This is a genomic window from Gordonia oryzae (genome assembly GCF_003797185.1).
In the GTDB taxonomy this organism is placed as follows: Bacteria; Actinomycetota; Actinomycetes; order Mycobacteriales; family Mycobacteriaceae; genus Gordonia; species Gordonia oryzae.
This window is the reverse complement of record NZ_RKMH01000003.1, coordinates 115,344-172,295: the sequence shown is the minus strand read 5'-3', so window position 1 is coordinate 172,295 and position 56,952 is coordinate 115,344. Positions and strand designations below refer to the sequence as shown.

The window sequence follows — 56,952 nt, the reverse complement described above, 5'->3', positions numbered from 1 at the left end:
TGCGGGAACGGATGCGGCCGATGGCGGCGCGTCACGGGTTGGCCGGGTCGTCGGGCTCACGTCTGGGGCACCCGGAACAGCATTCCGGGGTCGACGATCTGGTGGCCGAACCCGAACTGGCACAAGCGCTCACGTTATTCTGAGTCGCGCGTTCTGCCGGGGTGCCCGGTCGTTCTCGGGAGGATTTCCCTGGGGAAGGTCTTGATTTCTTCGGCAAGAAGCTCGGCCGACCTGCGCGGTTGCGGACTGTCGGAGCCGCGTCGTACGATCGGGACATCGAAAAAACATTCGATCCACGGGGTGCTTCCCCGAGTCGGATGGGACGCGATGGTGTGGCACTTCCCGGCCCGCCGAGCATTGTGTGCGCTGGCCGGAAGGGGTGTGTCATGAGTGTGGTGCCACTGGATCGGGGTGGGCGAGAAGGGTCGGGACGTGCGGATACCGACACCCTCGACTCCCTGCGCCGAAAGATGGCGGTGATGTCGGGGATGCCCGACAGGCGCTCGGTACAACCGGGGCCGGTCGAGGTATTCGCCCTACCGGAAGCCATCGCGGACCTGTTGCCCCGCAGCGGAATCGGGAATGACCCGAGCTCAGGACAGCACGGGATCGCCCGGGGCACGGTGGTTGGCTACCGGGGTGCGCGGTCGCTGCTGATGGCGATGATCGCCACTCTTACGCACGCGGGACACCAGGTGGGCATCGTCGGGATGCCGCGCCTGAATCTGCTCGCCGCGGTGGAGATGGGCGCCGATCTGCGTCGGATCGTGGTGGTCCCCGACCCGGGTATCGACCCGGTGGAAGTGGCCGCGGTGCTCCTCGATGGCATGGACGTGGTCGTGGTGGGGCTGGGCGGGATCACCGTCGCACCCTCGCGGAGCCGAGTGGTCGGGGGCCGTGCGCGGCAACAGGGTTCGTCGCTGGTGGTCGTCGACGGCGACTGGCCCGGCGTCCACACCAGAATGGATGCGCGGGTGGTCGGTTATCGACACGGCCCGGAGGCCGCCGATCTTGCCGGTGCCCATCGGGGCTACGGACGGGTCGGTGGCATGCGGCTCCAGGTCGTCGTCGGTGGTCGCGACCACCGCCGACGTTCTGCCGAGATCGACGTCACCGCAGGGGGATTCGGCGACAACGCGGTACATATCCGACGGGTGGCGCCGTCGGTGTCGGTGGCCACCGACGCGCCGGGCGCGGTGGCCAACTGATGGCCGCGCAGGCGCGAGTACTGGCGCTGTGGTGTCCGGACTGGCCCGCCACGGCAGCTGCCGCCGATGCCGATCTGCCGCCCCGACACCCGGTGGCGGTGCTGCACGCCAATCGTGTGATCGCCTGCTCGGCCCCGGCACGGGCGCTCGGGGTTCGACGGGGGATGCGTAAACGGCAGGCGCAATCGGTGTGTCCGGAGATGACCGTCGTCGCCGCCGACGGACATCGAGACGGCCGGTTGTTCGAGCCGGTGGCCGCCGCGGTCGCCGACCTGGTCCCGGCAATGGAGGTGGTGCGGCCTGGGTTGGTGGTCCTGCGGCTATCGGGCGCGGCGCGGGTGTTCGGGGGAGAGGCCGAACTCGCCGAGGAACTCATCGACCGGGTTTCCGCCTGCGGAGTGGAGTCACAGGTCGGCGTCGCCGACGAACTGTTCACCGCGGTTCTTGCCGCGCGCACCGGACACAGTGTGCCGCCCGGCGGAGATCGTGAGCACTTGGCGGATCGGCCGATCGCCGACCTCGCGGCCGAACCCTCCCTGTGCGGGCCCGGCCGCACCGAGTTGGTCGATCTTCTTCGCAGGCTCGGCCTACGGACCATCGGGGCGTTCGCCGCGATGGCGGCGTCCGACGTCGCCACGAGATTCGACGCCGACGCGGTCATCGCACATCGGCAGGCCACCGCTCAGCCGGGCCGTCCCCCCTCGACGCAGGCGCTACCGGAAGACCTGGTGATCGAGTACCCCTGCGACCCGCTGATCGATCGAATCGACGCGGCGGCCTTCGCCGGCCGCCGGATCGCCGAACTGCTGCACCGGCGTCTCGTCGGTGCGTCGGTGGCCTGCACCAAGTTGACAGTGGAAGCGATCACCGAACGCGGACAGCGTCATTCGCGAACCTGGCGATGTGCCCAACCGCTCACCGCGTCGGCGACCGCCGACCGTATCCGCTGGCAACTCGAGGGATGGATGACCAGCGGTCGTACCCGGGGTTCCGGCGACGCGCGGCCGGATTCACCGATCGCGGTCCTACGGTTGGTGCCCGTCGAGGTCGTCGACGCGGGAATGCTGCAGCACGCGTTGACCGGTGCCGGGCTGCCCGGCGAACCGGAACTGACCGAACGAGCGCGCCGCAGCATGGAGCGGGTGCAGGGCCTGCTCGGCGGCGATGCGGTGCGCATACCCGTGCTCAGCGGTGGACGCGGTCCCGCCGAACAGATCTCGATGATCACTCTCGGCGAAGACCCAGTGCCCGGGGGTGATCCGGAGGCGCCCTGGCCGGGCCGCCTGCCCCAACCGGCACCGGCGATGTCGTCCGACGCGCCGGTCGAGGTGATCGATCCCGCGGGAGAGCCGGTGCAGGTCACCCCGCGAGGCGCGTTCACCGCCGAACCGACGATGGTCCGGATGCCCGAGCACTCCCGACAGGGATGGGAGGTGCGGTGGTGGGCCGGGCCGTGGCCGGTCGGTCTGGAACCTGCCGGTCCGGAATCGGGGCATGAGGCGATCAGTGCCCGCGCACAGGTGCTGCTCGACGACTCCCGGGCGTTGCTGCTGTGCTACCGCTCCGGCGGCTGGGTGGTGGAGGGGGTCTACGACTGAGTGACCTGGCTGCAGCTGTTGCGGCCCGCGAATATCTCGGCCTCGCTGATCGATGCCACCGTCAGACCTGCGGCACCGCAGTCGATCTGGCGCTGAGCGATCTCGATGCACCTGTGGGCATGACATATGGTCGAAGTGCCACGCCGAGGTCGGCGCATGGTCGCGCCGTGCCGGTGAGTTTGGACTCGAGTCGAGTGAGATCGATTGCCGGATAAGGGGTGTCGGTCACGGCGCATTACCGGCTGTGGAGTTCTCCAGAGCAGCCGTCGACTCGCGGCTGAGGAGGTAGTCCTGATGCATGATTCGGGTGGTCAGCCGTGGGGCGAAGCGGTGGCCCAGGTCGGCGAGGTCGCCCAGTGGTGTCGACACCCGTTGTGGCCGGCGCAGTATCGCTTCCAGCACGCGCGAGGCACCCTTGTCGACCGACCAGACTCCGGCCGCGTCCCGGTATTGCTCGGTCGGCGCGATCATTCGTGTCCGAACCAATGGGAGCCGTACGTGGGAGACCGTCACGTGATCGGACAAGGTCTCGGCGGCGACCGAATCGCTGAACACCTCCAGTGCCGCTTTCGATGCCGCGTACGCGCCGAACCGGGCGCCGCGCGCCTGCACGGCGATCGAGGTGACGTTGACGATGTGGCCACTGCGGCGATCGACCATATGCGGCAGCAATGCCAGCACGAGATTGACAGCACCGAAATAGTTGACCGCCATCACCCGGTGATAGTCATGAGAGCGATCGACGGCGTTGAGGGTGGCCCGACGGATGGAGCGACCAGCATTGTTGACCAGGATATCGACGTGGCCGTGGTCGGCGATGATGGTCTTCACCATGGCGCGCACCGCCTCCTCGTCGGTGATATCACAGACGAACGGGAACGCCTGTCCGCGAGGCAGTCCGGGCTTGGGTGTTGCCGAATTCACCTCGAGTGCCGCAGATTCCAGCTCCTCGGCGTGACGTGCCACGATCAGCGCCGTGGCACCTCGCTCGACGCACATGCGGGCGGTGGCCTTGCCGATACCGGACGAGCCACCCGTGATCAGGACGACCTTGCCGACGAGCGGACCGCGCGGGTCGGATCGCCGATGACGCGCCGTGTCGAGAGCGCGCTCCCAGTAACGCCAGAGCAACGGCGCGTAGTCGTCGAATTCCGGTGGGCGAATCCCGAATCGGGCCAGCCGTGCGATGGTCAGGTCGGACCGGAACGTCACAGGCAGGTCCATGCCGTCGAGCAGGGCGGGTGGGATACCGATCTGGCGGGCGAGGAGGTTGCGGCCGAGGCGTAGCGGGGGAGTGCCGGCCAACGATGTGGCGCGTCCGACGATCTGGTGGGGGACCGCATTGAAGCCCTTGGGGGCTCGCAGGGAGGGGGCCAGCGCGTTGTACATCTCGGTGATCGACACCTCGCGGCGGTCCCCGAGGTGATACACCTGGCCGTCGGATTCCGGGTTGAGACCGATCAGGGCGACGAGGGCGTCGACCACATAATCCACCGGCACCATGTTGACGCGCCCGAGGTCGGGGAACGGGAGAGGCAGTCCCGCAGGCAGCTTCCCCAGCAGGCGAAGGTGGCCGAAGAAGTAGTACGGGCCGTCGATCTTGTCCATCTCCCCGGTACGGGAGTCGCCGACGACCACCGACGGGCGGTACACACGCCAGCGCAAACCCGTACGCTCGCGAATGACCTTCTCGGCCTCGAATTTGGTGCGGTGGTAGGGCGTCGGGAAGGACTGGCCCAGATCGAAGTCCTGCTCGGTGAATTCTCCCGCGTGATCACCGGCCACCGCGATCGACGAGATGTGATGACAGATCGCATCATGGGCGACGGCGAAGTCCGCGACCCGTGCGGTGCCCTCCACGTTCGCGGCATGCTGGCTGGCCGCGTCGGCTGCCATGTCATAGATCGCGGCGAGATGGACGACGTGGTCGACGTCGATGTCGTCGTCGACTCCGAGGCCGTCGATGGTGAGATCCCCGATGATCGGGTGGATGCGGTGCGACCCGGGGAAGCTACGCACGGTGTCGACGAACCGGGGCAGTGAGCCCTGGCGGACGAGCGCGTGGATCTGCGCGTCGGGATCGGTTGCGAGTAGTTGTCTGATGACGCGGCGTCCGATGAATCCGCTGCCACCGGTCACAAAGTACGAGGTCACGGTGAACTCCATGTTCGCAGGCTGAGGAAAACACCATTCTTACCGGACAGTAAGATCGGTGTGCTGGTTCACAGCCTGTCACTCCGGGCCGTCGCAGGCAAGGTCTGGAGGCTCGCGCGGCGGTCGGAGCGCCCCGACGACCGGCCGGCCTCGCCGAAGGATTGAGGGGGACGAGGCCACCGCCGATCGCGCGAATCGAATGCATGTTCTATAGTCGATGGGTGGGTTGGAACCATGGACCGCCGACCTGGTCGGAGATGGAGCGAGTGCTCTCCGGCCGCTCGCGAGCCGGCGAGCGGCCCGGCGAGTTCTTCGGCCCCGGTGACGGTGGTGACTCCCCTGCATGGTCGCGCGCACGTGGACCCTATGTCGCGCCCGAGATCGATCGTGAGCCCTCGGGTGTGCCCTATGCCGAACTGCACGCACACAGTGCCTACAGCTTTCTTGATGGGGCGTCGATGCCCGAGGAGATGGTCGCCGAGGCGCAGCGTCTCGATCTGAAGGCATTGTCGATCACCGACCACGACGGCTTCTATGGCGTCGTCCGATTTGCCGAGGCGGCAAGGGAATTCGGGATGCCGACGGTCTTCGGCGCCGAGTTGTCCCTGCAACCCGACATGGCGCGGACCGGTGTCAACGACCCGCCGGGCGAGCACCTGCTGGTCTTGGCCCGAGACGGCGAGGGTTATCGCAGGCTCTCGCGGCTGATCGCCGACGCGCATATGGCCGGTGGCCAGAAGGGGTTGCTGCGCTACGACCCCGACCGGCTGACCGACCACGGCGGTCACTGGCTTGTGCTCACTGGTTGCCGTAAGGGGTCGATTCGCCGAGCACTCGAGCGGGGCGGGGGTGCGGCCGCGCAGAAAGCTCTCGGCGAGCTCGTCGACCGTTACGGCGGCAATGGGGTGGCCGTCGAACTCACCGCCACCGGCCGGCCCGACGACGACGAACGCAACGCCGTACTGTCCTCGCTCGCCGAGGTATTCGAACTGCCGACGGTGGCCACCACCGGTGCGCATTTCGCCGGACCACCCCAGCGGCGACTGGCGATGGCGATGGCCGCGGTCCGCGCCCGCACCGATATCGACACCATCGCCGGGTGGATGCCCGGGGTTGGCGGTGCGCATCTGCGCAGCGGTGACGAGATGGCGCGACTGCTGTCCGCACACCCGGAGGCCATCGACAATGCGGTGCACATCGCCGGCGACTGTGCCTTCGAATTGGGTGTGATCGCACCGCAACTGCCACCCTTCGAGGTGCCCGACGGTCATACCGAGGCCACCTGGCTGCGTCACCTCACGATGACCCGGGCACTCCGGCGTTACGGTACGCCTGTACAACATCCACAGGCCTATCGGCAGATCGAACACGAACTCGCGATCATCGAAGCCCTCACGTTCCCCGGCTATTTCCTGGTTGTCGCCGATATCGTCGATTTTTGCAAGAGCGCCGACATCCTGTGTCAGGGGCGTGGTAGCGCCGCCAACTCAGCGGTCTGTTATGCGTTGGGTATCACCAACGTCGACCCGGTCGCCAACGAGTTGTTGTTTGAGCGGTTCCTCGCTCCCGAGCGTGACGGCCCGCCCGACATCGACGTCGACATCGAGTCCGACCGTCGGGAAGAGGCCATCCAATACGTCTATCGCCGGTACGGCCGTGACTACAGCGCACAGGTGGCCAACGTGATCACCTATCGCGGCAAGTCCTCGGTTCGCGATATGGCGCGCGCCCTGGGATACGCACCGGGACAACAGGATGCGTGGGCCAAGATGCCCGACCACGCGCCCGCCGATGTCAGGCGTCTGGCGGGGGAGATCGCCGGTATGCCCAGGCATCTGGGTATTCACTCGGGTGGGATGGTGATCTGTGATCGGCCGATCGCCGACGTGTGCCCCACCGAGTGGGCCAGGATGGCCGACCGCAGTGTGCTGCAGTGGGACAAAGATGACTGTGCAGCAGTCGGTCTGGTGAAATTCGACCTGCTGGGGCTGGGTATGCTCTCGGCGCTGCACTATGCGATCGACCTGGTCGCCGAGCACAAGGGCATCCACGTCGATCTTGCGCAGCTCGATCTCACCGAGGAAGCCGTTTACGACATGCTCTGCCGTGCCGACTCGGTGGGGGTGTTCCAGGTCGAGTCGCGCGCTCAGATGGCCACTCTGCCTCGCCTCAAACCGCGCTGCTTCTACGATCTCGTGGTCGAGGTGGCACTGATCCGACCCGGGCCCATTCAGGGTGGGTCGGTGCATCCCTACATCCGTCGCCGCAACGGAGACGAACCGGTCACCGTCGAACACCCGTCGATGCTCGGGGCTCTCGAACGCACACTGGGGGTTCCGCTCTTTCAAGAGCAACTCATGCAACTCGCGGTGGACGTAGCGGGGTTCGACGCCTCCGAGGCCGATCAGCTGCGCCGGGCGATGGGCTCCAAGCGTTCGCCGGAGAAGATGCAACGGTTGCGTCAACGGTTCTACGACGGCATGCGCAGCACCCACGGCATCACCGGGCAGGCCGCCGACCGCATCTACGAGAAGATGGCGGCCTTCGCCAATTTTGGTTTCCCCGAGAGCCATTCGCAGAGTTTTGCATCGCTGGTGTTCTATTCGTCATGGTTCAAGCTGCATCATCCGGCGGCATTCTGCGCAGCGTTGCTGCGTGCACAACCGATGGGGTTCTACTCACCACAGTCTCTGGTCGCCGACGCCCGGCGGCACGGGGTGCGCGTGCACCGGCCCGACATCAACCGCTCACTGGCCGAGGCGACGTTGGAGAACGTGGGGCTCGAGGTGCGGCTCGGTCTGGCTACGGTCCGCGGGGTCGGCGAGGAGGTGGCCGAGCGTATCGTGCTCGCCCGCACCATCGATGGTGATTTCACCGGGGTCACCGACCTGTCCAGACGCGCCGCGTTGACCGCCCGTCAGCTCGAGGGGCTCGCCGGTGCGGGCGCGTTCGACTGCTTCGGGCTGAGCCGGCGTCAGGCCCTATGGGAGGCCGGAGCCGCGTCGAGCGCCCGGGCTGAACACCTCGACCTGCATCAGGCGTCGGCGACCCCGACCCTGCCGGGCCTGTCCGACGTCGAGTTGGCCGCGACCGATGCGTGGGCGACCGGGGTGACCCCGACGGCGTACCCTACCCAGTATCTGCGGCCGCGGCTCGACGCACTTGGTGTGATAGCCGCCGACCGGCTGCTGTCGGTACCCGACGGGTCACGGGTCCTGGTGGGCGGGGCGGTGACCCATCGCCAGCGCCCGGCCACTGCCTCCGGGGTGACCTTCATCAATCTCGAGGACGAGACCGGGATGGTCAACGTCGTCTGCTCGGTGGGCTTATGGATTCGCCAGCGTGAGCTGGCGACCTCGGCCTCGGCGTTGCTGGTGCGCGGCACGGTGCAGAACGCCGAGGGGGCCGTCACCGTGGTCGCGGACCGATTGCAGCGCATGGATCTTCGAGTGGGGACGCGATCGCGGGATTGGCAGTGAGCGGTGCGTGTAAGTCGCTTCGGGCGGCCACGCCGGGCATACGGCACAATCGTCACCGGACCTGCGCCGCGGCGGGACGTGACGATTCGAGGGGTGGAGAATGCCACAGCAGGTGGTGGTGACGGTGAAGCCGAACAGTCGGAAGGGGCCGTTGGTTCAGACCGGTCCGGACGGCTCGATCACGATTTACGTGCGTGAGCCCGCCACCGAAGGCAAGGCCAACAAGGCGGTCGCCGAGCTGCTCGCCGCCCACCTCGGAATCCCGAAGTCGCGGGTGAGCCTCATCGGCGGTGCGACCTCACGCACCAAACGCTTCCGGGTCGCCTGAGGAGGTCTTTCGGGCCTCCGCACACGAGCAGTGGGAGTGGAATCTGCGGGTCATGCTACTTGACAGCTCCCGATTCGCTCGGAATCACGCCCTGCGACAACAGGTTACGCGTAGCGCGGGTCGCTTCGAGTCTGGTGAACACTCGGTGGTGAAGGCTGTCGTGGACGGCGTTCACCACGACCTTCGTCGCCGCGCGCCATCACGCACTGGATTCGAGGCCGGACACGGCCTCGAAGATGAAATGAGCCGGGCTACTCGGCGCCACCCGGCCCGAGGCCGGCGCCCAGCGGGGCCGCGCTGGCGTGGACGCCGCCGTCGCCATCATCGGTGCCGGTGGATTGGCCGTCACCGGAATGGCCTTCTGGCCGGAGGCGCGTAAAGCGCTGCGGAAAGAAGGGTGCGCACGATTTACACGGCCCCGTCGAATCCCTGTTGTCGCCAGGCCTCATAGACCGCGATACTCGCCGCGTTCGCGAGATTGTGTGAGCGTCGGCCGGCGAGCATCGGGATGCGGACGCGGTCGGTGATCTCCGGCTCTCCGAGAACCTCCTCGGGCAGTCCGGTCGGCTCGGGGCCGAACAACAGGACGTCGCCGCGACGATAATCGACGTCGGTGTAATAGAGCTTCGCATGCGCGGTGAAGGCGAACACGCGCTGCGGCTTGAGAGTCGTCCATGCCGTGACCAGGTTGGGATGCACTGTGACCGTGGCCATTTCGTGGTAGTCCAGGCCGGCTCGTTTGACCTGGGCGTCGGACATCGAGAACCCGAGGGGCTCGATCAGATGGAGTTCGCATCCGGTGTTCGCGGCCAGCCGGATCGCGTTGCCGGTGTTGGGCGGGATGCACGGTTGGTAGAACATGATCCGGAACATGGCTGTCATTGTGCCGGGTGCAGGTCGTCGAGCCCGGTGTTGGCCCCGCACAGGACGATGCACAGCGTGGAATCGGTCGCGGGTTCGACGGCGCCGGTGGTGACCGCAGCGACGGCGGTGGCCGTGCCGTGTTCGACGACGATCCGGAAGCGGTCCCACATCATCCGGCGGGCCGCGATGAGGTCGGCATCGTCGACGACGACGGAGTCCACGGCCAGGTCGGCGATGGTCGCCCAGCAGATGCCGCCGACCCGACTCGCGCCCAGCGAATCCGCCGCGATGCTGTCCAGCTCGACCGTGACAGGCTCTCCGGCCGCCTGGGCCTGATGCAGACACGAGGCGCCGATCGGTTCGGCCCCGATGAGCCGGTCACCGGGCCGCAGGGTGGCGGCGAGCCCGGCGAGCAGGCCGCCGCCGCCGACACAGGCGACGGTCTGCAACCTGCGTCCCGGGAGGTCCTCGGCCACCTCGAGGCCGATGGTGCCCGCGCCGGCCACGATCGTCGGCAGATCGTAGGCGTGCAACAGCAGTGCGCCGGAGTCGGCGGCCTGCGCCGCGGCGGCGTCGGCGGATTCCTGATACCGAGTGCCGATGAGCCGCACCGTCGCCCCGAGTGAACGCAGCGCCGAGACCTTGACCACCGGTGCGGTCTCGGGGACCACCACGGTTGCCGGAACATCGACGAGCCGGGCAGCCCACGCCGCACCCAGGGCGGCGTTGCCGCCGGAGGCCACGAGAACCCCGGCCTCGGGCAGGGCATCGCGGGCGTCGGCGTCGAGCACCGCGTTGAGGCTGCCGCGCACCTTGAAGCAGCCACCGAGCTGGGTGTATTCGAGTTTGAACACCACATCGACCGGCCCGCCGACCGTGTCGAGCGTGGTCTCGAGCAGGGGAGTCCGCCGCAGCCGGCCTGCGAGTCGTGCACGCGCCGCCATCACGTCGGCAGCGGTGACGGGGGTTCCGGAGCGATCGGCGTCCCGATCTGACGCTGCAGGCGACATGAGCGCAGGCTACCGGCCCGGTCGGGCGATCGGTCGCACACCGGAATGGAACAATGGTCGGCGTGAGCGCGATACGACTGGACGGCAAGGCCACCCGCGACGAGATCTTCACCGACCTCGCCGCACGAGTGGAGAAGTTGCGCAGCCAGGGAGTCACCCCTGGACTCGGGACCATCCTGGTTGGCGACGACCCTGGCTCGCAGTCCTACGTCAAGGGCAAGCACGCCGATTGTGCGCGGATCGGGGTGGCGTCGATCCGCAAGGATCTGCCCGCCGACACAACGACTGAGGACCTCAACGCAGCCATCGACGAACTCAACGCCGATCCCGCCTGTACCGGGTACATCGTGCAGCTCCCGTTGCCGACACATCTCGACGAGAACGCTGCGCTTGAGCGCATCGACCCGGCCAAGGATGCCGACGGCCTCCACCCGATCAACCTTGGCCGACTCGTGTTGGGCAAGGAATCGACCCTGCCGTGTACGCCGCGGGGGGTCATCCACCTGCTTCGGCGCTACGGCATCGACATCGCGGGTGCGCGGGTGACCGTCATTGGCCGAGGCGTCACCATCGGCAGGCCCATCGGCCTGCTGCTGACGCGGCGCAGCGAGAACGCCACCGTGACCCTGTGTCACACCGGTACACATGACCTCGCCGCCGAGGTGGCCCGCGCTGACATCGTCATCGCCGCGGCAGGGGTGCCGCACCTGGTGACCGCCGCGATGGTCAAGCCGGGTGCCGCCGTGATCGATGTCGGTGTGAGCCGGACCGAAGACGGTCTGCGCGGCGACGTCGCGCCCGACGTTTGGGATGTGGCCGGACACGTCTCGCCCAACCCGGGCGGAGTCGGGCCGCTCACGCGCGCCTTCTTGCTGGTGAACGTCGTCGAACGGGCCGAGGCTGCACTCGCGGCGCTCACCGCAGGCGACTCCGACCACACCCGTTCGCGATGACCGGTGGCGTACCCCAACGGGTGGAGCGGTTGCGCCACGTCCGACGGGTGCGCGCCTACGCAGTACAGATTTCCTACCTGCTGGTGCTGCTCGGCGTCGTGGCCGCCGCGGCACTCGTGTTGTTCGATCGCTGGCGTCGCGGAGCGTTCGTGTTCGGATCGGCGTTGTTGTTCGGCGCACTTCTGCGCGCGCTGATCCCCACCTCGCGAGCGGGATTGCTGCAGGTCAGAGGCAAATTCTTCGATGTTGCGGTAATGGCGTCGGCAGGCGCGCTGATCCTCTGGCTCGCAACCTCTATCGATCCTTTGGGTACAGATTGATTACACTGGTGACCTCGGCGTGACATTCGGGGTATGGACCCGACGCGCAGGCTCCGCCGGGCGGAGATATTGTTAGCAAAACTAATTGGGGATAGGTATCAGATCGACGTTCGAGATCACTGACCAGGAAAGACCGGGCGACACCACATCGCTGGGCGTCTCCGTCGGTGAGGGAATGATCCATTACGTCCTGCTCACGCACGACGAGGCGGGTCGCACCGCCCTCGAGACGCGCGTCTTCGACGTAGATACCACCGACGGACTCGATTTGGTAGGACGGGTGAACGCAGGCATCGACCTGATGCTCGACGCCGCCCGCTCAGCCAAACGACGCGTCGGCCCGATCGGGGTGGTGGCGCGGACGGCCACCCAGCGCCGTCGTTTGCGCTCGGGAGGGTCGGGTACCCGTCGACAGATCCACCTCGGCTCCGATGACGAAGCGGTCGCCGAATTCCTGACCCGAACCGGGCAGATCGGACGATTCCCGTCGGTGGTCGTCGCCGATTGCGGCGATACCGGCATGTCGCTGTACACCGTGGATCCGGTCGCGGGTCGAGTCGGGCCGATCGAGAGGTCGACGGTGCTCAGCGGACGCCGGATCGACGAGGCGCTCGCCGACCACATCGCTGCGGAGGCGGACGGCGCAGACGCCGGCACCCGCACCAGACGCGAGCGGGCCAAGCTGGTCAGCGCTTGCCGCACCGCAAAAGAAGAGATCGCCGCGTCGGATGCATCCACCGCGGGGCTGGGCGCATCGGCAGGATTGGCCGGGGTGTCGCTGACCTCGGCGACCGTCGAGCGGGTCGCCGGCCCGATGGTCGACGAGGCGCGCGAGGTATTCGCCCGTTACCTCGCCGATCTCCGGGTGGGCGGTGTCGCCCCCACCGCCGCGGTGCTGGTCGGTGGGTTGGCGAATCTGCCCGTCACCCGACGAATCGTGCCCGATGCCGGACTCGAACTCCTCACCCCGGCGTCGCCGGAAGTGGCCGCGGCCACCGGTGCGGCGATGCTCGCCGGTAACGCGGGCATTAGCCGACTGGCCTTCATCGGCGGTCGCCGCGCGGGTAGCTGGTCGGCGGTACCGGTGGCGATCGCGGCCGGGATCGTCGGTGCGGTCGTGATGGCGGCGGTCGTCGTCGGCGCCATCGTGACCGACGACGCCGACCCGATACCTTCGCCGGCGCGCACCGCCGATGCGCACACGATGGACACCACTAGGGATGCGGGATTCACCACGACGTCGCCTTACCAGACGACGTCGGTGGTGACCTCGGTCGCGGTGTCGTCGCCGATCTCGCCGGACGGGCGTGAGCAACTCCCGAGCTGGGCGACGACCGAACTGCCGCTCACGCCGTCGACGACCACCCTGACGCTGGTGCCCAACACCACCACGCCGTCGACCACCATCCCGACCGGCCCGACGCTGACTCCGTATCCGACGGTGCCGATCCCGTCCGGTCTGATCCCCGGCAGCGTGCCTCCGCAGACGGGTGCGCCAGAATTCGTTCCGGAGATCCGGCCACCACAGCCGTCGTCGAGTACCCCTCAGGCGCCGAGTGCGGGGAACCCGGCGGAGACGACTACCACCACGCCCGCCCGCTGAGACGCACCGACTCGCCCACGACGACTGCAGCGTCGTGCGCGTGTCGGTGCGTGTTGGCGTGAGCGCGTCAGCGGCGCGCGAGTTCCACCGTGCGCTTGAGGAGATCGGCGATCGCATCGAACTCGGTGAGGAATCCGTCGTGGCCTTTGTCGGACCGCACGACCTGAAGCCCGCCGACGCAATTGCCGAGGCCCTCGGCGATCTCGGCCTGTAACCGTAACGGATACAAGCGATCCGAATCGATGCCGGCGACGATGGTCGGGACGGTGCACGAGGAGAGAGCCGCGGCGATCCCGCCCCGGTTGCGGCCGACGTCATGGTGGTTCAGCACGTTGGAGAGCACCACGTAGCTGCCCGGATCGAAGCGCTCGATCAGCTTGTCGGCCTGGTGCTCGAGATAGCTCTGAATCGCATAGCGGCCGCCGAGTAACGGATTCTCTTGCTCCTGAGGCCTATTGGCAAACCGCTCGTCGAGCTCGCCCTCGAATCGGTAGGTGAGGTGTGCGATGCGCCGGGCGATCCCGAGGCCGGCGATCGGGGACCGCCCGGTGCCGTGGTAGTCGCCGCCCTGCCAGTCGGGATCGGAGGTGATGGCCGCGATCTGGGTGGTCTGCGTGCCGATCTGATCGGCGGTGGCACGCGCGCCGACTGCCAACACGAGTGCGCTGCGGACCCGATCGGGGTACTCGATTGCCCACTCGAGCGCACGAGCGCCGCCCATCGAGCCGCCGAGTACCGCGCCGATTCCTTGGATGCCGAGGCTGTCGAGCAGGGCCGCCTCGGCACGTACCTGATCGAGCACGGTGATGTTGGGGAAGCGTGAACCCCAGGGCCGCCCTTGCGAATCCGGCGACGATGGGCCCGTCGACCCACGGCAGCCGCCGAGGACGTTGGCGGAGATGACGCACCATTCGTCGGTGTCGATGGCCGCCCCCGGCCCGATCAGACCGTCCCACCACCCGGGGGAGGGATGTTCATCGCTGCGGGCGCCGGTGACGTGCGAGTCACCGGTCAGGGCGTGCAGGGTGAGGATCACGTTGTCCCGTGCGGGCGACAACGCCCCCCAGCGCTGGAACGCCAGGGTGACGTCGTCGAGTTGCTGCCCGTTGTCGAGGGACAACGACCCCAGGCGCATTCGGATCATCTGCCCATCGGGAACTCGTTCCCACGGGGGCTGATGCGTCGTGGTCGCCTGGGGATCGATGCTCACCGACACGGGTGTTGTGCTCCTGTCCTGGAAACTACTTGGCAGCCGCGAAACCCTGGTCGAGGTCGGCGATGATGTCGTCGATGCCCTCGATACCGACGGCCAGGCGCACCAGGCCTGGGGTTACGCCGGCAGCGAGCTGTTCCTCGGGGGTCAACTGGCTGTGGGTGGTCGACGCGGGGTGGATGACCAACGAGCGCACATCACCGATGTTGGCGACATGGCTATGCAGCGTCAATGCCTCGACGAAGCGCTTCCCGGCGTCGACGCCTCCGGCGATCTCGAAGCCGATGATCGCGCCCTGTCCCTTGGGGGCGAGCTTCTGACCACGGGAATACCAGGGCGAGGACTGCAGACCGGCGTAGGCCACCGACTCGACCTGAGCGTGATCGGCGAGATAGGCCGCGACCCGCTGCGCGTTGGCGACGTGGCGCTCGACGCGCAGGCTCAGGGTTTCCAGTCCCTGGGCGAGCAAGAAGGCGTTGAACGGCGAGATCGCCGCACCGGTGTCACGTAGCAACTGCACGCGCGCCTTGAGCGCGTACGCCGGCGCACCGAGGTCGGCGAACACCGCACCGTGATAGCTGGGATCGGGGACGGTGAAGCCGGGGAATAGATCCTGACCGTCACGCTGCACCCGCCAATCGAAGGTGCCGCCGTCGACGATGATGCCGCCGATCGCGGTGCCGTGCCCACCGATGTACTTGGTCGCCGAATGAACGACGATGTCGGCGCCATGGGCCAGCGGGTTCAGCAGGTACGGGGTGGCCACGGTGTTGTCGACGATCAGCGGCACGCCGTTGCGATGGGCGACCCCGGAAATGCCCTCGATGTCGAGGACCTCGTTGTTGGGGTTGGAGATCGACTCGCCGTAGAACGCACGGGTGTTGTCGCGGACCGCGGCCTGCCACGAATCGAGATCCTCGGGATCCTCGACGAAGCTCACCTCGATGCCCAGCTTCGGCAGCGTGTAGTGGAAGAGGTTGTAGGTCCCGCCGTAGAGGCGCGGGCTCGACACGACGTGTCCGCCGTTCTCCACGATGTTGAGGATGGCGTAGGTCTCGGCGGCCTGACCGGACGCTACCAACAATGCCGCCACGCCGCCTTCGAGCGCGGCGACCCGCTGCTCGACGGCGTCCTGAGTGGGGTTCATGATGCGGGTGTAGATGTTGCCCGGCTCGGCGAGGCCGAAGAGGTTGGCCGCGTGGGTGGTGTCGTTGAAGACGTACGATGTGGTCTGGTAGATCGGCAGTGCACGAGCGTTTGTCGCGGGGTCGGCCGACTGGCCCACATGGATCTGCTTGGTCTCGAAACTCCAGTTGTCGGCTGGGTTCTGGGCATCGGCGCCGTCGTTGGCTACGTCAGACATGAAAATAGATCACTTTCTGCGGTCGGCAGGGTGTGGTGACCCTGATGGGGTCCGACCTTCGGACCCGCGCTTGCCGGGGATGCTCGTCGCCATCCCACAACCCGGTCATCACCCGGAGCACCCCACCGCGGTTGGAGGGTTGCCGATCAGCGAGCCGGGGCTTGATGCTGATACTCATGACCTGGCGACAAGGATATAACACGGTCGTCGACGGTTGAGAACCCTCCTGCTCAGCCTGGTTTGCGTGCTGGACAGAAACGGTCAGTGGGGTTCGGGCGTGGCGCTAGGGTGTCGCTCGGACGGACCAATAGCCAAACTGATCTGGACCGATCCGCCGGAATCGGCCGCGCCGTCTGCTTACTCTCGCCACATCACAGTTCTCTCGCCCAAGGACGTCCGATGCGGCTCTCACCCTTCTTCGCCTCGCTGCGCGGCGGCATCTCGACCACAGTGGTCGGTGCCGCGAGTGTGGCGCTCATCGCGGCCGCACTCTGGGGTCACGGGGTCGCGTCGGCGGAATCGGCGACGGCGTGCAGTCAACCCGGTCGGGTGTTCATCGTCGGCGGCACGTGGAATTCCGACGGTTCGTATCTCGTCGGTATCGAGCAGCGCTACACCGGGCACGGCGCACACTGGGAAGAGCTGCCGAACAGTCCGTACTCCGGCGCGGACGCCTACGAGATCGAGCACATCCCGTACTCCGCGACCATCTGGCCACTCGGGTCTGTCGGGTACAACGCCAGCGAGGCCGAAGGGGTGGCCAAGCTGGAGCAGGCCGTCGCCGCCTACCAGCGGCAGTGCGGTGCCGACAAGAAGATCGTCATCGCCGGCTATTCGCAGGGAGCGCGGGTGGCCGGTGACGTCCTCACCGACATCGGTGCGAATCGGCCGGTGATCATGGACGACGGCTCGACCTACGTCATCTCCACCACCGATTCCGACGGTGCGCGCACGGTGTCGGGAGAGCTCTACTCCGATCCGCGGATGTCGGCGACGCTGTGGGGACAGGGAATCGAGGCGACCCTGGTCGGGATCATCCCCGGTCTGACCATGTCCGGAACCAGAGCTGTCACCGACTACGGGGGCCTGCCGGTGACCACCTACTGCATCGCGGGCGATCCGATTTGCGATCTCCCCGATCCGTTCCATGACCCGATCGGCGACCTCGACGCGCTGCTCGGCTACTGGGTGAAGCACGGTCAGTATCCGTTTCACATGTATCAATTCCCGGGTACCGGCACGACCTGGTACATGAACGGCGCGAACGAGTCGATGACGTGTACGCAGAGCGGGGCGCTGCAGACCTGCACGATCGCCTCACCCTCATCGATGGCCATCCTCGCCCAGAACCTCGTCGACGCGGTGGGCCTGCACTGTTCGGTCCCGGACCTGGTGGCCTACCGGTTCCGCCTACCCGACATCATCGGGATCACCCTCGCCGACTTCCAGCCGCCGATCCGCCGGGTCATGGACTGGTTTCCGCAGTTGCCACAACTGGGTTACGGCGCGTACCTGCCGGATCTCTACGCCTTCGAGAACATCATCACCGGCGTGCTCACCTGGAACGGCGAACTCTTCGAGCAGGGAGCCCAGGCGCTGCTCGCCAGCGGCAAGAGCATCGCCGCATTGCCGCTCAATTTCGTGAAGTTTTGGGCGGCGCGCGTCGTAGAGGGCATCACGACGGTGCCAAGCGGTTCGATGGGTGCGGGTGCGGGTGCGTCAGTGCTGTCGACCCCGGCACATGTCGCGGTGCCGCTGGTTGCGTCCCAACAGAGCGCTGTCGGCGGAGATGCGGGCGCTGTCGGCGGAGATGCGGGCGCTGTCGGCGCACGGCGGTCGCCGGCGTCCGCGCCGAGTGCGTCACCTACGCCGAGTGCGTCACCTACGCCGAGTGCGTCACCCGAGTCGAGTGGGTCACCTACGCCGGAGATTCCCGCGCCGTCGCCAGGTGAGCACCCAAGCGGTTCGGCACCGGATCAGACACCGGTGCCGACCCCGTCGTCGGTGAAGGAATCCGCTGCCGCCACACCGTGACTGGCGGCTCGATTCCGGTCCGACAAGCCCGTGTGAACGAACTCACGCCCGTTGGCGGGAATCCGCAGCGGGCGCGCCGTGGTTGCCTCTCCCGTGTCGAGATCAGCCCACCCCACTTCCGTGACCGCCGACGCGGCGCCTGCTTCTGGCGCAGCGCCGTCTCAGGTATCCGATGGTCTGGGTATCATGCTGTCCGACAGTGCTTCTCGTCGCCCGAGGTCCCTGCGCTGGGCGATCCTGGCGCTCGCGCTCGGCGGTTTCGGTATCGGGACCACCGAATTCGTCGCGATGGGTCTGTTGCCCAACATCGCCGGAGCCCTCGATGTCAGCGAGCCCACAGCCGGGACGGTCATCTCGGCGTATGCGCTCGGCGTCGTGGTCGGTGCGCCGCTCATCGCCGCTCTGACCGCCCGGATGTCGCGGCGCACGCTGCTGATCGGCCTGATGGTCGCCTTCACCGTCGGCAACGTCGCGACCGCGCTCGCGCCGACCTTCGGGCTACTCATCGCGGCGCGGTTCGTGGCCGGTCTACCGCACGGCGCGTATTTCGGGGTCGCCGCTCTGGTGGCAGCGCATCTCGCGGGTCCGGGCAGGCGCGCCAAGGCCATCGGGCAGGTCATGCTCGGCCTGGCGGTGGCCAACGTCGCGGGCGTGCCGATGGCCGCGTGGCTCGGTGAGCATTTCGGTTGGCGCAGTGCGTTTCTGGTGGTCGTCGTCGTCGGAGCGACGACGGTGGCCGCCCTGATCCGCAGCCTCCCGTCGTTGCGTGACATGCGCGCCACCAACCCGGTCACCGAACTCGGCGCCCTGCGCCGCTCGCAGGTGTGGTTCACCTTGTTCACCGGAATCGTGGGTTTCGGTGGGATGTTCGCGTTCTACACCTACCTGAACACCGCGTTGACCACACTCGGTGGCCTGCCGGTGGGGCTGGTCCCGCTCGCGTTGATGCTGTTCGGGCTGGGCATGGTCGTCGGCAACATCATCGGGGGGATCGCCGCCGACCGCAGCGTGTCGCGTTCGATCCTGGTGGGGCTCGCCGGACTTGCCGCGGTCCTGCTCTGCTTTGCCCTCTTCGTTCAGATCGCCTGGGCTGCACTGGCATTGACCTTTTTGGTCGGGGTCGCCGGTACCTCGATGGTGCCCGCGCTGCAGACACGTCTGATGGATGTCGCCGAGGACGCCCAGACGTTGGCGGCCGCGCTTAACCATTCGGCCCTCAACATCGCCAATGCCGCCGGAGCATCACTCGGCGGCATCGTGATCGAGGCGGGTCACGGCTACCGCGCACCGTCGGTGCTCGGGGCCGCGCTGGCGGTGGCGGGACTCGTGGTCCTTTCCGTCGCCCTGGCGGCGGCGCGACGGACTCGACGACCCGATCAGCCCACGTCGGGTGGTGTGGCGACCGTTTTGGACATGTAGAGCTGCTCGCCGAGGCGATCCATCAGCTCGAGCTGGGTCTCGAGGTAGTCGATGTGATGCTCTTCGTCCTTGAGGATCTCCTCGAAGAGCTTCGCCGAAGTGATGTCACCCTTGTCGCGGCACATCGCGATTCCCGGCTTGAGACGCTCGACTACCTCGATCTCGATGGCCAGATCGCATTCGAATTGCTCACGCAGGGTCTGGCCGATGCGCAATGGGAGGATCTGCTGATAGTTGGGTAGGCCCTCGAGGAACAGGATCCGGTCGGTGAGGATCTCCGCGTGGGCCATTTCTTCGATAGATTCGGCGCGCGTCTTGGCGGCCACCCCGGTCAGCCCCCAGTTGTCCTGCATCTTCGAATGCAGAAAGTACTGATTGATCGCCGTCAATTCGCTGGTCAGTTGCTCATTGAGTAGGGCGATGACCTCGTCGTCTCCACGCATGCAGCAACTCCGTTCGGTCCATGGCCTGGTGTCTTCGAACGTTAGCACGCGAAATTTTCCTACGCGCGTGATTCGCGGAGGGGCGGAACTCGGGTGAGTCAGGCTGCGGTGGTGACGGAGGTCCGTTCGCTCACGATCTGCTCTAGCCGATCGAGGCAGGTGCCACATCCCTCGCCGGCGCCGCAGCGGTCGCTGATCGCCTCGACGGTTCGAGCGCCCGCGGTGCAGTGCTCATGGACCTCGTCCTCGGTGACCGCGCGGCAGATACACACGAACATGGAACTCACCTCATTCGGCTATAAGGTGAGCATTACATACAGTGCGGCCCTGCCGCAAGGGTTGCCTTACCTTTGGAACCACTCCAGATGACGTATCGGTGGCCGCACGTAGGGTGAGGCACCGTGACCACCTCGATCACCACCATCAACGTCAACGGCATCCGCGCCGCCACCAAACAGCGTTCGGAGATCAACCCCGGTTTCCTGAGCTGGCTCGATGCGTCGGGCGCCGACATCGTTCTGATGCAGGAAATCCGCGCCGACACCGAGCAGGCAGAAGCGGCCCTGGGTCCTGCTCTCGACGCCGGCTGGCACCTGTCGATGACCGAGTCGGTCGTCAAGGGCCATGCCGGGGTCGGTGTGCTGAGCCGATCAGCCCCACAAGCGGTGCGCGTCGGATTCGGTAGCAAGGAATTCGACGCGACCGGTCGCTACCTCGAGGCCGACTTCGACGTCCCGGATCTCGGGTCGCTGACCGCGGCCAGCCTGTATTTGCCGAAGGGTGCAGCCGAACCGACACCGTCGGCCACCGAGAAGGAGACCGCCAAGTTCGCCGAGAAGAAGCGCTTCCTCGGTGAGTTCGGTGAGTATCTCGCCGGAGCGGCACGGCGCCGTCGGCATGTTGTCGTGGGTGGGGATTGGAACATTGCGCCCGCCGAGCTCGATATCAAGAACTGGAAGGGCAATCTGAAAAATCCCGGCTTCCTGCCCCACGAGCGGGAGTGGGTGGGTGCGCGCCTCGAGTCGGGCTGGTCCGACGTCGTGCGTGACTTGCACCCCGCTGTCGAGGGCCCGTACAGCTGGTGGTCGTGGCGGGGCAAGGCATTCGACAACGACTCCGGCTGGCGCATCGACTACCAGCTCGCCAACCGGTCCTTGAGACGTCGGGCGGTGAAGGCCTTCGTCGATCGCGCCGACTCCTATGATCGGCGGTGGTCCGATCACGCCCCGGTCACCGTGATCTACCACTGATTCCCGGCGTCGGATCGCATCGTCGGGCTCCTGCGGTCAAGCACTCGACCCGTCTGAAAGAATCGACCCATGAGTGACGTCTCCGGGTCGGTGTCAACGCCGCGTCAACGTGTGTTGTCCGGCATTCAGCCCACCAGCGACTCCTTTCACCTCGGCAACTACCTCGGTGCCGTGCGTCAGTGGGTGGCCCTGCAGGATGACTTCGACGCGTTCTACTTCATCCCCGACATGCACGCCCTCACCGCGGAATTCGATCCCGCGACGTTGGCCCACCGCACCCGGGTGTCGGTGGCGCAGTTGCTCGCCATCGGCGTCGACCCGAACCGGTCGACGGTCTACATCCAGTCACACATCCCCGAGATCGCGCAGCTGACCTGGGTTCTGCAGTGCATCACCGGATTCGGCGAGGCCAACCGGATGACGCAGTTCAAGGACAAGAGCGCCAGGCACGGCGCCGACGCCGCTGGGGTCGGACTGTTTACCTATCCGATCTTGATGGCCGCGGACATCCTCGCCTTCGACGTCGACCTCGTCCCGGTCGGTGAGGACCAGCGCCAGCACCTCGAACTGACCCGAGATCTCGCCCAGCGCTTCAACAAGCGCTTCGGCGGAGTCCTGCGGGTGCCACGTGCGCATATCGTCTCCGAATTCGCGAAGATCTATGACCTGCAGAACCCGACGGCCAAGATGAGTAAGTCCGCCGAGACCGACAAGGGTCTGATCAATTTGCTCGACGACCCGAAGCGTTCGGCCAAGAAGATCCGCTCCGCGGTCACCGACACCGGCTCGCAGATCTCCTTCGATCCCGCCGACAAGCCAGGCGTGAGTAATCTGCTCACGATCCAGTCGGCGTTGTCCGGAGTGGGCATCGACGATCTCGTCGCCAAGTACGAGGGCAAGGGGTACGGCGATCTCAAGGTCGACACCGCCGAGATCTTCACCGAGTTCGTGACACCCCTTCGTGGCCGGGTCTCGGAATACCTCGACGACCCCGCCGAACTCGACGCCATCCTGGCCACGGGCGCGGCCCGGGCCCGCGAGATCGCATCCGCCACGCTGAGGTCGGTATACGACAAAGTCGGGTTCCTGGCACCTACGGTAGGGGCGTGAGGCCCTGCCCGGTTGATCCGGGTCAGCGGGAATCGACGCGGACCGCAGTCGGGCACACCTACGCGGAGCCCGGGCGCTTCGCCGACAGGGAGGTCAGGCGACGATGGGTTCGGTGATCGCGTGGTTCAAGAATCTGCTTGCGCGCGCCAAAGAATGGTTCGCTGCCGCTCGTGAGCGCTGGCCGTGGCTTGGTCACGCTCTGCGCACCCAGGAGCGCTACACCAACCGGCGCGGCAACGTCCATGCCGCGAGCATCAGCTTCAACGGAATCCTCGCGCTCGTGCCGATCTTGATGGTGGCGTTCGCCATCGCGGCATTTGTCCTGGCGAGCAATCCCGATGTGATCGAACAACTCAAGGACGCCGTGATCAAGCAAGTGCCCGGCGGTATGGGCGACCAGATCGGCTCCGTGATCGACTCGGCGATCTCCTCACGCGCGACCGTCGGTCTCATCGGTCTCGTCGGTGCCGCGCTGACCGGTGTCGGCTGGATCGCCGGTGTGCGCGCCGGGATGACCGAGATGTTCGGTGGCCGAGTCTCCCGTAATGCTCTCGTGTCGAAGGTGACCGATCTGCTCACCTTTGTGGTGTTCGGGCTGGCTTTCGCTGCGACGATGGCACTGACGACGCTGGCCAACGGCGGTGGCATCGTCAGGAAGGTCCTCGAGTGGGTCGGGGTAGACCACACTTCATGGGCTCCGGTGCTGCTGCGGGTGGTCGCGATCGCGATCTCGGTCCTCGCGAGCTGGATGCTCTTCACCCTCGTGCTGGCTCGTCTTCCCCTGGTGCCGTTGCCTTTCCGTAACTGCCTGGGCGCCGGCCTGATCACCGCGATCGCGTTCGAGATCATCAAGAACCTCGGCGGGCTCTACCTCAAGTCAGTGCTCGGCAGCCCGGCGGGAGCAGCGTTCGGGCCGATTCTGGGCATCATGGTCTTCGCCTACCTCGCGTCGCGGATCATCCTGTACGCCACCGCGTGGTGCGCCACCGATCCGATCAACGAGGATTTCCAGGTCGACGACGAGATCGCCGAGACACAGCAGCGACCGGTGGTGATTCGTCCGACCGTTGAGGTCAGTCCGATGCCGAAGGTCGGTGCACTCGTCGGTGCCGCAGCGGTCGGAGCCGCGGTCGGTATGGTGATCCGGCGCGTCCGCGGCGACTGACGATCTGCGGTACAGGTCAACGGCGGTGCCGCGCGACGAGGCGGGTGGCCGCGGCCACTAGGATCACGACCGCGAGCGCGACGACCAGCCCGATGAGAACGCGGGTGGCCCTCGAGTGCTCGGTGATCGGTTGACGAGCGATATCCGCCTGCGTCGTCATTGTCGATGATCCCGATGCCGTGGTGGCCGATGTTGATGTCGGTGTGTTCGGACCTGCCACGAGGTCACCCACCCGCGTGTAAGACGGTGCGTGGAATCCGTACTCCAGCAGCGATTGTGCTTGGGTCCAATAATTGTCGTCGCCGGTCGACAGACCGTACATCTGCACGATCAGGATGGTCCTGTCGCCGTGGCGGGCGGCTCCCACGAAGGTTTTCAGTGCGTCGTCGGTGTACCCGGTCTTGCCGCCGAGAATTCCTGGATAGCCTTGCAGCAGTAGCTGATCCGAGGTCTGCATCTGGTATCCGGGGTGCGGTGTGTCGCTGGGCACGTCCGAGCGGGGTGGGTATCCGGGGAAGTGGTAGGTGGGTGTGGAGATGATTTCCCGGAATGTCGAATTACCCATCGCGGCACGGAAGATCAGCGCCAGGTCGTAGGGCGAGGTGGACATGCCTGCGGCATCGAGGCCCGATGGTGTCGTCGCCCGGGTGTCCAGCGCGCGCAGATGCGCTGCGAGCGAGTTCATCTTGGTGAGTGTGCTTGATACCCCGCCCAGTTCACGCGCGAGCGCGTGCGCGCAATCGTTGCCGGAGACGATCAGCAGCCCGCTGAGCATGTCGCGCACGGTGTAGTGCCCGCCCGGGCCCATGCCACACGAATCGCCTTCCTGGCTCCAGTCCTCGGCGGTCGGCACGACTGTCTTGTCGAGGTCGAGTCCGGCATCGAGGACGGTCAGGGCCAGCAGCACCTTGATCGTCGACGCCGGGCGGTAGCGCCCGTGTGGGTCCTTGGCGGCGATGATCGCGCCTGTGTCCAGGTCGGCGACCAGCCAGGCCGCCGAGGTAAGACGTTCGGGGGTCGGGCCGGCGTCGGGGTCGGCGATCACCCCGCATGCCGACAGGCGCTCGCCGCCGATGGCCGGCGTGGGGACCGGGAGTGCAGTGGGCGTCGTTGAGCCGGGTGCGACAACCTCGGAGGCGTCGACCGGCGGCGGCGGGGTGTGCCGATGCGGACACTGATCGGTGACCGGTGTGGTTGCCGGCGGAACGGCGACGGCGGCTCCGGGTGCGCTCATCAGGGCCGCGGCACACACCGCTGCCAGGATCGCGCTGATCCGTCGGCCACGGTGCGTATTCCCCCACGTCACTGCAGCGACGTTACCAGCGGTGTCATTTCGGCGGCCGGTCGTGCAGGCGACGCCGGGACCGGATGTCGGCCGGTCAGAGCAATGCGTAGGCCTCGGTCAGCACCGAGCGCAGGATCTGCTCGATCTCGTCGAACTCGGCCTGGCCGGCGATCAGTGGCGGGGCCAGCTGGACGACCGGGTCGCCGCGGTCGTCGGCGCGGCAGTACAGACCGGCGTCGAAGAGCGCCGTAGACAGGAATCCCCGGAGAATGCGTTCGGCCTCGGCGTCGCTGAACGACTCCTTGGTGGTCTTGTCCTTGACGAGTTCGATGCCGTAGAAGTAGCCCTCGCCGCGGACATCGCCAACGATCGGAAGATCGTGCAACTTCTCCAGCGTGGCGCGGAACACGGGGGCGTTGGTCTTGACGTGGTCGTTGATGCCTTCGCGTTCGAAGAGGTCGAGATTGGCCAGCGCCACCGCCGCCGACACCGGATGCCCACCGAAGGTGTAGCCGTGCGGGAAGGTGGTCGATCCGTCGTTGAACGGCTCGAAGAGCCGGTCGCTGGCGATCATCGCACCGATCGGCGAATAGCCGGAGGTCATTCCTTTGGCGCAGGTGATGATGTCGGGCTGATAGCCGAAGTCTTCGCAGGCGAACATCGAGCCGATGCGGCCGAATGCGCAGATCACCTCGTCGGAAACGAGTAGGACGTCGTACTGATCACAGATCTCACGGACCCGCTCGAAGTACCCCGGCGGCGGCGGGAAGCACCCGCCGGCGTTCTGTACCGGCTCGAGGAACACCGCCGCGACGGTCTCGGGGCCCTCGAATTCGATGGCCTCGGCGATGCGGTCGGCCGCCCAGCGTCCGAACTTCTTGGGATCGGCGGCCAGATCCTCGTCGGGCGCGCGGTAGATGTTGGTGTTGGGTGCCCGGAACCCGCCGGGAGTCAGTGGCTCGAACATCTGCTTGAGCGCCGGGACGCCGGTGATCGCCAACGCGCCCTGCGGGGTTCCGTGATAGGCGACCGCTCGCGAGATCACCTTGTGCTTCATCGGTTTTCCGGTCAGCTTGAAGAACTGCTTGGCCAGCTTCCATGCACTCTCCACCGCCTCGCCGCCGCCGGTGGTGAAGAAGACCCGGTTGAGATCACCGGGTGCGTAGGCGGCCAGGCGCTCGGCCAGTTCGATGGTCGGCGGTGTCGCATACGACCACACCGGGAAGAAGGCGAGCTCCTGGGCCTGGCGAGCGGCTGCTTCGGCCAGCTCGACGCGACCGTGGCCGGCCTGCACCACGAACAGACCGGCGAGGCCGTCGAGGTAGCTGCGCCCGCGGTCGTCGAAGATGCGGACACCCTCGCCGCGGGTGATCACCGGCGGAGTGATGCCCTCGCCGTGTCGGGCGAAGTGGCCCCACAGGTGCGCGGCGCTACGTGCTCCGAGAGAGGATCCGTCGACGGAGGGTCGGGCGGTAGTGGTCATCGTGTTCCCCAATTATATTGTTGTTTAACGAGTTTCAGATATACCAGGGTCTCCGTACCGGTGACCTCAGGATGTGTGCGGACGGTCCGGTTGAGGATCGAGAGAAGATGATCGTCGTCCTCGCAAACCACCTCGATGAGGATGTCGAACGAGCCGGCGGTCAGTACCACATAGTCAATCTCTGGATTCCCGGCGAGTGCCGTGGCCAGTTCCTCGGTGTCGCCGGTGCATCGGATGCCGATGAGGGCCTGGCGGGCGAACCCCAACTTGAGGGGATCGGTGACCGCGACGATCTGCAGTAGTCCGCTCTCGCTCAGCTTCTGCACGCGGTTGCGTACCGCAGCCTCCGAGAGTCCGACCTCCTTGCCGATCGACGCATACGAACTGCGTCCGTCGGCTTGCAGTAGCTCGATGATTCTCTTCGCGGTGCCGTCGAGATGCGGGTGAGAGACTTCAGGCACTCACCGAGCTTGACGGATTCAGTGATAAAGTGCAAGTGGTACTTCTGATTTCGTCATAAGAAATCGGAAATGAATCGCGAATCCGTACTGTGGACGGTAGGATCACCGGTGTGGCGACCACCAGTATTCCGTCCGGATGGATCGCCGGCGCGCCGATCGGCGGTGCCGGGCCGGACCATACCGTTGTCGATCCTGCCACCGGTGAGCCTGTTGCGGAGGTGGCATTGGCCGGATCGGCCGAAGTCGATGCCGCCGTATCGGCAGCACGTGCTGCCCAAAGGGATTGGGGTGCAGCAACTCCCGCGCAGCGTTCCCAGGTGCTCGGGGCGCTCGCGGCCGCGCTCGATGCCCAAGCCGATCTGCTCGCCGAGCAGGAGACCGCACACACTGGCAAGGCGATCCGGCTCTCCCGTGAGTTCGATGTGCCGGGCAGCATCGACAACGTCCGCTTCTTCGCCGGTGCCGCCCGCATCCTGGAGGGCAAGGCCAGCGGCGAGTACTCCGGCGATCACACCAGCTCGATCCGCCGCGAGCCGGTGGGCGTCGTCGGGTCGATCACCCCGTGGAACTACCCGCTGCAGATGGCGGTCTGGAAGGTGTTGCCCGCGTTGGCTGCCGGGTGTGCCGTAGTGCTCAAACCGTCCGAACTGACACCGCTGACCACGCTGACCCTGGCGCGGCTGGCCACCGAGGCGGGTCTGCCCGATGGTGTGTTCAACGTCGTGGTCGGCACCGGCGCGGACGTCGGTGCCGCGATCGCCGGTCATCCCGGTGTGGACACGGTCACCTTCACGGGCTCGACCGCGGTCGGCCGGACGGTGATGGGTCAGGCCGCCACCCACGGCACCCGCGTGCAACTCGAACTCGGCGGCAAGGCTCCGTTTGTCGTCTTCGACGACGCCGACCTCGATGCGGCCATCGCCGGTGCCGTCGCCGGATCTCTCATCAACGCCGGTCAGGACTGCACGGCGGCCACCCGGGCGATCGTGGCCGCCGACCTCTACGACGACTTCGTCGCCGGGGTTGCCGAGGTGATGCGATCGGTGGTGATGGGTGATCCACGGGATCCGGCCACCGACATGGGGTCGCTGATTTCGACCGCCCACCGCGACAAGGTCGCGCAGATGGTGGCGCGCGCCCCGGCGCAGGGCGCCCGGGTTGTCCTCGGCGGGCAGGTGCCCGACGGTCCGGGCGCGTTCTATCCACCGACGCTGATCGCCGACGTCGCCGAATCGTCGGAGATCTATCGCGACGAGGTGTTCGGCCCGGTGCTGACCGTTTCGGCGTTCACCGACGACGACGATGCCATGCGCCGCGCCAACGACACCATCTACGGGCTCGCGGCCTCGGCGTGGACCCGTGACGTCTACCGCGCCGGCCGTGCCTCCCGGGAGATCCACGCCGGGTGTGTGTGGATCAACGACCACATTCCGATCCTCAGCGAGATGCCGCACGGTGGCGTCGGCGCCTCGGGCTTCGGCAAGGACATGTCCATGTACTCGCTCGAGGAGTATCTCACCGTCAAACACGTCATGAGTGACAATACCGGTGTCGTGCAAAAGGATTGGCATCGAACGGTGTTCGCTGATCCGGGTCGGGGATCGCGATGACGTGGGCAAGCGCACCCGGACGCCGCGCCGTCGAGATGGTGGCACAGGCCGCGCCGACGTCGTATTGGCTGGACCGGCCCGACCGCCCCGCCCCGCGTGCACGGCTGGCGGAGGAGATCGACGCCGACCTGCTGGTCGTCGGCGGTGGCTTCACCGGGCTGTGGACCGCGGTGACAGCCGCCGAACGGGACCCGAGCAGGCGAATCGTACTGGTCGAACGTGACCGCATCGCCGAACACGCCTCCGGCCGCAACGGCGGATTCTGCTCGTCGAGTATCACTCACGGTCTCGGCAACGGCATCGACCGCTTCGAGGACGAGATGGACACCCTGCTGCGTCTGGGGGGTGAGACGCTCGACGAGATCGAGGCCGCACTGGCGCGTCTGGGCATCGACGCCGACGCCGAGCGCACCGGTGAACTCGACATCGCCAACGCCGACTGGCAGATCGACGATCTTCGGCAGACATCCTCGGCGGCAGCATTTCTCGGCAAGGTGATGCCGTTGCTGCCGGGGCCGCAGGCGCGTGCGCGGGTGAACTCGCCGATGGTCAAGGCCGCGCTCTTCGACCCCGAGGTGATCATGCTCGACCCCGCGAAACTCGCGTGGGGGCTGGCTGCGGCCGCCGAGCGGCTAGGGGTACGCATATACGAACACACAGAGGTGTCCGGGCTCAGTCGCGAGAATGACCGCATGAGGGCGCGAACCGGATTCGGTGACGTCGTCGCCGACCGCGTGGTCCTCGCGACCTCGGCGAGTCCGTCTCTCGTGCGCCGACTTCGGCCCTACACGGTTCCGGTGTGGGATTACGCCCTGATGACCGAGCCCCTCGACGCCGAGCGTCGGGCAGCGCTGGGTTGGGCCGGACGAGAGGGCCTGGCCGATTGCGGTCCACGCTTTCATTACTTCCGCTTGACCGCCGACGATCGGATTCTTTTCGGCGGTTGGGATGCGCTCTACCACTTCGGTTCCGACGACTCGCGGCGTCATGAATACGAGCCCGCCGAGTTCGCGCTGCTGGCCGAACACCTGTTGCAGATGTTCCCGCAGCTCGAGGGTGTCCGCGCCAGTCACACCTGGGGTGGTGTGGTCGACACCTGCTCACGGTTCTGTGCTTTCTGGGACCGATCACACGGTGGTCGGGTGGTCACCACGGTCGGCTTCACCGGGCTCGGCGTCGGGGCCTCGCACTTCGCCGCGGCGACCTCACTCGATCTCATCGACGGCTTGTCGACCGAGCGTACCGCTCTGAAGATGGTGCGCTCCAAGCCGATTCCGTTTCCGCCGGAACCGCTGCGGTGGGCCGGGATCACGCTGACCCGCCACCAACTCGCCCGCAGCGAGCGTCGCGAGGGCAAACGAGGCGCATGGCTGACCGTGATGGACAAGGTCGGGCTCGGCTTCGACAGCTGATACGTGGACGCGATCAACCGATCTGGTGGTTGCCGATCGATCGCGCCACGAGCCGCTGGTGACGCCGAGCAGGTCGACGGGTGCAGTGGCACACACCCGGTGTCCGTTGTGCGAGGGCGGGCAACGATGCCGAGAGCCTCGGTCTGTGGGGGTCGCAGGAAGTTGACCGACATCGAGGTCGTCACGCCCCGCCAGCGTGTCCGGAATCTTGCGACCGGCCCATGCCGCCGCCATGATGCAGACATCGGCGCGTGCGCTCGGCGCTCCGCCGTGCACGACCTGGCCGATGATGGTCCTCTTCGTTCCGCAGGGGCATCCGGAGCTCTGCTCGGACGTCGCCGATCGCCTTGACGCAGGGCTCTGGTGTCTGGGTCCTGGGTGTCTCGGCTGTCGTGGGTGTGGCCGAGCGTGTCGGCATCGCACTGACCCCTCGACGGCTATGTCGGTGACCGAAAGGCGTAAGCGTAGGCGTACGCGGTACTCGCGGTTCGGGTGGCTCACGTCCACGACGAGCGGATGCACGCGGTGCTGGCCGATCGGATCGGCAGCTCGGCCGCGCAGGCGGTGCGTGAGGAATCCGTGCGGTTCCACGCCACGAGCCGCTGGCATTGCGGCTGTTCGCCTTCAGCGCCGTTGAGGAGTCGGTGGCCGCCAACTGATCGACGAGGCTGTGCGCCTGTACCTTGCGCGGATCGATGAGGTGACTGACGCGCGTGAGGGTTATCCGATGACGACGGCGTCGAACCAGCGGCGGATGAGCGTTGCTGCGAGTGGCGCGGTAATCGTTTCTGCGGCAGCGACATCCGCGGCGACGGACCTCGGTGCACCGGGGCCGAGGGCGGAGACGAGTTCACCGCGGTAGTGCTCGACGTCGAGCCATGCGCGCAGCAGATCGGTGTCGACCTCGAGGTGGAATTGCACCCCGTAATTCCGTCCGTGGCAGAACAGCTGATTCTCGTATCGTTGCGAGCCGGCCAGTCGGGTCGCCCGATCGGGGAGTGTGAACGTGTCGTAATGCCAGTGCATCGCCGGGAACGTCGATTCGGTGACCGCCGAGAACACCGCGTCGGTGCGAGCGTCATCGGTGAGCGTCACCTCAGCGACGCCGATCTCGCCGGCCGGGCCGGTGAACACGCGCGCTCCCAGCGCGCGGGCAAGTAGCTGTGATCCGAGGCAGACACCCCAGATCGGGACGTCGGCGGCCACCGCCGCGGTGAGGAATGCGATCTCGGTGTCGATCCACGGCAGGGTGGCGCCGTCGTTGGCGCCCATCGGCCCGCCCATCACGAGGATGCCGGCGAAGTCCCGGGGATCGGTCGGCAGATTCTCTCGCCAAGTGCGAATGGTACGGACGTCGGCGAGGCCGGCCAGTCCTGTGCCGTAGGTGCCCGACGATTCGCATTCAGCATGGCGCAGTTCGAGAATCGTCGGACGGGTCATGACGGTGGGGATGCGGGGTCACCCGAGCGCGGGACCACGAGCACCGGTGCCGTCGTCCAGCGCAGGATGCGGGCCGCGGTACTGCCCAGGAACACCCGGTTCTCGGCGCCGAGGTGACCCGAGCCGACCGCCACGAGATCGTTGTCATCCCACCGCAGATTGTCGAGGGCCTCGTCGAGCGTGGGTCCGTCGGCGACGAGCACCTCGATGTCGAGGTCGGAGTTGACGGTGGCTCGCGTCTTCTCCAGCAGATCCCGGACCACCTCGACGCGGCGTGCGCGCGCGCTGCGCGAGACATCGTCGTCGAAAGGCGACTCCAGCGATACCAGGGAGACCAGACGCAGATCCAGGTGCGCTTGTTCAGCGAATGTCAGCGAGAACGGCAGGGGATTACTGGTGGTGGGCTTGACCGGCACCGCAACGGTGATCATGTCGAGGGCGACCTCGGTCCGGTCGGCGTACCCGCGCGGGGCCAGCGCCACCGGCAGCGGTGCCGAGTGCAGCAATTCGGTGCTGACCGTACCCAGCGTATGCCGGCTGATCAGCCCGTCCCCGGTACCGCCGACCACGATCATCTCGGCGTCGGCCTGCTGGGCCAGACCGATGAGGCCGTCGGTGAACGACTCGTCGACCACCACCACTGTGCGTGTCTCGATGTCGTCGGGAATACGTGCGGCGCCGGCGGCCAGCCACGCAGAGGCCTGGTTTTCCAGTCGAGCCTGATACTGCTCGACGCCGGGATGCCCGTCGTAGGGGACGGGGTGCACCACGCACACGAGATCGATGGCCGCACCGGTCTTCCGGGCGATCGCGACCGCGAGTGCGATACCGTCGTCGCCCGACGGTGTGGCGAGATAGCCGACGGTTAGTCTCGGGCGTGCCGGGGAATCAGTAGACATCGGGAACCTTTACTTCGGTCGTGGCGGTCAGTGTCTTGCCCTGGAAGAACTCTCGGCGGTGGGCGAAGCAGGCCAACATGAGCGGGATGCCGAGGACCAGCATGCCGACGCCGAGGATGAACACGCCGCCGACCGGACCGACCGAGGTGGCGCCGTAGTCCGGGTTGAACATGTCGATGGCGCTCTTGAAGAACGCCCATGTCATTGCGAGGCCACCGAGGAGTGGGAACAGACCACGCATGAAGAAGTTGCGGGCGGAGGAGAACAGCGTCCGTCGGAAGTACCAGAACGATGAATACGCGGTGATCCCGTAGTAGAAGGCCACCGCCAGACCGAGCGAGGCGATCGAGTCGGCCAGCGTGTTCTGGCTCGCTATTGACAGGACGAGGTAGAAGGCCAACGCCGAAACACCCATCACCGCGGTGCCGAACGCGGGCGTCATGTAGCGGGGGTGGATCTTCGCGAAGCGATCCGGGATCGCCTTGTACACCGCCATGGACAGGCTGCCCCGGGCGGTCGGCAGAATCGTCGACTGGGTCGAGGAGATGGCCGAGACGCTGACCGTCAGAAGCAGGGCGGCGGCGAGGATCCCGCCGGCCACCGGTTTGCCGAGAATGGTCAGCACGTCGTCGGTGTTCTCGGGGTTGTTGAGTCCGATGCCGGTGTCGCCGAAACCGGCGAAAGCCTGGACGGCATAGGCCACGAGTACATAGGTGGCAACAAGGATCAGGCAGGTGATCACCGCGGCCCGGCCGGGCGTCTTCTCCGGATCCTTGGTCTCCTCACCGACGGCCAGGCAGGCATCCCAACCCCAGTAGATGAAGATACATAGGATCACCGCTGCCGCGATCTCGGACTGGCTCAGTCCGCTCGGCCACAGCCAGCTCCACTCCGGTGAGATCGCCTGCGGGCCGGCATGCCCCGTACCGACCTTGACCAGCGCGATGACGCTCGCGAGGATCAGGACGCCGAACTGGATGAACATCAGGGCCGAGAGCAATCGCTCGCTGATGACGATGCCCCGAATACTCACCCAGGTCATCCCAGCGATGAAGACACAACCGAGCAGCACCTTGACCCACAAGGTGTCGGCCAGGCTCTCCAGGCCGAGGAACTTGAGGAGATATACCGCGGCGATCTCGGCGACGTTGGCCAGCACGATGATGGCCGATACGGCCAGCCCCCACCCGCCGATCCAGCCGACCCACGGGCCGAACGCCTTGGTTCCCCAGGTGAAGGTGGTTCCGCAGTCCGGGGTGTCCTTCGATAGCTCGCGGTAGGCGAACGCCACCAGCAGCATCGGGATGAAGGCGAGGACGAACATCGCCGGCGCCTTGCTGTGGACCGCAGCCACCACGTACCCCAATGTGGCCGCCAGGCTGTAGGCCGGCGCGACCGCCGACAGCCCGATGATCACATTGCCGACGAGGCCGATGGAACCGGCTCGTAAACCCTTGTCGCCCTGAATCTCGGCGTGAACGCTTTCGGTCAATGTCCTGCTCCCACTCATGTCAGTGTGCTGGAGACAGAGTAGGGTTTCCGTCATCAGTGTGCAGCGCGATGACGGAATTAGTGACAACAGTCCACAATTGTTGTGGAATCCGTCTTCAACTCGGTGTCTGTCCGTGTTTTCACCACTGGCATACCGCCATCGCCGCGGGCCCTTCGGCGTCGCCGGTCGCCACCGTGCGCGTGCCCGAGGTGACGGTGCAGTGTGCGACTTCGCCGCCGGAGATGAACACGACACGGTGGGTGTCCCGCCGGTCGTCGGTGGGGGTCAGGGCCAGCGACCCGGTCCATCGGCCGTCCTGTGCGTTGTGCTCGGTGAGCCGCACCTCGAACTGATGTCGGGGGCGGCCGTTTGCGTTGTACCAGAGCAACTGCTCGTTCACCTCCTCGTCGGAGGCGATCGTGATGGTCTGGAGTAGCGAAGGAGATTGGGGCGCAGACGGATTCGTGAGATCGGTCGATGCCGCCACCGGCGGCGGGGTGAGACCCGCGGTGAGGAGCCCGGTCGATACGGCGGCGAGGACGAGCAGGACGAAGGGATGTGGGCGGGTGTTCAGGTGAGTCATGACCGATTGGACGCAGCGGGTGCCCGATCGGTTCCGGGGGGGCCTATGGTTCTCGTCAAGCGGCGCCCAGATCGGCATCGCCGAGACCACACTCGCACAGGCCGCCGACGCTCGCGATCGAGGTTGCGTCGCCGTCGACACTGTACCGGCGTACCGGCTCGTCGACTGTGCCGGCACACCGGCCCCGTCCGACGATTCAGGCCCGCACCGAAATCGGTGCGGGCCTGAATCGGGGCTGCAGAGAGGTGGCTGGTGTCCCGCTGCGAAACGGTCAGCTGCGAAAGGGTCAGCGCGAGAACATGAGTGCGCGCTTGACCTCCTGGATCGCCTGGGTGACCTGGATGCCACGCGGGCAGGCGTCGGTGCAGTTGAAGGTGGTGCGGCAGCGCCACACGCCGTCGACGTCGTTGAGGATGTCGAGACGCTCGACGGCGCCCTCGTCACGACTGTCGAAGATGAAGCGGTGTGCGTTGACGATGGCTGCCGGTCCGTAATAGCTGCCTTCGTTCCAGAACACCGGGCAGCTGGTGGTGCAGCACGCGCACAGGATGCACTTGGTGGTGTCGTCGAAACGGGCGCGGTCTGCCGCGGACTGGATGCGCTCGCGGGTCGGCTCGTTGCCACTGGTGATCAGGAACGGCTTGATCGCCCGGTAGGCGTCGAAGAACGGCTCCATGTTGACCACGAGATCTTTCTCCACCGGAAGCCCCTTGATGGGCTCGATGGTGATGGTGATCTCCTTGTTCTTGTCTTTCGGGAGCAGATCCTTCATCAGCAGCTTGCAGGCGAGCCGGTTCACGCCGTTGATGCGCATGGCGTCCGACCCGCACACCCCGTGGGCACAACTGCGCCGGAAGGTGAGCGTGCCGTCGAGGTAGCCCTTGACGTAGAGCAACAGGTTCAGCAGGCGGTCGGTCGGCAGTGCCGGGACGCGGAAACTCTCGAAACCCTGCGCGTCCGGGTTCTCCGGGTTGAATCGGTAGATCTTGAGCGTCACCATCGTCGCCTCGTCCGGAACCGCGGGCAATGGCGGGTCGTCGGACGAGGGAGCCGGATTCTCCATGGTCACTGTCATCAGTACTTACGCTCCATCGGCTCGTAGCGGGTCTGGATGACGGGCTTCCAATCCAGCTCGATGTCGCTGAGCAGATCGTCACCCTTCTTGTAGGCCATCGTGTGGCGCATGTAGTTGACGTCGTCGCGGTTGGGATAGTCCTCGCGGGCGTGGCCGCCGCGCGACTCCTTGCGGTTCAGTGCGCCGACGACGGTGACCTCGGCCATCTCCAACAGGAAGCCGAGTTCGATGGCCTCGAGCAGATCGGAGTTGAACCGCTTGCCCTTGTCGTGCACACGGATGTGGGCGTAGCGCTCCTTGAGCGCATGGATGTCGGTGAGCGCCTGCTTGAGGGTCTCCTCGGTGCGGAACACCGACGCATTGGCGTCCATCGAGGCCTGCAACTCGGTCCGGATGTCGGCGACCCGCTCGTGTCCATGCTCGGACAGGATCGTCTCGAGCCACGCGTCGACCATCGCGGTCGGGTTCTCCGGCAGCTCGGTGAACTCGGCGGAGTTGGCGTATTCCGCGGCGGCGATCCCGGCCCGGCGACCGAAGACGTTGATGTCGAGCAGCGAGTTGGTGCCCAGGCGGTTGGCGCCATGCACCGACACGCACGCGCACTCGCCGGCGGCGTAGAGGCCATGGACCACATCGGTCGCGTTGCGCAGGACCTGACCCTCGATGGTGGTCGGGATGCCACCCATCACATAGTGGCAGGTCGGGAACACCGGCACCCATTCGGTCACCGGGTCGACGCCGAGGTAGGTGCGGGCGAACTCGGTGATGTCGGGAAGCTTCTCGTTGAGGACGTCTTCGCCGAGGTGGGTCACGTCGATGTAGACGTAGTCCTTGTTCGGGCCGGCGCCCCGGCCCTCGAGGACCTCGAGAACCATCGAGCGCGCGACGATGTCGCGGGGCGCGAGGTCCTTGATGGTGGGGGCGTAGCGCTCCATGAAGCGTTCACCGTCCACGTTGCGCAGGATGCCGCCCTCGCCACGGACCGCCTCGGAGATGAGGATGCCCAGACCGGCCAGACCGGTTGGATGGAACTGATGGAACTCCATGTCCTCCAACGGAAGTCCCTTGCGGAACACGATGCCCATGCCGTCACCGGTGAGGGTGTGGGCGTTGGAGGTGGTCTTGTACATACGACCCGAACCGCCGGTGGCGAAGATGATCGACTTGGCGTGGAAGACGTGGAGTTCACCGGTGGCGAGCTCATAGGCGACGATGCCGGTGGCGACGGGCTCGCCGGCCTCGTTCTCGGTGAGGCAGAGATCGAGCGCGTAGTACTCATTGAAGAACTCGACGTCGTGCTTGACGCAGTTCTGGTACAGGGTCTGCAGGATCATGTGGCCGGTGCGGTCGGCGGCGTAACACGCACGCCGGACCGGTGCCTTCCCGTGATCGCGGGTGTGACCACCGAAACGCCGCTGATCGATGCGGCCCTCGGGGGTGCGGTTGAACGGCAGACCCATCTTCTCCAGATCGAGCACCGCGTCGATGGCCTCCTTGGCCATGATCTCAGCGGCGTCCTGGTCGACGATGTAGTCGCCACCCTTGACGGTGTCAAAGGTGTGCCACTCCCAGTTGTCTTCCTCGACGTTGGCCAGGGCGGCACACATCCCGCCCTGAGCCGCGCCGGTGTGGCTGCGGGTGGGGTAGAGCTTGGTCAGTACTGCGGTGCGGGCGCGGGGGGCGGCCTCGATCGCCGCGCGCATCCCGGCGCCGCCGGCGCCGACGATCAGGACGTCGTAGCGGTGTTCCTGCATGTGTTTCGAATCTCCTGGAGTCGACGAGGGCGGGGCGTCAGAGACGAGAGTCCGTGGCGTCAGTTGACGCTGGTGACGTCAAAGGTCAGAAGCGCGTAGGTACCGAGTACCAGCACGAGGATCATCGAGATCCCGAGCAGCACGTTGAGCCAGAACCGGGTGGAGTCCTTGCGCGAATAGTCGGCGATGACGGTGCGCACACCGTTACCACCGTGCAACTGGGCCAGCCACAGCATCGTCAGGTCCCAGATCTGCCAGAACGGCTCCTTCCATCGCGCCGCCACAAAGGGGGCGTCGATGCGATGCACACCGTTGTCCCAGGCCAACATGATGAACATGTGCCCGATGGTCAGAATGATCAGCGCCAGACCGGAGAAGCGCATGAACAGCCACGCGTACTTCTCGAAGTTGCCGCCCTTACGGGCACGCGGGGCGCGCGGATTGTCGAGACTGGCCGGCCGGTCGTAGTCGGTTCCGAGCGTCTTGGCCAGGTGTGGGGAGGATGCGGTCATCGGTGATCTCTCCTAGAACGAGTGCTCGATGAGAATCTGCAGGAGCCGCACGGCGGCGGCGGCGAAGACGATCACGAACACCGTGAGGATCGTCCACAGCATCTGCCGCTGGTACTTGGCGCCCTTCGACCAGAAGTCGACCAGGATGATGCGCACGCCGTTGAGAGCGTGGTAGAGCACGCAGGCGACGAGACCGATCTCCATGAGGCCGATGATCGGCGTCTTGTAGGTCTCGATGATCTCGGAGTACTTGTTCGGATCGATCCGGATGACCGCGGTATCCAGCACGTGGACGAACAGGAAGAAGAAGATGGTGACACCAGTGATCCGGTGAAGCACCCACGACCACATCCCGGGGTCGCCTCGGTACAGAGATCGCTTGCGCACCGGGTCGGGTGCGGTGTCGGTCGGGGTGCTCATTGCGAAATTGGCCTCCAACATCGTCGATGGACTCTGGCGGGAGCCTGCATCTTCAGGCTCCACCACGGACCCATGCAACAGACTCTAAACCTATGCTGAGGGCGGTCGAAAACTGCCCGAACAGATTTGGGCGACAAGAGATTCCGACTTAGGTTTGCCTTACCACTACTACGACGGCGTGCCGATGGGTGTCATTCGGCGCCGCACTGCTCACCGGGAGTTTGCCCTGTCTGCTGAAATTGACTGGAAGATGTTGCGCCACAAGGCGAATGAGATGATTGACCGCGCCTATGCGCCCTACTCTCGGTTCCCCGTCGGTGCGGCCGGGTTCACCGCCGAGGGTGATCTGGTGGCCGGTGGCAATGTGGAAAATGTCTCATACGGACTCGGTGTCTGCGCCGAGGTCTCGTTGGTGTCGGCACTGATCGGCTCGGGCCGATCACGACTGCGTGCGGTGAGCGTGTGCGATCCGCGTGGGGTGGTGCTCATGCCGTGTGGACGGTGCCGACAGGTGCTCTGGGAGTTCGGTGGGCCGGATCTGCTCGTCGATCATGCAGACGGGCCCCTGCGGCTCGCCGAGTTGTTGCCGTACGCATTCGGGCCCGACGACCTCGCCGCCGGAACCCTCGACGGCCGGGCAACCCTCGGCGGCCAGGCAACCCTCGGCGGCCAGGCAACCCTCGACGGCGATGGACAGCCGCGATGAGTCCCGAGATCATCGACGTGATCTCGGTGATCGCCACCAAACGCGACGGCGGCTCGCTGAGCGACGCGCAGATCCGCTGGGTTGTCGACGGCTATACGCGGGGATCGGTCGCGCCGGAGCAGATGTCGGCGTTGCTGATGGCGATCGTGCTGCGCGGCATGGACCGTCGTGAGATCTCCACCTGGACGCAGGCGATGATCGACAGCGGGCGGCGCGCGGACTTCGGGGATCTGCGCCGCGACGGTCGGCCGCTGCGCACCGTCGACAAGCACTCCACCGGCGGAGTCGGGGACAAGATCACCCTGCCGCTCGCGCCCCTGGTCGCCTCGTATGGTGTTGCGGTGCCCCAACTGTCGGGCCGAGGCCTCGGCCACACCGGCGGCACGCTGGACAAGCTCGAGTCCATTTCAGGGTGGCGTGCGGACCTGTCGATGGACCAGATGCTTATCCAGCTCGAAGCGGTGGGCGCGGTGGTGTGCGCGGCGAGTCCCGACCTGGCACCCGCCGATCGCCTGCTCTACGCGTTGCGGGACATCACCGGCACCGTCGCATCGATCCCGTTGATCGCCAGCTCGATCATGAGCAAGAAGATCGCCGAGGGTACCGGCGCGCTGGTGCTCGACGTCAAGGTCGGCTCGGGTGCGTTTCTCCCCGAACTCGATTCCGCCCGCGAACTCGCGACCATCATGGTCGAACTCGGACACCGCGCCGGGGTGGCGACCTCGGCGCTGCTGACCGATATGGACACCCCGCTCGGACGCTGTGCGGGCAACGCCGTCGAGGTCGCCGAATCACTCGAGGTGCTCGCCGGCGGCGGGCCCGCCGACGTCGTCGAACTGACGGTGGCCCTGGCGCGGGAGATGCTTGGGGCAGCCGGGATCTCCGACGTCGACCCCGCCGAGCACCTGCGCAACGGCCGCGCCATGGACTCCTGGCGCGCGATGATCGCCGCGCAGGGCGGTGATCCGGATGCACCGCTGCCCCGGGCCCGGCACACAGACGTCGTCGTCGCCGAGACATCCGGTCGTGTGCGACGGCTGGACGCGCGAGCGGTCGGCGACGCCGCTTGGCGACTGGGCGCCGGGCGGTCGGTACCCGGTGAGGCCGTGCAGTCCGAGGCGGGGGTGCAGTGGCACGTGCTTCCCGGTGAGTTCGTTGAGGCGGGTGCGGCCCTGTTCACGCTGCACACCGCGACTCCCGAACGGTTCGGTCCCGCGCGGGCAACGTTGGCGGGGGCCGTCGACATTGCCGCCGAGCCGAACGCCGACGGTTCCGGTGCCGCACCCGAGGCCGCTGCTGTCGCCCGGCCGCTGGTGATCGAACACGTTAGGTTCGACTCATGACGTCGATCCCGCCGCGTTCCCCGCTCGATCCCGCTGCCCTGACCCTCGCACCGAAGGTTCTGTTGCACGATCACCTCGACGGCGGCCTGCGGCCGTCGACCGTGGTGGAGTTGGCCCGGGAGACCGGCTATGACGAGCTGCCTGCGGAGTCGGCCGCCGACCTCGCAGTGTGGTTCCGTGACGCGGCCGACAGTGGTTCACTGGAGCGCTATTTGGAGACCTTCGCCCACACCGTGGGCGTCATGCAGACCGTCGATGCACTTGAGCGGGTCGCGGCCGAATGTGTGGAGGACCTCGCCGCCGACGGCGTCGTCTACGCCGAGGTCCGTTACGCACCTGAGCAGCATCTCGAGCGTGGGCTGGGGCTCGACGAGGTCGTCGAGGCGGTGTTGCGCGGGTTCGCGCAGGGCGAGCGGACCGCCATGGAGTCCGGCCGCCCGATCGCGGTGCGGTGTCTGGTCACCGCGATGCGCCACGCCGCGCGTTCCCGGGAGATCGCGGAACTGGCTGTGCGGTATCGCGATCGTGGGGTGGTGGGGTTCGACATCGCCGGTGCCGAGGCCGGTCATCCGCCGAGTCGCCATCTCGACGCCTTCGAATACATGCGGGCCAACTGCGCACCGTTCACCATCCATGCGGGCGAGGCGTTCGGGCTGCCGTCGATCCACGAGGCGATCGGCTTCTGTGGCACCGACCGGCTCGGGCACGGGGTGCGGGTGATCGACGACATCAGCCTGTCGCCCGGCGCGCAACCCGACGATGATTCGTTTCCCGGTGCCGAACTCGGCTTGATCGCGAGTATCGTGCGCGACAAGCGGATTCCGCTCGAGCTGTGCCCTAGTTCGAACGTGCAGACCGGGGCGGTGGCCTCGCTGGCACAGCATCCGTTCAACGTTCTGGCCCGGCTACGTTTCCGCGTCACCGTCAACACCGACAACCGGCTCATGAGCGACACCACCATGAGCAAGGAGTTCGCGAAACTTGCCGACCAATTCGGTTACGGCTGGGCCGATTTCGAGCGATTCACGGTCAACGCGATGAAGTCGGCGTTTGTCCACTTCGATGAGCGGCTGGCGTTCATCGATGACGTCATCAAGCCCGGCTACGCGGTACTGATGCAGGGCTGAGACCCGAGCGGAGATGACGAGCAGCGGTCACCCGCGCCGTCACCGCTTCTTGACGAGCCGATCCTCGAACTCGTGCTCAAGGGCTCGCCACGCCTCGGCCTCGTTGTCGAACGGGGGGCTCGGCGCCATCCGCTTGGGGTCGGGGTTGGTGGCGTAGTCGACGAACCAGCCCAGCGGGGTCGTCGAGCCCAGCGCCTGGGCCACCGAGTCGTCGCCGGCGTAATCGGCTGCGTCGGTGAACAATTCGACCGCCAGTTCCAGTTGATTGCGATCGATGCGCCGGGGACCGTCGGTGATGTCCTCGACAAGGCCGGGCAGCACGTAGACGTTGACGTCGATGACGTCGAATTCCAGGGAACCGTCGGTCGCCGCGACGCGGACGTCGTCGAACGTCGACACAGCCGAGAGGTCATGAGAGCTGTCCTCGGCGAGGAACTTCGACAGCGCGCGCGGAGAGGTGAAAACGAAGATCTTGCCGTCGTCACCGAGGAACACCGGATCGTCACCGAGGTAGCACCGCAACGAGAGGAACTCGCCGGTGCCGGTCACGATACGAATCGGGTCGATACCCACCGAGGCCCAGAAATCGTCGTCATCGAGGTCCTCGTCGTCCTCGTCGTCTTCGGCGATATCGGACTCGGAATCCTCGGGCGACTCGATATCGGGGTCGCCGACGAGGTCGAGGTCCTCGTCGGGCTCGTCCTCGTCCTCGGCGGAGGCGGCAGCCTCGAGTTCGGCCTCGGCGGTGGACGCCGCTGCCTTGTCGACCTCGGGTGTGCTGATGACCTCGTCGATCGCGTCGAGCACGTTGTCCCAGTGCTTGGCGATCAGTCGACCGATGCGCACCCACAGGTCGGTGCCGTCGCGTCCGGCGAAGTTGCGCGTGCCCGTGGTCACCGCACCGAGGATCGGGTTGCCGTTGAAGAACTTGGTGATGACGGTCAGTTCGCAGACCTCGCCGAGGATGCGCACGATCTCCAGTGCGTCCTCGAGTTCGGCGATCACCTCCGGCGTCGGGTCCTCGGCGGCCAGCTCGGGGACGCCCACCAAGTCGTAGGAATGGCGGTCGTCGGGGACCAGCTCATCGGCCTGCAGGCCCTTGACGGTTTCCCAGGCCGGGTGCTCGACGAGATCGTTGTCGTCGTCGGTGCGGATGAAGGCGACGAGCGCGGAAACGCTGGCGAAGACGTAGAGGTCCTCGTCGAGTCCGAGGAATGCCTCCCACTCGTCGTCGCCCTCCCGCCAGCGGGGTGCCCACAGGGTGAAGCTGTTTCCGTCGGTCAGTCCGAGCTCGATGGGGACAATGTCTCCGGCCATGACGTCACAGCGTAGCGATCGCGCCTGTGAGCGCCATACCGCCCCCACGACGGGCAGGTGAACTTCTGCATCGACACTCATCGCGGCCTGAAGAAGCCCTGAAAGCCCTGGCCGGCATTCGTCGTCCGCAGGGGTGCGATCTGGACGGGGTCCCCGGCCTCCACGAGTTGATTGTTGCCCACATAGATCGCGACATGACCGTCCCAGACCGCGAGGTCGCCGGGCATCAGATCGGCTTGGGCCACCGCGAATCCGGCGGAGTCCTGCTCCTGGGCCAGTCGCGGCAACTCCAGACCGGCCTGCCGATAGGCCCATTGAGTCAGGCCGCTGCAGTCGAAACCCCTGGGGTCGGTGCCGCCCCACACATACGGCACGCCCTGCTGGCTCAATGCCGCGCGTACCGCCGCGGCTGCGCGCACGTTCGGGGCGTAGGCGATTGACCCGTCGGGCAGTGTGATTGCGACCCCACCGTCGGTGACCTCGCCCTCGGCGGGTCGTCCAGCGGGACCGGCAACCGGGGCGGGCGCTTCGTGGCGGGCGAGCACGGCCAGCGCGGCGGTGTCGGCGGCGAGTTCCGCCCGGGTCCGTTCGACGACTGCCACGCCGCGCCCGACGTGGTCGATCGCCAGGGGCAGCAGTACCGCGAGTCCGGTGGGGGTGAACAGATCGGCACCGAGTGCGCGGGCAGCCTGGTCGAACGAGTCCACCAGCGACTCGAGCTGACCGGCGGCGTCGTGCACCCGCAGGGCCGCGGACTGCGTCAGCGTCACGACCTGCGCGTCGTCTCCGGTGATCGCGCTGGTGTGTCCGGCGGTCACCCGGGACGCGGCCTGGGCGGCCTCGGCGCCGCGTCCCTGCCATTGGGTGCCGAGTCTGGTGGCGGCGGCGAGCGCGTCGTCGCGGGCCGATGCCAGATCCGGCGCGAGGGCTGCGATGGCGCTGACCGGATCATTACCCGGCAGCACACCGGTTCCCAACGCCGTCAACAGGATTCGCAGTGGAGCGATCAACAGGTCGGCGGATGCCATCAGGAGTCCGCCTCCACGCCGGGCCCGCCGGCGATCGACAACGCGGTGGCCGACATGTCGTCGACACCGGTGTAGGCGGCCCCCGCAGCGGCACTGTCGCCGGATAGGGCCAGGTGGCGGTCGGCGACGGCGGTCAGTCGGGCGCGCCTGCTGTCGAGGACTCGGCCCAGGGTGGTGAGGAAGTCCGCGCCGATCAGCCCGAAGGTCAGTGCGAGGGGTGTGAGGTCGGTGGCGATCGCGTGTGCGCCGATCCGGGCCGAGGTAGCCGCCTCGCCGACGGCATGGGCAGACAGCGCCGTGGGGGATACGGAGAGTTGTTCGATCATGCAGATTTGGACGCAACGGCGGGCGTTCTGGTTCCATCGACGTGGCGGCCCGTGCGGCGAGGCCCGAGGAGGTCGGTCACCAGGCCTCACCAAGCCCCGCCCACTATGGTTTCCCCATGCCTGTTCACCCCCAGCCCGAGCACCCTGTTCCCGAACGACCCGAGTCCGAACGACCCGGGTCCACGAGCGCCCAGGCCGGTCGAACGTTGCCCGTACAGGTCGTCGATCATCCATTGGCCGCAGCCCGACTGGCGACGATGCGCGACAAGGGCACCGACAACCCGGCCTTCCGGGCTGCGCTGTCGGACCTGACGCAGATGCTCGTGTATGAGGCGCTGGCGGATGCGCCGAGCACGCAGGTGACCATCCAGACACCCATCGCCACGTGCACCGGCTCGCGACTTGCCAAGCCGCCGTTGCTGGTTCCGGTGCTGCGGGCAGGCTTGGGTATGGTTGAGCAGGCGCATGCGATGGTGCCCGAGGCGCTCGTCGGATTCGTCGGGGTGGCCCGCGACGAGGCGACGGCCACTCCGGTGCCCTACCTCGAATCGCTGCCCGACGATCTCGCCGGGCAGCCGGTCTTCGTGCTCGACCCGATGTTGGCGACCGGCGGTTCGATGTTGCACACCATCGAACTCCTGGTTGCGCGCAACGCCACCGACATCACCGTGTTGTGTGTGGTATCCGCACCCGAAGGCATTGCGGCGCTGGAGAAGTCGGGCCATCCGGTGCGCCTGGTGGTGGGGGCCGTCGACGACGGTCTCAACGAGGCGTCCTACATCGTGCCCGGCCTCGGTGACGCCGGCGACCGCCAGTTCGGTCCGCGCTGAGCCCGCCCCGCACGGGACTCAGGTGGCCACCGCCGACCACCGGCCCTGGTGGCGGCGCACCGTGACCGGGTGATCGAAACAGGTGCTGATCGTCGCCGACGTCAGCGTCGCCTCCACGGTGCCCGCGGCAACGACCTTGCCCTCCCGCAGCAGCATTGCGTGCGTGGTGCTCGCGGGCAGGTCCTCGAGGTGATGGGTGACCAGCACGCTGGCGAGATCGGCGACGTCGCCGCGCAGCCGATCGATCGCCGAGAGCAGTTTCTCGCGAGCTGCGAGATCGAGGCCGGTGGCCGGCTCGTCGAGCAGCAGCAACGCCGGACGCGGCATCAGCGCCCGCGCGATCAGCGTGCGACCACGTTCGCCCTGACTCATGAACTGCCACAATGAATCCCGGCGCCCACTCATCCCCAGCATGTCCAACAATTCGTCGGCGCGGGCATGTTCGTCGTCGGTATAGTTATGGCGCCGATCCAGTTCGGGGGTGTTGGTCAGCCCGGTCAGGACCACATCGTGCGCCGAGATCGGCACGTCGATGCGCCAGCGCGGATCGACATGTCCTATGTGAGTGCGTAATGCGCGCATGTCGACGCGACCCAGGCGTGTGCCGAGCACGTGCACGACCCCGGTGGTCGGGTGCGAGCGGGCCCCGAGGATCGCCATCAACGTCGACTTGCCTGCGCCGTTGGGGCTGAGCAGCGCCCAGTGTTCACCGGTCTGCACGACGAGGTCGACACCGTGCAGCAGGGCCCGGGAACTCCGGATGACATCGATGTGGGAGGCGTCGAGAACGGCGGACATTCGTTCAGTTGTAGACCTCGACCGACGAACCCGGGATGCGGGGGCGTCAGTTCGACGACCAGTACTCCACCATCGGCTCGGTGGCCAGCGTCGCGCCGTTCTCGGAGATGACCAACGCCGACGGCGAGACGGCGTAGGTGACCGCGCCGTTGCGCGCCAGATAAGTGGTGCCCACCATCTGCGGATAGCCGATCTCGATGGGATTGCCGTCGGCGAGACCCTTGTAATACCAACGCCCGGTCTGGTTGCCGACCTGGCAGATCACCACCTGTGATCGGCTGGTGCGGCCGATGACGATCGCCGGATCGTCGGCGGCGTTGCACCGCGGACCGGACAGGAAGCCCTGCCAGTCGGCGCCCGAGACGGTGGGGCGGGGTCGCACCGGCTGCTGTGTGGTCGTGGTCGGTACGCCGGCCGGTCCCGAGGCGCCCCCGGGCCCGGTGACCGTGCTGGTGACGGTCTGCGTCGAGGCGCTCGCAACCGTCGGCGACGCCTGGGCCGAATCAGCCGCGGCCGGATCGGCGGGGGCCGAACCCCGGGTCAGCCAGTACGCGCCGGCCCCCGCGCCGATCACCACGAGTACACCGACCACGATGGCGGCGATCACCAGCGGCGATGACCACGGTGACCGCGGCGGCCGATAGCCCTGCTCGTATCCCTGCGGAGGCGGCGTGGGGTACCCACCACCCGACGGATACCCCTCGCCAGAGGGATAGCCACCTGGATCTCCCGGCGGATAGCTCATGGGAACCTCTCTGGGACGCGCGGTGATGATTGGTGCGAACGGTACCGCAGTGACAACCCCGACATTCGAGACCGCGCGGATGTCCGGGCTTGTCGAATATCAGGGCTACCCGAAGGTCGGCGAGTGGTGGAGGTCAGAGCCTGGCGACGACTGTCGCCAGCAGCTCACCCATGTGCGTGGCCGACGTGCGGCCCACTGCGAGGACCTCGGCGTGGTCGAGCGGCTCACCGGTGATGCCGGCCGCCAGGTTCGTCACCAGCGACACCCCGAGCACTTCGAGTCCGGCGGCGCGTGCGGCGATCGTCTCGTGCACCGTGGACATTCCGACGAGGTCGGCGCCGAGGGTGCGCAGCATGCGGATCTCCGCCGGAGTCTCATAGTGCGGGCCGGGCAGCCCCGCATAGACGCCGTCGGCGAGCGAGGGGTCGACCTCGCGCGCCACCTCGCGCAACCTCGGCGAGTAGGCATCGACCAGATCGACGAACTGTGCACCGACGAGCGGCGAGCGGCCAGTGAGGTTCAGATGATCGGCGATCAGGACCGGTTGGCCGACGCACATGCCATCGCGCAGCCCGCCCGCTGCGTTGGTGAGCACGATGGTGTGCACACCCGCCGCTGCCGCAGTGCGTACCGGATGGACCACGCGCGCGAGGTCATGGCCCTCATAGGCGTGGATGCGTCCGAGCATCAGCAGGACCCGGCGGTCGCCGATGTGCACCGACCGGATCGTCCCGCCGTGCCCGGCGGCCTTGGGTGTGGTGAAACCGGGCACCGACGACATCGGCAGCGTCGCGCTCGGTGTGCCGAAGGCATCGGCGGCCGGCGCCCACCCGGATCCCAGGACCAGTGCGACATCGTGCGCGGCACAATCGGTTTCGGTGGCGATGGTGGCGGCCGCCGCGATCGCGGCGGCATCGGGGTCAATGGTGGGATCCATATGTCTCACCCTATGACCTCCGATCCGCGCCTGCCCGGTGCCCGGAGGGCGCGGGTGTGCAGGCGATAAGGTCTGCTCATGCCTTTCCTGAGCGCGGAGCCCACCGCCGCCGACGTCGCCGAACTGTTCCTCGGTGCTCCGGGGGTCGAACTCGATGAGACGAATCCAGAGAACCGGTTTGCCCCCGCGTGGATCGAGAAGACGAGCGCGTTGCTCGACGACGCCGCCGCCGGTGGCGCCAAGGCCCTGGTCATCACCGCGACCGGAAAGTTCTTCACCAACGGTCTGGACACCGACCACATCGCCGCGCACGCCGCGGAGTTGCCCGCCTATCTGGATTCGGTACACGCGCTTTACACCAAGGTGCTGACGTTGCCGGTGCCCACGGTGGCCGCGATCAACGGACACGCCTTCGGTGCGGGCGCGATGCTCGCCCTGTGCGCCGACCACCTGATCATGCGCACCGAACGTGGCTACTGGTCGCTGCCCGAAGCGGCCCTCAACATGCCGTTCACCCGGGGGATGGCCGCGCTGCTGCGCGCGCGGTTGCCCGAGCGTACGGCCACCGAGGCGATGCTGACGGCCCGCCGCTACGGCTCCGATGACGCCGTCACCGCCGGCATCGTCGACGAGGCCGTGGCCGTCGAGGAACTGCTCAACCGGGCCGTCGAGGTCGCGTTGCAGCGGGCCCCGCTGGCCGGGCACACGCAGACCTTGATCAAGCGTGGACTGCGACGGCCGCTACTGGACGACCTCGCGGTGCCGACACCGCCCGATCTGCTCTGAGCCCGACGCAGCGGTGGACGTCTCAGTGGATAGAAGGAGAAATGTGGTGACGCAGGCCGAGATCGGTGACCCCTCCGGCGGTGTGCTCGACACCTGGCTGGCCACCCACCGCGATCAACTCATCGGCTGGCGCCGACACATTCACGCCCACCCCGAATTGTCCCGGCAGGAGTTCGCGACCACCGAGCTGGTGATGGCCGAACTGACCGCGCTCGGCCTGGCCCCGCGTCGATTCCCGTTGGGTACCGGCGTGGTCTGTGATCTGGGCCCGAGTACCGGTCAACGCATAGCTCTGCGCGCCGACATGGACGCGTTGCCGATCGCCGAGCACACTGGGCTGGAGTTCAGCTCCACAGTCGACGGGGTATCGCATTCGTGCGGTCACGACGCACACACCGCGATCCTGCTGGGGACCGCGGCCGCCCTGGCCTCGGCGCCCGACCTGCCCGTCGGGGTCCGGTTGGTGTTCCAGCCGGCCGAAGAGGTGATGCCCGGCGGTGCCCTCGACGCAGTGGCCGCGGGAGTCACCGAAGGGGTGAGCCGGATCTATGCGCTGCACTGCGATCCGCGGTTGCCGGTCGGTTCGGTCGGCCTGCGCGTGGGCGCGCTCACCTCCGCCGCCGATCACATCGAACTCCAATTGCGCTCACCCGGCGGGCATACTTCACGCCCGCATCTGACCGGTGATCTCGTCTACGCGATGGGCGCCGTCATCACCGGCCTTCCGGGCATCCTGTCGCGGCGCATCGACCCGCGATCGGGCACCGTGATGGCATGGGGCGCAGCGCATGCCGGTAACGCCCCCAACGCGATCCCGCAAGAAGGGATGCTGCGCGGCACCGTACGAACCGGCGAGCACGGCACCTGGGCCGACATGGAGCCTCTGGTGCGTAGTATCATCGGTGAAATCCTTGCGCCGCTACGGGTTTCCTACGACCTGTCGTACTTTCGCGGCGTGCCGCCGGTGATCAACGACCCGCTCGCGGTGCAGGTGTTGGCCGCATCGGTGGCGACCCTCGGTCCCAACGCTATCGCCGACACCCCGCAGTCACCGGGCGGCGAAGACTTCTCGTGGTACCTCGAGCAGGTGCCCGGAGCGATGGGTCGGCTCGGCGTGTGGAATGGTCTCGGACCCCAACTTGATCTGCACCAGCCCACCTTCGACATCGACGAACGCGCCCTCGAGGTCGGTGTGCGCGCACTCGCCGGTGTGGTGTTCGTCGGATCGCCGGGCGGACCGACCTGAGACCGAGGTATCGGCTCGGGGTCCGGGACTCTCAGGCCTCGGGAGCACCCGGACCGGGCCCGACGTTGCGAGCTTCGCGCAGGCGGAGATCCTGCACGTAATCGGCGGGCGCGCCGGCCACCTCGGCGGCGTCGGCCATCACACCGAGATAGCGGGCCGAGGGCAGCCCGCCCTCGTAGGCGTCGAGGACGTACATCCACGCCAGGACCCCGCCGTCGGAGGTCTGCACGCGTGCCCGGATCTTGCGGTGGATGCCCAGTTCCGAGCCCTCCCACCGGTCGAGATTGTCCTCGTCCTCGGTCGGGACGTCGTAGAGGACGACGAAGACCTTCGCGTCGGGATCGTCGCGATCCTCGGTGACGGTGGCCAGTGATCCTTCCCACCCGATATCGCCGCCGCCGAAGGTCAGTCGCCAGCCGTGCAGCCATCCGGTTCCCGACATCGGCGAGTGCGGGGCGCGCAGCGCCATCTGCTCGGGATCCATGTTCGAACCGTACGCTGCGTAGATCGGCATAGTTGCCCCTGACCTGCACTTTCCCGCCGGGATGGAGCCCGGCCTCATCGATTTGCCGCCACCGGTGCACCTGCGGCCACGACGATCGTATTACGCCGGACGCCGCCGCACGATGCACGCGGTGATCGTCGACCGCGGTATGACGCGGAAATCGGCAACGGCGGCCACGAGGAATGAACGTCGATGGCCTAGGTTGGTCAGCGGAGGCGACAAATGTCTTTTGGCCCGAACAGGAGTGATGGACGTGACCAGGATCGTGATCATCGGCGGAGGCCCCGCAGGCTATGAGGCGGCTCTGGCCGCGGCCGCGTACGGCGCCGACACCACCGTGATCGACTCCGACGGCATCGGCGGTGCCTGCGTGCTGTGGGACTGCGTGCCCTCCAAGACCTTCATCGCGTCCACCGGTATTCGCACCGAGGTCCGACGCGCCGTCGACCTCGGTATCAATGTGCGCACCGATGACACGTTGGTGACGCTGCCGTCGATTCATCAGCGTGTCCGCGATCTGGCATTCGCCCAGTCCGCCGACATCCGATCACGACTCATCAGCGAGGGTGTCACTCTGGTCTCCGGCACCGCAGCCCTGGAAGGGCCGCAGGTCGGGGTGTCCACGCACGCCGTCACCGCCACCCTCGCCGACGGCTCCACCCAACGCTACGAGGGCGACGTCGTCCTGATCGCGACGGGCGCCTCGCCGCGTGTGCTACCCGACGCACAGCCCGACGGCGAACGCATCCTCACTTGGCGGCAGCTCTACGATCTCGAGGCGCTGCCGCAACACCTGGTCGTGATCGGATCGGGTGTGACGGGTGCTGAGTTCGTGCACGCCTACACCGAACTCGGGGTGAAGGTCACGTTGATCTCCAGCCGCGACCGCGTGTTGCCGCACGAGGACGAGGACGCCGCACTCGTGCTCGAAGAAGCGCTCGCCGAGCGCGGGGTCGAATTGGTCAAGCACGCTCGTGCCGACAAGGTCGTGCGGACCGGTGACTCGGTGACCGCATACCTCGCCGACGGCCGCAGCGTCACCGGTTCGCATGTGCTGATGACCGTCGGATCGATTCCCAACACCGACGACCTCGGTCTCGACCGCGCTGGCGTCGAGACCCATCGCGGCGGTTACATCACCGTCGACCGCGTCTCGCGGACGTCGGTGGCTGGTATCTACGCGGCCGGCGACTGCACCGGACTGTTCCCGCTGGCGTCGGTGGCGGCCATGCAGGGCCGGATCGCGATATACCACGCCCTCGGCGAGGGTGTGAGCCCGATCAAACTCAAAACCGTCGCCTCGGCGATTTTCACCCGGCCCGAGATCGCCACCGTCGGCGTCTCGCAGAACGCCATCGATTCCGGTGAATATCCGGCACGCACGGTGATGCTGCCGCTGGCCACCAACCCGCGCGCCAAGATGAGCGGTCTGCGCCGTGGCTTCGTGAAAATCTTCTGCCGGCCCGCCACCGGTGTGGTGATCGGCGGTGTGGTGGTCGCCCCCAACGCCTCGGAACTCATCCTGCCGATCGCTCTGGCGGTGCAGAACAAGCTGACCGTTTCCGATCTGGCACAGACGCTCTCGGTGTACCCGTCGCTGTCGGGATCGGTGACCGAGGCTGCCCGGCAGCTCGTACGGCACGACGATCTGGACTGATCTGTTCGGCCGTCCTGTTCGCATGCGCTCTCTGTGCGCCACCGGCTCTGATCCATCCACAGGTGTCCGGTTGGTCCGGTCCGGCCGGACGCGGGCCGGTAGGGTTGCTCACGAGGTCGGCGTGGTGGTCGGGACGTGAGCACAGGCGACTGTGCGTGAGGCAGTGGCGGGTGAGGCAGTGGCGGGGAAAGCAGGGGTGACCGGTGGCGGCGACCGCAATGCCCGGCGCAGTGGTGAGCGCCCGGCGGATTGCGGCAGCACCGACTGGGGGTCGATGTCGATCACGGAAATCCTCACCATCATCTCTTCGATGAAGCAGGGCGCCGCTCAGGGCGACGCCGACGCGGTACTCGTCGCCATCGAGAAGGTGGAAGAGATCGCCCGCGCCCTGCTGAACGGCTTCACCGACGACGGGGTGCTGATGGGGCAGGCCGCGCGGGGTGCGGTTGACGCCGCTCTGCGGCTCGGTGGCGAGATGTCGGCCGGCGTCGCCGACGCTCGCCGTAGTGCGGCGGCCATGACCGAGGCGGCGGGCATCCTCGGCGCGACCCATGGTCAGAAGCCGCTGCTCGAGGCGTACCGGATACGGTTGCATGATCATCCCGAGGATGCCGGTGCGGTCCGTTCACAGGTGCGCGGCATCATGCGGAGTACCTACGGCGGACCGATTGTCGGTGCCGCAGCCTCGTTGCCCAGTCCCACAGCCCCAATCGGTACCGACTCGTACTCAGGGGTGCGCGATGGCGCCGGCCCTGCCGAGGGCACGTCGACATCCGGATCGGGACCGTCGGGCACCAAGCAGTCGGCATCACTCACCGATATCGACGACACCGGACCATCCGGCCCCGGAGGCGGACCCGGCGGCGCTGGTGGCCCGACGGGTGGTGACCCCCAGACCACTGCTGTTCCCACAGCCGGCCCGACCTCGACGACCGCCACCGGCGCCGGGTCGGGGCCGTCGGGATCCCGCGGTGGCGGCAACGATCCGTCGACGTTGACCCGCGGGGGCCTCGGTAGCCCGGTCACACCGGGAGCGGCGATACCGGTCTCGGGGCGCGGCACTACAAACGGAGCTGGTGGTCCCGAGGGTGTCACTGCGGGAGGGATCGGACTTCCCGAAGGTGTGATCTCCCTTCCGCCAACCGCTTTCGCCCCGCCATTGACCTCGGTAAGTACTCCCGCGGCCGGTGCCGGAACACCGGGATCTCCCGGCGGCGGGATGCGGCCGACGACAGGCCCCGGGGCCGGGCCGGGTGCCGGCGGCGTCCGTTCGCGCGATACCCGTCATCGACCGGCCCACTATCTCAGCGACGGCGAGAACGGGCGTGAGATCGTCGGTGAGTTGCCGCTGGTCGGTCCGCCGGTGATCGGCGACTGGTCTCCGCATGCGCTCCCGCCGACTATCGACGATTCCGGATTCGGGGCGGTCGCCCTACCGATCAGTGACCGCGGCTCGGCGGCTCCGGTGGCCGGTCAGCCCGCCGGCATTACCGCCGGGTCGGCGTTGTCCGACCCGGATTGTGGCGTACCGCAGGATGATTCGTCGACAACTTCGAAGCGTTGAGTCGATGGCAATTCCGGGATCGGCCAGACGTGTCGATCGACTCGGTGGCGGGGCGGTGGCCGAGCTCGTGGGTCGCGTCGCAGCGGGCGAGGTCGAGGACTGTCTGCGGATGCTGACGGTGACCGTCATCGACGTCGTCGACCTGGGTGGTGAGCCCGCGGTCCATGAGGTGTTGACGCAGTGGCGTGAGCAGGGGCGGGTCTCGCCGGCGACGCGCTCACAGCTGGCCGCGGTGATGACGCGACACGAGGTCGATGCGGCTTTCGCTCATCGCTCCTCCGACATCGAGGCCCAGCGACTATCGTTCGTCAAAGCGCGTGCACTGCAGTGTCTTTTGATCGCAATAGACTCCGCGTTCGGACCCGCCGAACGGCTCGGCGAAGCCGCTTACGAGGCTGCTGCGGCGATGGGCGGGACGGCCGGGGTGGTGGCCGTGCTCGTCGAGTTCGCGGCCTGATCACCCCGACCGGCACGTTCACGCCAGGCCGTAGCTGTGTTCCACCGCGCGATTCCATTCGCCATATAGGCGGTCCCGTACCGGGGCGTCCATCGCCGGATTCCACCGCGTGTGTTCGTTCCAGTTCTCCCGGATCTCGTCCTCGCTGTCCCAGTATCCGACGGCAAGGCCGGCCGCGTACGCCGCGCCGAGAGCGGTGGTCTCGTTGACCACAGGCCGGATGACGGGGACGTCGAGGATGTCGGCCTGGAACTGCATCAACAGGTTATTGACCACCATTCCGCCGTCGACCTTGAGCGTCGACAACCGCACCCCGGAATCGGCCTGCATCGCCTCGATGACCTCTCGTGTTTGAAAAGCGCTGGCCTCCAGCGCAGCTCGCGCGATATGACGCTTGTCGGCGAAGCGGGTCAGGCCGGTGATGATGCCCCGAGCGTCGGGCCGCCAGCGGGGTGCGAACAGACCGGAGAATGCCGGCACGAAGTAGACACCACCGTTGTCGTCGACCTGTGCTGCGAGCTTCTCGACGTCAGCGGCTTCGCTGAACAGCCCGAGATTGTCCCGAAGCCACTGCACCAGTGACCCGGTCACCGCGATCGACCCCTCGAGTGCGTAGCGCGGTGCGTCCTCGCCGATCCGGTAACACACCGTCGTCAGGAGCCCATGATCGGAGAACACCGCCTCGGTTCCGGTGTTGAGCAACAAGAAGTTTCCGGTGCCGTAGGTGTTCTTCGCCTCGCCTGGCGACAGACACGCCTGCCCGAAGGTTGCCGCCTGCTGGTCGCCGAGGATACCCGCGAACTGCACCCCCGGTAGCGAACCGTGTCCGCGTAGAGAGCCATAGACCTCCGAGGAACTGCGGATGTCGGGCAACGCCTCGACGGGAATGCCCATGTCCGCGCAGATGGTCTCGTCCCAGGTCAGGGTTTCGAGGTCCATGAGCATGGTGCGGGAGGCGTTGGTGACGTCGGTGATGTGCTGACCACCGGTCGGTCCACCGGTCATGTTCCATGCGATCCAGGAATCCATTGTGCCGAAGCAGAGTTCGCCGTTGCGTGCGCGTTCGGCGACGGCGTCGACGTTGTCGATGAGCCAGCGCATCTTCGGTCCGGCGAAGTAGGTCGACAACGGTAAGCCGGTGCGGGTGCGGTAGCGGTCGGCGCCCGCGTCGCCGCCGAGTTCCTCACACAGCGCGCCGGTGCGGGTGTCCTGCCACACGATGGCGTTGTGCAACGGCTCGCCGGTGGAACGGTCCCAGGCGACGGTGGTCTCGCGCTGATTGGTCAGCCCGCAGGCGACGATGTCGGCGACAGTGAGGTCGGCCGACGCCAGGGCCGCGGCCACCACGCGTCGCGTGTTGCGCCAGATCTCCGCGGGGTCATGCTCGACCCACCCGGCTCGAGGAAATATCTGGCGGTGTTCGAGTTGCTCGACGGACACGACCCGGCCGCGACGGTCGAAGACCATTGCGCGGGTGGAGGTCGTGCCCTGGTCGATGGATGCGACATATCCGGGGGTGCTGGCCACGTCGCCAGTGTCGCACGCGGTGCCCCACGTCGAGATCAATTACGCTGACGGACTATGAACTCCGAGTTCAATCCCGATCGACCTGCCGATATGGGCCCTCTCTACCGCGCCGAGGCGTGGCGGCGGTTGTCCGAGGAGCAATTCGACATCGTCGTGATCGGCGGTGGCGTCGTCGGGGTGGGAGCTGCGCTCGATGCGGCGACCCGAGGACTGCGGGTTGCCCTCGTCGAGGCCCGCGACATCGCCTCGGGTACATCGAGCCGGTCGTCGAAGATGTTTCATGGTGGGTTGCGCTACCTCGAACAACTCGAATTCGGTCTCGTCCGTGAGGCCCTGGCCGAGCGTGAATTGTCGTTGCGTCTTCTTGCGCCGCACCTGGTGAAGCCGCTTCCGTTTCTCTATCCGCTGACGCGGCGGGTGTGGGAACGACCGTATGTTGCTGCCGGGATCTTTCTGTATGACCGGATGGGTGGTGCCAAGTCCGTTCCAGGACAACGACATGTGACCCGATCGGGTGCGCTGCGTGTTGCGCCGGCCCTCAAGCGCGACTCGTTGATCGGCGGCATCCGTTATTACGACACCGTCGTCGACGACGCCCGCCACAGTCTCACGGTGGCACGTACCGCGGCGAACTACGGTGCGGTGATCCGCACGTCGACGCAGGTGGTCGGGTTCCTGCGGGAGGCCGATCGGGTGATGGGAGTGCGTGTTCGCGACAGCGAGACCGGTGATACCGGGAAGGTGCGCGCGCACTGCGTCATCAATGCCGCCGGGGTGTGGACCGATGAAGTGCAGGCACTGTCCCATCAACGCGGCCACTTTCGGGTGCGCGCGTCCAAGGGTGTCCACATTGTCGTTCCCCGCGACCGAATCGTCAGTGAAACGGCGATCATCTTGCGTACCGAGAAGTCGGTGCTGTTCGTCATTCCGTGGGAGACGCACTGGATTATCGGGACCACCGACACCGACTGGAATCTCGACCTCGCGCATCCGGCCGCTACCCGGGCCGACATCGACTACATCATCGATCGGGTCAACGAGGTATTGGTGACCAAGCTCACCCACGACGATATTGAGGGTGTCTATGCGGGTCTGCGGCCCCTGCTCGCCGGTGAGGACGAGTCGACGTCGACGTTGTCGCGGGAGCATGCGGTTGCGCGGGTGGCTCCCGGGTTGGTGTCGATAGCGGGGGGCAAGTACACGACCTATCGGGTGATGGCGGCCGATGCGGTGGACGCGTGCGACGACTACATCCCGACACGGGTGGCGCCGTCGATCACCGAGCGCGTCCCGTTGCTCGGTGCCGACGGGTACTTTGCGCTGATCAATCAGTGCGAACATCTCGGGAAGCGTTTCGGCCTGCATCCCTACCGCGTTCGACGATTGCTGAATCGGTACGGATCGCTGATCGACGACGTGCTGTACTACGCCGACACCGATCCCTCGTTACTGCGCCCGCTGGCAGCTGCACCGCAGTATCTGCGTGTGGAGGTCGTGTACGCGGCGATCGACGAGGCTGCGCTGCACCTCGAGGACGTCCTGGCCCGCCGCACGCGCATAGCGATCGAGTATTCGCATCGAGGTGTCGGATGCGCCCAGGAGGTCGCCGAACTCCTCGCGCCGATACTCGGATGGGACGACGAGCGCATTGCCTTCGAGGTGGAAACCTACAACGCACGGGTCGCCGCCGAAATCGCCTCGCAGCAGCAACCCGACGACGCTTCGGCCGATGCGTTGCGCGCTGCTGCGCCCGAGTCCCGACAAGAGATCCTCGAACCGGTGCCGGTCACCGACAACTGACGGTGCGTCCACTTTGCCGGGGACCTTTGCCCCTGTGACCAGTGATGTGGTCGAGGGACAATGGGCTATGGGAAATGGAGAGGTCATGGTGGACAACCCGGTTCAGGAGCTTCCCGTCGACTTCGCCTGGGCATTGTTCGCCGCCAAGAAGTCGGACGTCTTGCGGTGAGTGTGGGTGCTCAGCCCGACATCTTCCCGGTGAACTACTACGCCGGCGAGAAACGCATCCTGTTCCGCACCGGTGGGGAACCAAACTGTCGGAGCTCGTGGTCAATTCCCACGTGGCATTCGAGTCCGATTTCTACGGCGACGG

General features: G+C 66.8%; 51 protein-coding genes, 1 pseudogene and 1 riboswitch (2 of these 53 running past the window's edge). Of the genes and pseudogenes, 26 read left to right on the top strand and 26 right to left on the bottom strand.

The window, feature by feature from the left end:
- The 3 genes from EF294_RS04980 to EF294_RS04970 all read left to right on the top strand — a co-directional run.
- Positions 1 to 143 carry the end of an Rv2578c family radical SAM protein gene (locus EF294_RS04980; RefSeq protein ID WP_123926213.1) on the top strand. The gene continues 895 nt to the left of window position 1, outside the view, so 143 of the gene's 1,038 nt are visible here — the last part of the coding sequence; its start codon lies off the left edge, out of view; it ends in the stop codon at positions 141 to 143.
- A 243-nt stretch (positions 144 to 386) separates the two neighbouring features.
- Entirely contained in the window at positions 387 to 1,208 is an 822-nt protein-coding gene (locus EF294_RS04975) for a hypothetical protein (protein WP_123926210.1), read from the top strand.
- Complete coding sequence (locus EF294_RS04970; RefSeq protein ID WP_123926208.1) at positions 1,208 to 2,806, top strand: DNA polymerase Y family protein; 1,599 nt, start codon at positions 1,208 to 1,210, stop codon at positions 2,804 to 2,806. The genes EF294_RS04975 and EF294_RS04970 overlap by 1 nt, the downstream gene beginning before the upstream one ends.
- Before the next feature lie 225 nt (positions 2,807 to 3,031).
- On the opposite strand, the gene EF294_RS04960 is transcribed toward EF294_RS04970, so the two are convergent.
- Positions 3,032 to 4,960, bottom strand: a complete 1,929-nt coding sequence (locus EF294_RS04960) for an SDR family oxidoreductase (RefSeq protein ID WP_123926695.1) — start codon at positions 4,958 to 4,960, stop codon at positions 3,032 to 3,034.
- Positions 4,961 to 5,181: 221 nt separating this feature from the next.
- Here EF294_RS04960 and EF294_RS04955 point away from each other — a divergent pair, with 221 nt between their 5' ends.
- Both EF294_RS04955 and EF294_RS04950 read left to right on the top strand, forming a co-directional pair.
- On the top strand, positions 5,182 to 8,439 hold the full coding sequence (locus EF294_RS04955) for an error-prone DNA polymerase (RefSeq protein ID WP_123926206.1): 3,258 nt from the start codon (positions 5,182 to 5,184) through the stop codon (positions 8,437 to 8,439).
- A gap of 100 nt (positions 8,440 to 8,539) precedes the next feature.
- The gene (locus tag EF294_RS04950; protein ID WP_123926204.1) at positions 8,540 to 8,767 is read left to right on the top strand and encodes a DUF167 domain-containing protein; all 228 of its coding nucleotides are present in this window, start codon (positions 8,540 to 8,542) and stop codon (positions 8,765 to 8,767) included.
- Positions 8,768 to 9,175: 408 nt separating this feature from the next.
- Here EF294_RS04950 and EF294_RS04945 read toward each other — a convergent pair whose 3' ends face one another.
- Positions 9,176 to 9,640: a tRNA (cytidine(34)-2'-O)-methyltransferase gene (locus EF294_RS04945; protein ID WP_123926202.1), complete on the bottom strand. Its 465-nt coding sequence runs from the start codon at positions 9,638 to 9,640 to the stop codon at positions 9,176 to 9,178.
- Positions 9,641 to 9,645: 5 nt separating this feature from the next.
- On the bottom strand, positions 9,646 to 10,641 hold the full coding sequence (locus EF294_RS04940) for a serine/threonine dehydratase (RefSeq protein WP_123926200.1): 996 nt from the start codon (positions 10,639 to 10,641) through the stop codon (positions 9,646 to 9,648).
- Positions 10,642 to 10,703: 62 nt separating this feature from the next.
- On the opposite strand from EF294_RS04940, the gene EF294_RS04935 reads away from it, so the two are divergent.
- The 3 genes from EF294_RS04935 (at position 10,704) to EF294_RS04925 (ending at position 13,517) form a co-directional block, all read left to right on the top strand.
- Positions 10,704 to 11,594, top strand: a complete 891-nt coding sequence (locus tag EF294_RS04935; protein ID WP_185090949.1) for a bifunctional methylenetetrahydrofolate dehydrogenase/methenyltetrahydrofolate cyclohydrolase — start codon at positions 10,704 to 10,706, stop codon at positions 11,592 to 11,594.
- Complete coding sequence (locus EF294_RS04930) at positions 11,591 to 11,914, top strand: DUF3017 domain-containing protein (protein WP_123926196.1); 324 nt, start codon at positions 11,591 to 11,593, stop codon at positions 11,912 to 11,914. Before EF294_RS04935 ends, EF294_RS04930 begins: the two co-directional genes overlap by 4 nt.
- 175 nt (positions 11,915 to 12,089) lie before the next feature.
- Positions 12,090 to 13,517, top strand: coding sequence for an Hsp70 family protein (locus tag EF294_RS04925; protein WP_246007684.1), 1,428 nt, complete (start codon positions 12,090 to 12,092; stop codon positions 13,515 to 13,517).
- Between the two features lie 67 nt (positions 13,518 to 13,584).
- Here the strand turns inward: EF294_RS04925 and metX are convergent, their stop codons facing one another.
- Positions 13,585 to 14,733 (bottom strand): homoserine O-acetyltransferase MetX, encoded by a 1,149-nt coding sequence (gene metX, locus EF294_RS04920; protein ID WP_123926192.1) that lies wholly within the window; start codon positions 14,731 to 14,733, stop codon positions 13,585 to 13,587.
- Positions 14,734 to 14,758: 25 nt separating this feature from the next.
- On the bottom strand, positions 14,759 to 16,093 hold the full coding sequence (locus EF294_RS04915) for a bifunctional o-acetylhomoserine/o-acetylserine sulfhydrylase (protein WP_123926190.1): 1,335 nt from the start codon (positions 16,091 to 16,093) through the stop codon (positions 14,759 to 14,761).
- Positions 16,094 to 16,154: 61 nt separating this feature from the next.
- Positions 16,155 to 16,275: riboswitch (SAM riboswitch) on the bottom strand.
- Between the two features lie 217 nt (positions 16,276 to 16,492).
- Between EF294_RS04915 and EF294_RS04910 the strand changes: the two genes are divergently transcribed.
- Positions 16,493 to 18,127: a cutinase family protein gene (locus tag EF294_RS04910; protein ID WP_123926188.1), complete on the top strand. Its 1,635-nt coding sequence runs from the start codon at positions 16,493 to 16,495 to the stop codon at positions 18,125 to 18,127.
- A gap of 186 nt (positions 18,128 to 18,313) precedes the next feature.
- Positions 18,314 to 19,546 (top strand): MFS transporter, encoded by a 1,233-nt coding sequence (locus EF294_RS04905; RefSeq protein WP_246007683.1) that lies wholly within the window; start codon positions 18,314 to 18,316, stop codon positions 19,544 to 19,546.
- On the opposite strand, the gene bfr is transcribed toward EF294_RS04905, so the two are convergent.
- A complete protein-coding gene (gene bfr, locus EF294_RS04900; protein ID WP_123926184.1) occupies positions 19,504 to 19,989 on the bottom strand; it encodes a bacterioferritin in 486 nt (161 codons plus the stop codon). The genes EF294_RS04905 and bfr overlap by 43 nt on opposite strands.
- A 98-nt stretch (positions 19,990 to 20,087) precedes the next feature.
- Complete coding sequence (locus EF294_RS04895) at positions 20,088 to 20,267, bottom strand: (2Fe-2S)-binding protein (protein WP_123926692.1); 180 nt, start codon at positions 20,265 to 20,267, stop codon at positions 20,088 to 20,090.
- A gap of 123 nt (positions 20,268 to 20,390) precedes the next feature.
- Between EF294_RS04895 and EF294_RS04890 the strand changes: the two genes are divergently transcribed.
- The 3 genes from EF294_RS04890 (at position 20,391) to EF294_RS04880 (ending at position 23,514) form a co-directional block, all read left to right on the top strand.
- Positions 20,391 to 21,239, top strand: a complete 849-nt coding sequence (locus EF294_RS04890) for an exodeoxyribonuclease III (protein ID WP_123926182.1) — start codon at positions 20,391 to 20,393, stop codon at positions 21,237 to 21,239.
- A gap of 69 nt (positions 21,240 to 21,308) precedes the next feature.
- Positions 21,309 to 22,349 (top strand): tryptophan--tRNA ligase, encoded by a 1,041-nt coding sequence (trpS, locus tag EF294_RS04885; RefSeq protein WP_123926180.1) that lies wholly within the window; start codon positions 21,309 to 21,311, stop codon positions 22,347 to 22,349.
- A gap of 103 nt (positions 22,350 to 22,452) precedes the next feature.
- Positions 22,453 to 23,514: a YhjD/YihY/BrkB family envelope integrity protein gene (locus tag EF294_RS04880; protein WP_123926178.1), complete on the top strand. Its 1,062-nt coding sequence runs from the start codon at positions 22,453 to 22,455 to the stop codon at positions 23,512 to 23,514.
- A gap of 16 nt (positions 23,515 to 23,530) precedes the next feature.
- Here EF294_RS04880 and EF294_RS04875 read toward each other — a convergent pair whose 3' ends face one another.
- The 3 genes from EF294_RS04875 to EF294_RS04865 all read right to left on the bottom strand — a co-directional run bounded on the left by EF294_RS04875 (position 23,531) and on the right by EF294_RS04865 (position 26,743).
- A complete protein-coding gene (locus EF294_RS04875; RefSeq protein WP_123926176.1) occupies positions 23,531 to 24,820 on the bottom strand; it encodes a D-alanyl-D-alanine carboxypeptidase family protein in 1,290 nt (429 codons plus the stop codon).
- Positions 24,821 to 24,893: 73 nt separating this feature from the next.
- Positions 24,894 to 26,282: an aspartate aminotransferase family protein gene (locus EF294_RS04870; protein WP_123926174.1), complete on the bottom strand. Its 1,389-nt coding sequence runs from the start codon at positions 26,280 to 26,282 to the stop codon at positions 24,894 to 24,896.
- A complete protein-coding gene (locus tag EF294_RS04865) occupies positions 26,279 to 26,743 on the bottom strand; it encodes an Lrp/AsnC family transcriptional regulator (protein ID WP_123926172.1) in 465 nt (154 codons plus the stop codon). Before EF294_RS04865 ends, EF294_RS04870 begins: the two co-directional genes overlap by 4 nt.
- 110 nt (positions 26,744 to 26,853) lie before the next feature.
- On the opposite strand from EF294_RS04865, the gene EF294_RS04860 reads away from it, so the two are divergent.
- Together EF294_RS04860 and EF294_RS04855 are read left to right on the top strand one after the other, a co-directional pair.
- Complete coding sequence (locus EF294_RS04860) at positions 26,854 to 28,353, top strand: aminobutyraldehyde dehydrogenase (protein ID WP_123926170.1); 1,500 nt, start codon at positions 26,854 to 26,856, stop codon at positions 28,351 to 28,353.
- A complete protein-coding gene (locus EF294_RS04855; RefSeq protein WP_123926168.1) occupies positions 28,350 to 29,765 on the top strand; it encodes an NAD(P)/FAD-dependent oxidoreductase in 1,416 nt (471 codons plus the stop codon). The genes EF294_RS04860 and EF294_RS04855 overlap by 4 nt, the downstream gene beginning before the upstream one ends.
- 720 nt (positions 29,766 to 30,485) lie before the next feature.
- Here the strand turns inward: EF294_RS04855 and EF294_RS04845 are convergent.
- From EF294_RS04845 to sdhC, 8 genes are all read right to left on the bottom strand, one after another.
- On the bottom strand, positions 30,486 to 31,205 hold the full coding sequence (locus EF294_RS04845; RefSeq protein WP_123926166.1) for a type 1 glutamine amidotransferase: 720 nt from the start codon (positions 31,203 to 31,205) through the stop codon (positions 30,486 to 30,488).
- A complete protein-coding gene (locus EF294_RS04840; protein ID WP_123926164.1) occupies positions 31,202 to 32,104 on the bottom strand; it encodes a universal stress protein in 903 nt (300 codons plus the stop codon). Before EF294_RS04840 ends, EF294_RS04845 begins: the two co-directional genes overlap by 4 nt.
- On the bottom strand, positions 32,094 to 33,614 hold the full coding sequence (locus EF294_RS04835; protein ID WP_123926162.1) for an APC family permease: 1,521 nt from the start codon (positions 33,612 to 33,614) through the stop codon (positions 32,094 to 32,096). The genes EF294_RS04840 and EF294_RS04835 overlap by 11 nt, the downstream gene beginning before the upstream one ends.
- Before the next feature lie 121 nt (positions 33,615 to 33,735).
- Positions 33,736 to 34,179 carry a hypothetical protein gene (locus EF294_RS04830; protein ID WP_123926160.1) on the bottom strand — a complete coding sequence of 148 codons (444 nt, stop codon included), beginning with the start codon at positions 34,177 to 34,179 and terminating at the stop codon, positions 33,736 to 33,738.
- 286 nt (positions 34,180 to 34,465) lie between these two features.
- The gene (locus EF294_RS04825; protein WP_123926158.1) at positions 34,466 to 35,254 is read right to left on the bottom strand and encodes a succinate dehydrogenase iron-sulfur subunit; all 789 of its coding nucleotides are present in this window, start codon (positions 35,252 to 35,254) and stop codon (positions 34,466 to 34,468) included.
- A complete protein-coding gene (gene sdhA, locus EF294_RS04820; protein ID WP_123926156.1) occupies positions 35,254 to 37,008 on the bottom strand; it encodes a succinate dehydrogenase flavoprotein subunit in 1,755 nt (584 codons plus the stop codon). Before sdhA ends, EF294_RS04825 begins: the two co-directional genes overlap by 1 nt.
- Positions 37,009 to 37,067: 59 nt before the next feature.
- Positions 37,068 to 37,520: a succinate dehydrogenase hydrophobic membrane anchor subunit gene (locus EF294_RS04815; RefSeq protein ID WP_123926154.1), complete on the bottom strand. Its 453-nt coding sequence runs from the start codon at positions 37,518 to 37,520 to the stop codon at positions 37,068 to 37,070.
- A 12-nt stretch (positions 37,521 to 37,532) separates the two neighbouring features.
- On the bottom strand, positions 37,533 to 37,940 hold the full coding sequence (gene sdhC / locus EF294_RS04810; RefSeq protein ID WP_123926153.1) for a succinate dehydrogenase, cytochrome b556 subunit: 408 nt from the start codon (positions 37,938 to 37,940) through the stop codon (positions 37,533 to 37,535).
- Positions 37,941 to 38,166: 226 nt separating this feature from the next.
- Between sdhC and EF294_RS04805 the strand changes: the two genes are divergently transcribed.
- The 3 genes from EF294_RS04805 to EF294_RS04795 are packed head-to-tail and all read left to right on the top strand — an operon-like array spanning position 38,167 to position 41,116.
- Positions 38,167 to 38,646: a cytidine deaminase gene (locus EF294_RS04805; protein ID WP_281275971.1), complete on the top strand. Its 480-nt coding sequence runs from the start codon at positions 38,167 to 38,169 to the stop codon at positions 38,644 to 38,646.
- Positions 38,643 to 39,989 carry a thymidine phosphorylase gene (locus tag EF294_RS04800; protein ID WP_123926152.1) on the top strand — a complete coding sequence of 449 codons (1,347 nt, stop codon included), beginning with the start codon at positions 38,643 to 38,645 and terminating at the stop codon, positions 39,987 to 39,989. The genes EF294_RS04805 and EF294_RS04800 overlap by 4 nt, the downstream gene beginning before the upstream one ends.
- Positions 39,986 to 41,116 carry an adenosine deaminase gene (locus tag EF294_RS04795; RefSeq protein ID WP_123926150.1) on the top strand — a complete coding sequence of 377 codons (1,131 nt, stop codon included), beginning with the start codon at positions 39,986 to 39,988 and terminating at the stop codon, positions 41,114 to 41,116. The genes EF294_RS04800 and EF294_RS04795 overlap by 4 nt, the downstream gene beginning before the upstream one ends.
- Before the next feature lie 39 nt (positions 41,117 to 41,155).
- On the opposite strand, the gene EF294_RS04790 is transcribed toward EF294_RS04795, so the two are convergent.
- The 3 genes from EF294_RS04790 to EF294_RS04780 form a co-directional block, all read right to left on the bottom strand.
- A complete protein-coding gene (locus EF294_RS04790; protein ID WP_123926148.1) occupies positions 41,156 to 42,433 on the bottom strand; it encodes a primosomal protein in 1,278 nt (425 codons plus the stop codon).
- Between the two features lie 77 nt (positions 42,434 to 42,510).
- On the bottom strand, positions 42,511 to 43,461 hold the full coding sequence (locus EF294_RS04785; protein ID WP_123926146.1) for a C40 family peptidase: 951 nt from the start codon (positions 43,459 to 43,461) through the stop codon (positions 42,511 to 42,513).
- The gene (locus EF294_RS04780) at positions 43,461 to 43,787 is read right to left on the bottom strand and encodes a type VII secretion target (RefSeq protein WP_123926144.1); all 327 of its coding nucleotides are present in this window, start codon (positions 43,785 to 43,787) and stop codon (positions 43,461 to 43,463) included. The genes EF294_RS04785 and EF294_RS04780 overlap by 1 nt, the downstream gene beginning before the upstream one ends.
- Positions 43,788 to 44,044: 257 nt before the next feature.
- Between EF294_RS04780 and upp the strand changes: the two genes are divergently transcribed.
- Positions 44,045 to 44,617, top strand: coding sequence for a uracil phosphoribosyltransferase (upp, locus tag EF294_RS04775; protein ID WP_425459400.1), 573 nt, complete (start codon positions 44,045 to 44,047; stop codon positions 44,615 to 44,617).
- 18 nt (positions 44,618 to 44,635) lie between these two features.
- Here the strand turns inward: upp and EF294_RS04770 are convergent, their stop codons facing one another.
- From EF294_RS04770 to EF294_RS04760, 3 genes are all read right to left on the bottom strand, one after another.
- Positions 44,636 to 45,415, bottom strand: a complete 780-nt coding sequence (locus EF294_RS04770) for an ABC transporter ATP-binding protein (protein ID WP_123926142.1) — start codon at positions 45,413 to 45,415, stop codon at positions 44,636 to 44,638.
- Between the two features lie 46 nt (positions 45,416 to 45,461).
- The gene (locus EF294_RS04765; RefSeq protein WP_123926140.1) at positions 45,462 to 46,160 is read right to left on the bottom strand and encodes a hypothetical protein; all 699 of its coding nucleotides are present in this window, start codon (positions 46,158 to 46,160) and stop codon (positions 45,462 to 45,464) included.
- Between the two features lie 133 nt (positions 46,161 to 46,293).
- A complete protein-coding gene (locus EF294_RS04760; RefSeq protein WP_123926138.1) occupies positions 46,294 to 47,097 on the bottom strand; it encodes a purine-nucleoside phosphorylase in 804 nt (267 codons plus the stop codon).
- Positions 47,098 to 47,175: 78 nt separating this feature from the next.
- On the opposite strand from EF294_RS04760, the gene EF294_RS04755 reads away from it, so the two are divergent.
- Complete coding sequence (locus EF294_RS04755; protein WP_123926136.1) at positions 47,176 to 47,883, top strand: enoyl-CoA hydratase/isomerase family protein; 708 nt, start codon at positions 47,176 to 47,178, stop codon at positions 47,881 to 47,883.
- Between the two features lie 46 nt (positions 47,884 to 47,929).
- Positions 47,930 to 49,129: an amidohydrolase gene (locus tag EF294_RS04750; RefSeq protein ID WP_123926134.1), complete on the top strand. Its 1,200-nt coding sequence runs from the start codon at positions 47,930 to 47,932 to the stop codon at positions 49,127 to 49,129.
- Positions 49,130 to 49,160: 31 nt separating this feature from the next.
- Here EF294_RS04750 and EF294_RS04745 read toward each other — a convergent pair whose 3' ends face one another.
- A complete protein-coding gene (locus EF294_RS04745; protein ID WP_123926132.1) occupies positions 49,161 to 49,643 on the bottom strand; it encodes a gamma-glutamylcyclotransferase family protein in 483 nt (160 codons plus the stop codon).
- 244 nt (positions 49,644 to 49,887) lie between these two features.
- Between EF294_RS04745 and EF294_RS04740 the strand changes: the two genes are divergently transcribed.
- The 3 genes from EF294_RS04740 to EF294_RS04730 all read left to right on the top strand — a co-directional run bounded on the left by EF294_RS04740 (position 49,888) and on the right by EF294_RS04730 (position 53,312).
- Positions 49,888 to 51,291 carry an NAD(P)H-quinone dehydrogenase gene (locus EF294_RS04740; protein WP_123926130.1) on the top strand — a complete coding sequence of 468 codons (1,404 nt, stop codon included), beginning with the start codon at positions 49,888 to 49,890 and terminating at the stop codon, positions 51,289 to 51,291.
- 178 nt (positions 51,292 to 51,469) lie between these two features.
- A complete protein-coding gene (locus EF294_RS04735; RefSeq protein WP_246007710.1) occupies positions 51,470 to 52,855 on the top strand; it encodes a hypothetical protein in 1,386 nt (461 codons plus the stop codon).
- Positions 52,856 to 52,859: 4 nt separating this feature from the next.
- Complete coding sequence (locus tag EF294_RS04730) at positions 52,860 to 53,312, top strand: hypothetical protein (RefSeq protein WP_123926128.1); 453 nt, start codon at positions 52,860 to 52,862, stop codon at positions 53,310 to 53,312.
- Between the two features lie 18 nt (positions 53,313 to 53,330).
- Here EF294_RS04730 and glpK read toward each other — a convergent pair whose 3' ends face one another.
- A complete protein-coding gene (gene glpK, locus EF294_RS04725) occupies positions 53,331 to 54,839 on the bottom strand; it encodes a glycerol kinase GlpK (protein ID WP_123926126.1) in 1,509 nt (502 codons plus the stop codon).
- 54 nt (positions 54,840 to 54,893) lie between these two features.
- On the opposite strand from glpK, the gene glpD reads away from it, so the two are divergent.
- Positions 54,894 to 56,639, top strand: coding sequence for a glycerol-3-phosphate dehydrogenase (gene glpD, locus EF294_RS04720; protein WP_123926124.1), 1,746 nt, complete (start codon positions 54,894 to 54,896; stop codon positions 56,637 to 56,639).
- A gap of 85 nt (positions 56,640 to 56,724) precedes the next feature.
- A pseudogene (locus EF294_RS04715) lies at positions 56,725 to 56,952 on the top strand (pyridoxamine 5'-phosphate oxidase family protein) (its annotated part continues 193 nt past the right edge of the window); the annotation flags it as partial.

Excerpts from the sequence above, each read along its gene's own strand:
- EF294_RS04975 (WP_123926210.1), top strand. The coding sequence starts at position 387 with ATGAGTGTGGTGCCACTGGATCGGGGTGGGCGAGAAGGGTCGGGACGT.
- EF294_RS04970 (WP_123926208.1), top strand. The coding sequence starts at position 1,208 with ATGGCCGCGCAGGCGCGAGTACTGGCGCTGTGGTGTCCGGACTGGCCC.
- EF294_RS04950 (WP_123926204.1), top strand. The coding sequence starts at position 8,540 with ATGCCACAGCAGGTGGTGGTGACGGTGAAGCCGAACAGTCGGAAGGGG.
- EF294_RS04945 (WP_123926202.1), bottom strand. The coding sequence starts at position 9,640 with ATGTTCCGGATCATGTTCTACCAACCGTGCATCCCGCCCAACACCGGC.
- EF294_RS04940 (WP_123926200.1), bottom strand. The coding sequence starts at position 10,641 with ATGTCGCCTGCAGCGTCAGATCGGGACGCCGATCGCTCCGGAACCCCC.
- EF294_RS04930 (WP_123926196.1), top strand. The coding sequence starts at position 11,591 with ATGACCGGTGGCGTACCCCAACGGGTGGAGCGGTTGCGCCACGTCCGA.
- EF294_RS04925 (WP_246007684.1), top strand. The coding sequence starts at position 12,090 with ATGATCCATTACGTCCTGCTCACGCACGACGAGGCGGGTCGCACCGCC.
- EF294_RS04915 (WP_123926190.1), bottom strand. The coding sequence starts at position 16,093 with ATGTCTGACGTAGCCAACGACGGCGCCGATGCCCAGAACCCAGCCGAC.
- EF294_RS04910 (WP_123926188.1), top strand. The coding sequence starts at position 16,493 with ATGCGGCTCTCACCCTTCTTCGCCTCGCTGCGCGGCGGCATCTCGACC.
- EF294_RS04905 (WP_246007683.1), top strand. The coding sequence starts at position 18,314 with ATGCTGTCCGACAGTGCTTCTCGTCGCCCGAGGTCCCTGCGCTGGGCG.
- bfr (WP_123926184.1), bottom strand. The coding sequence starts at position 19,989 with ATGCGTGGAGACGACGAGGTCATCGCCCTACTCAATGAGCAACTGACC.
- EF294_RS04895 (WP_123926692.1), bottom strand. The coding sequence starts at position 20,267 with ATGTTCGTGTGTATCTGCCGCGCGGTCACCGAGGACGAGGTCCATGAG.
- trpS (WP_123926180.1), top strand. The coding sequence starts at position 21,309 with ATGAGTGACGTCTCCGGGTCGGTGTCAACGCCGCGTCAACGTGTGTTG.
- EF294_RS04880 (WP_123926178.1), top strand. The coding sequence starts at position 22,453 with ATGGGTTCGGTGATCGCGTGGTTCAAGAATCTGCTTGCGCGCGCCAAA.
- EF294_RS04870 (WP_123926174.1), bottom strand. The coding sequence starts at position 26,282 with ATGACCACTACCGCCCGACCCTCCGTCGACGGATCCTCTCTCGGAGCA.
- EF294_RS04855 (WP_123926168.1), top strand. The coding sequence starts at position 28,350 with ATGACGTGGGCAAGCGCACCCGGACGCCGCGCCGTCGAGATGGTGGCA.
- EF294_RS04845 (WP_123926166.1), bottom strand. The coding sequence starts at position 31,205 with ATGACCCGTCCGACGATTCTCGAACTGCGCCATGCTGAATGCGAATCG.
- EF294_RS04840 (WP_123926164.1), bottom strand. The coding sequence starts at position 32,104 with ATGTCTACTGATTCCCCGGCACGCCCGAGACTAACCGTCGGCTATCTC.
- EF294_RS04835 (WP_123926162.1), bottom strand. The coding sequence starts at position 33,614 with ATGAGTGGGAGCAGGACATTGACCGAAAGCGTTCACGCCGAGATTCAG.
- EF294_RS04830 (WP_123926160.1), bottom strand. The coding sequence starts at position 34,179 with ATGACTCACCTGAACACCCGCCCACATCCCTTCGTCCTGCTCGTCCTC.
- EF294_RS04825 (WP_123926158.1), bottom strand. The coding sequence starts at position 35,254 with ATGACAGTGACCATGGAGAATCCGGCTCCCTCGTCCGACGACCCGCCA.
- sdhA (WP_123926156.1), bottom strand. The coding sequence starts at position 37,008 with ATGCAGGAACACCGCTACGACGTCCTGATCGTCGGCGCCGGCGGCGCC.
- EF294_RS04815 (WP_123926154.1), bottom strand. The coding sequence starts at position 37,520 with ATGACCGCATCCTCCCCACACCTGGCCAAGACGCTCGGAACCGACTAC.
- sdhC (WP_123926153.1), bottom strand. The coding sequence starts at position 37,940 with ATGAGCACCCCGACCGACACCGCACCCGACCCGGTGCGCAAGCGATCT.
- EF294_RS04800 (WP_123926152.1), top strand. The coding sequence starts at position 38,643 with ATGAGTCCCGAGATCATCGACGTGATCTCGGTGATCGCCACCAAACGC.
- EF294_RS04795 (WP_123926150.1), top strand. The coding sequence starts at position 39,986 with ATGACGTCGATCCCGCCGCGTTCCCCGCTCGATCCCGCTGCCCTGACC.
- EF294_RS04790 (WP_123926148.1), bottom strand. The coding sequence starts at position 42,433 with ATGGCCGGAGACATTGTCCCCATCGAGCTCGGACTGACCGACGGAAAC.
- EF294_RS04785 (WP_123926146.1), bottom strand. The coding sequence starts at position 43,461 with ATGGCATCCGCCGACCTGTTGATCGCTCCACTGCGAATCCTGTTGACG.
- EF294_RS04780 (WP_123926144.1), bottom strand. The coding sequence starts at position 43,787 with ATGATCGAACAACTCTCCGTATCCCCCACGGCGCTGTCTGCCCATGCC.
- upp (WP_425459400.1), top strand. The coding sequence starts at position 44,045 with ATGCGCGACAAGGGCACCGACAACCCGGCCTTCCGGGCTGCGCTGTCG.
- EF294_RS04770 (WP_123926142.1), bottom strand. The coding sequence starts at position 45,415 with ATGTCCGCCGTTCTCGACGCCTCCCACATCGATGTCATCCGGAGTTCC.
- EF294_RS04765 (WP_123926140.1), bottom strand. The coding sequence starts at position 46,160 with ATGAGCTATCCGCCGGGAGATCCAGGTGGCTATCCCTCTGGCGAGGGG.
- EF294_RS04760 (WP_123926138.1), bottom strand. The coding sequence starts at position 47,097 with ATGGATCCCACCATTGACCCCGATGCCGCCGCGATCGCGGCGGCCGCC.
- EF294_RS04755 (WP_123926136.1), top strand. The coding sequence starts at position 47,176 with ATGCCTTTCCTGAGCGCGGAGCCCACCGCCGCCGACGTCGCCGAACTG.
- EF294_RS04745 (WP_123926132.1), bottom strand. The coding sequence starts at position 49,643 with ATGCCGATCTACGCAGCGTACGGTTCGAACATGGATCCCGAGCAGATG.
- EF294_RS04730 (WP_123926128.1), top strand. The coding sequence starts at position 52,860 with ATGGCAATTCCGGGATCGGCCAGACGTGTCGATCGACTCGGTGGCGGG.
- glpD (WP_123926124.1), top strand. The coding sequence starts at position 54,894 with ATGAACTCCGAGTTCAATCCCGATCGACCTGCCGATATGGGCCCTCTC.